At 70.1% G+C, this 56533-nt stretch carries 56 protein-coding genes, 1 tRNA gene and 1 pseudogene (1 of these 58 cut by a window edge); 37 read left to right on the top strand and 21 right to left on the bottom strand.

The genetic code is table 11. From position 1 onward, the window contains the following. On the bottom strand, positions 1–1594 hold the 5' portion of the coding sequence (locus AB0K60_RS36420) for a BTAD domain-containing putative transcriptional regulator (protein WP_364066031.1). Its footprint begins 1529 nt before the window's first position; only the first 1594 of its 3123 coding nucleotides appear in the window; its start codon is at positions 1592–1594; the stop codon falls past the left edge of the window. A 194-nt stretch (positions 1595–1788) separates the two neighbouring features. Between AB0K60_RS36420 and AB0K60_RS36415 the strand changes: the two genes are divergently transcribed. Continuing rightward, positions 1789–2667 carry an SAM-dependent methyltransferase gene (locus tag AB0K60_RS36415; RefSeq protein ID WP_364066028.1) on the top strand — a complete coding sequence of 293 codons (879 nt, stop codon included), beginning with the start codon at positions 1789–1791 and terminating at the stop codon, positions 2665–2667. Between the two features lie 133 nt (positions 2668–2800). Here AB0K60_RS36415 and AB0K60_RS36410 read toward each other — a convergent pair whose 3' ends face one another. The 6 genes from AB0K60_RS36410 to AB0K60_RS36385 all read right to left on the bottom strand — a co-directional run bounded on the left by AB0K60_RS36410 (position 2801) and on the right by AB0K60_RS36385 (position 8402). Continuing rightward, on the bottom strand, positions 2801–3499 hold the full coding sequence (locus AB0K60_RS36410) for a response regulator transcription factor (RefSeq protein ID WP_364066025.1): 699 nt from the start codon (positions 3497–3499) through the stop codon (positions 2801–2803). Further along, positions 3492–5903 carry an ATP-binding protein gene (locus AB0K60_RS36405; protein WP_364066022.1) on the bottom strand — a complete coding sequence of 804 codons (2412 nt, stop codon included), beginning with the start codon at positions 5901–5903 and terminating at the stop codon, positions 3492–3494. Before AB0K60_RS36405 ends, AB0K60_RS36410 begins: the two co-directional genes overlap by 8 nt. A 499-nt stretch (positions 5904–6402) precedes the next feature. Then, positions 6403–6633: a hypothetical protein gene (locus tag AB0K60_RS36400; RefSeq protein WP_364066019.1), complete on the bottom strand. Its 231-nt coding sequence runs from the start codon at positions 6631–6633 to the stop codon at positions 6403–6405. Positions 6634–6908: 275 nt separating this feature from the next. Continuing rightward, on the bottom strand, positions 6909–7184 hold the full coding sequence (locus AB0K60_RS36395; protein WP_364066016.1) for a hypothetical protein: 276 nt from the start codon (positions 7182–7184) through the stop codon (positions 6909–6911). Positions 7185–7449: 265 nt separating this feature from the next. Next, complete coding sequence (locus tag AB0K60_RS36390; RefSeq protein WP_364066014.1) at positions 7450–7641, bottom strand: DUF397 domain-containing protein; 192 nt, start codon at positions 7639–7641, stop codon at positions 7450–7452. Further along, positions 7632–8402: a helix-turn-helix transcriptional regulator gene (locus AB0K60_RS36385; RefSeq protein WP_364066049.1), complete on the bottom strand. Its 771-nt coding sequence runs from the start codon at positions 8400–8402 to the stop codon at positions 7632–7634. Before AB0K60_RS36385 ends, AB0K60_RS36390 begins: the two co-directional genes overlap by 10 nt. Before the next feature lie 348 nt (positions 8403–8750). On the opposite strand from AB0K60_RS36385, the gene AB0K60_RS36380 reads away from it, so the two are divergent. Together AB0K60_RS36380 and AB0K60_RS36375 are read left to right on the top strand one after the other, a co-directional pair. Continuing rightward, positions 8751–9182 (top strand): ATP-binding protein, encoded by a 432-nt coding sequence (locus AB0K60_RS36380; protein ID WP_364066011.1) that lies wholly within the window; start codon positions 8751–8753, stop codon positions 9180–9182. A 113-nt stretch (positions 9183–9295) separates the two neighbouring features. Beyond that, positions 9296–9793, top strand: a complete 498-nt coding sequence (locus tag AB0K60_RS36375; protein ID WP_364066009.1) for an NUDIX domain-containing protein — start codon at positions 9296–9298, stop codon at positions 9791–9793. A 152-nt stretch (positions 9794–9945) separates the two neighbouring features. Here the strand turns inward: AB0K60_RS36375 and AB0K60_RS36370 are convergent, their stop codons facing one another. Then, entirely contained in the window at positions 9946–10326 is a 381-nt protein-coding gene (locus AB0K60_RS36370) for a hypothetical protein (RefSeq protein ID WP_364066006.1), read from the bottom strand. Positions 10327–10333: 7 nt separating this feature from the next. Here AB0K60_RS36370 and AB0K60_RS36365 point away from each other — a divergent pair, with 7 nt between their 5' ends. From AB0K60_RS36365 to AB0K60_RS36355, 3 genes are read left to right on the top strand one after another with little or no spacing between them, the layout of a single operon-like run. Beyond that, positions 10334–10588, top strand: coding sequence for a hypothetical protein (locus AB0K60_RS36365; RefSeq protein ID WP_364066003.1), 255 nt, complete (start codon positions 10334–10336; stop codon positions 10586–10588). Further along, positions 10581–11660 (top strand): hypothetical protein, encoded by a 1080-nt coding sequence (locus AB0K60_RS36360; protein WP_364066000.1) that lies wholly within the window; start codon positions 10581–10583, stop codon positions 11658–11660. Before AB0K60_RS36365 ends, AB0K60_RS36360 begins: the two co-directional genes overlap by 8 nt. Then, positions 11657–11893: a hypothetical protein gene (locus tag AB0K60_RS36355; RefSeq protein ID WP_364065997.1), complete on the top strand. Its 237-nt coding sequence runs from the start codon at positions 11657–11659 to the stop codon at positions 11891–11893. Before AB0K60_RS36360 ends, AB0K60_RS36355 begins: the two co-directional genes overlap by 4 nt. Before the next feature lie 20 nt (positions 11894–11913). On the opposite strand, the gene AB0K60_RS36350 is transcribed toward AB0K60_RS36355, so the two are convergent. From AB0K60_RS36350 to corA, 4 genes and pseudogenes are all read right to left on the bottom strand, one after another. Next, positions 11914–13548, bottom strand: coding sequence for a GUN4 domain-containing protein (locus tag AB0K60_RS36350; protein WP_364065994.1), 1635 nt, complete (start codon positions 13546–13548; stop codon positions 11914–11916). Positions 13549–13572: 24 nt separating this feature from the next. Further along, positions 13573–14160, bottom strand: a complete 588-nt coding sequence (locus tag AB0K60_RS36345) for a hypothetical protein (protein WP_364066052.1) — start codon at positions 14158–14160, stop codon at positions 13573–13575. A 78-nt stretch (positions 14161–14238) separates the two neighbouring features. Next, positions 14239–14364 (bottom strand): annotated as a pseudogene (locus AB0K60_RS36340) (helix-turn-helix transcriptional regulator); the annotation flags it as partial. A gap of 312 nt (positions 14365–14676) precedes the next feature. Further along, entirely contained in the window at positions 14677–15669 is a 993-nt protein-coding gene (corA, locus tag AB0K60_RS36335) for a magnesium/cobalt transporter CorA (RefSeq protein ID WP_364065991.1), read from the bottom strand. A 172-nt stretch (positions 15670–15841) separates the two neighbouring features. Between corA and ligD the strand changes: the two genes are divergently transcribed. The 8 genes from ligD (at position 15842) to AB0K60_RS36295 (ending at position 22611) form a co-directional block, all read left to right on the top strand. Beyond that, on the top strand, positions 15842–16810 hold the full coding sequence (gene ligD, locus AB0K60_RS36330; protein ID WP_364065989.1) for a non-homologous end-joining DNA ligase: 969 nt from the start codon (positions 15842–15844) through the stop codon (positions 16808–16810). 161 nt (positions 16811–16971) lie between these two features. Continuing rightward, positions 16972–18051 (top strand): energy-coupling factor ABC transporter permease, encoded by a 1080-nt coding sequence (locus AB0K60_RS36325; RefSeq protein WP_364065986.1) that lies wholly within the window; start codon positions 16972–16974, stop codon positions 18049–18051. Then, complete coding sequence (gene cbiQ, locus AB0K60_RS36320) at positions 18051–18815, top strand: cobalt ECF transporter T component CbiQ (protein ID WP_364065984.1); 765 nt, start codon at positions 18051–18053, stop codon at positions 18813–18815. Before AB0K60_RS36325 ends, cbiQ begins: the two co-directional genes overlap by 1 nt. A gap of 29 nt (positions 18816–18844) precedes the next feature. Beyond that, positions 18845–19612: an ABC transporter ATP-binding protein gene (locus tag AB0K60_RS36315; RefSeq protein WP_364065981.1), complete on the top strand. Its 768-nt coding sequence runs from the start codon at positions 18845–18847 to the stop codon at positions 19610–19612. Between the two features lie 38 nt (positions 19613–19650). After that, positions 19651–19989: an STAS domain-containing protein gene (locus tag AB0K60_RS36310; RefSeq protein ID WP_364065979.1), complete on the top strand. Its 339-nt coding sequence runs from the start codon at positions 19651–19653 to the stop codon at positions 19987–19989. Between the two features lie 198 nt (positions 19990–20187). Beyond that, the gene (locus tag AB0K60_RS36305; protein ID WP_364065976.1) at positions 20188–20961 is read left to right on the top strand and encodes an SDR family oxidoreductase; all 774 of its coding nucleotides are present in this window, start codon (positions 20188–20190) and stop codon (positions 20959–20961) included. Positions 20962–20989: 28 nt separating this feature from the next. After that, on the top strand, positions 20990–21754 hold the full coding sequence (locus tag AB0K60_RS36300; RefSeq protein WP_364065973.1) for a crotonase/enoyl-CoA hydratase family protein: 765 nt from the start codon (positions 20990–20992) through the stop codon (positions 21752–21754). Positions 21755–21963: 209 nt separating this feature from the next. After that, a complete protein-coding gene (locus AB0K60_RS36295; protein ID WP_364065970.1) occupies positions 21964–22611 on the top strand; it encodes a rhomboid family intramembrane serine protease in 648 nt (215 codons plus the stop codon). 101 nt (positions 22612–22712) lie between these two features. Here the strand turns inward: AB0K60_RS36295 and serC are convergent, their stop codons facing one another. Both serC and AB0K60_RS36285 read right to left on the bottom strand, forming a co-directional pair. Continuing rightward, a complete protein-coding gene (serC, locus tag AB0K60_RS36290; RefSeq protein WP_364065967.1) occupies positions 22713–23825 on the bottom strand; it encodes a phosphoserine transaminase in 1113 nt (370 codons plus the stop codon). A 233-nt stretch (positions 23826–24058) separates the two neighbouring features. Next, positions 24059–25165: a citrate synthase 2 gene (locus AB0K60_RS36285; RefSeq protein ID WP_364065965.1), complete on the bottom strand. Its 1107-nt coding sequence runs from the start codon at positions 25163–25165 to the stop codon at positions 24059–24061. Positions 25166–25527: 362 nt separating this feature from the next. On the opposite strand from AB0K60_RS36285, the gene pdxH reads away from it, so the two are divergent. Both pdxH and AB0K60_RS36275 read left to right on the top strand, forming a co-directional pair. Continuing rightward, positions 25528–26178, top strand: coding sequence for a pyridoxamine 5'-phosphate oxidase (gene pdxH, locus AB0K60_RS36280; protein WP_364065963.1), 651 nt, complete (start codon positions 25528–25530; stop codon positions 26176–26178). Positions 26179–26262: 84 nt separating this feature from the next. Then, on the top strand, positions 26263–27522 hold the full coding sequence (locus AB0K60_RS36275; RefSeq protein ID WP_364065961.1) for an MFS transporter: 1260 nt from the start codon (positions 26263–26265) through the stop codon (positions 27520–27522). Positions 27523–27533: 11 nt separating this feature from the next. Here the strand turns inward: AB0K60_RS36275 and AB0K60_RS36270 are convergent, their stop codons facing one another. Beyond that, positions 27534–28187 carry a UdgX family uracil-DNA binding protein gene (locus AB0K60_RS36270; RefSeq protein ID WP_364065959.1) on the bottom strand — a complete coding sequence of 218 codons (654 nt, stop codon included), beginning with the start codon at positions 28185–28187 and terminating at the stop codon, positions 27534–27536. A gap of 157 nt (positions 28188–28344) precedes the next feature. On the opposite strand from AB0K60_RS36270, the gene AB0K60_RS36265 reads away from it, so the two are divergent. After that, the gene (locus AB0K60_RS36265) at positions 28345–29052 is read left to right on the top strand and encodes a metal-dependent transcriptional regulator (RefSeq protein WP_364065956.1); all 708 of its coding nucleotides are present in this window, start codon (positions 28345–28347) and stop codon (positions 29050–29052) included. 129 nt (positions 29053–29181) lie between these two features. Further along, complete coding sequence (locus tag AB0K60_RS36260) at positions 29182–31404, top strand: SpoIIE family protein phosphatase (protein ID WP_364065953.1); 2223 nt, start codon at positions 29182–29184, stop codon at positions 31402–31404. A gap of 9 nt (positions 31405–31413) precedes the next feature. Here AB0K60_RS36260 and AB0K60_RS36255 read toward each other — a convergent pair whose 3' ends face one another. Both AB0K60_RS36255 and AB0K60_RS36250 read right to left on the bottom strand, forming a co-directional pair. Beyond that, positions 31414–31581, bottom strand: a complete 168-nt coding sequence (locus tag AB0K60_RS36255) for a hypothetical protein (RefSeq protein ID WP_364065951.1) — start codon at positions 31579–31581, stop codon at positions 31414–31416. A 267-nt stretch (positions 31582–31848) separates the two neighbouring features. Continuing rightward, positions 31849–32994, bottom strand: coding sequence for an acyl-CoA dehydrogenase family protein (locus tag AB0K60_RS36250; RefSeq protein WP_364065948.1), 1146 nt, complete (start codon positions 32992–32994; stop codon positions 31849–31851). 184 nt (positions 32995–33178) lie between these two features. On the opposite strand from AB0K60_RS36250, the gene AB0K60_RS36245 reads away from it, so the two are divergent. The 6 genes from AB0K60_RS36245 to AB0K60_RS36220 all read left to right on the top strand — a co-directional run bounded on the left by AB0K60_RS36245 (position 33179) and on the right by AB0K60_RS36220 (position 40128). Continuing rightward, entirely contained in the window at positions 33179–34705 is a 1527-nt protein-coding gene (locus AB0K60_RS36245) for a hypothetical protein (RefSeq protein ID WP_364065945.1), read from the top strand. A gap of 16 nt (positions 34706–34721) precedes the next feature. Beyond that, complete coding sequence (locus AB0K60_RS36240) at positions 34722–35516, top strand: class F sortase (RefSeq protein WP_364065942.1); 795 nt, start codon at positions 34722–34724, stop codon at positions 35514–35516. A 233-nt stretch (positions 35517–35749) separates the two neighbouring features. Next, positions 35750–36604, top strand: coding sequence for a hypothetical protein (locus AB0K60_RS36235; protein ID WP_364065939.1), 855 nt, complete (start codon positions 35750–35752; stop codon positions 36602–36604). 18 nt (positions 36605–36622) lie between these two features. Continuing rightward, positions 36623–37561, top strand: coding sequence for a class F sortase (locus tag AB0K60_RS36230; RefSeq protein WP_364066047.1), 939 nt, complete (start codon positions 36623–36625; stop codon positions 37559–37561). 191 nt (positions 37562–37752) lie between these two features. After that, the gene (locus AB0K60_RS36225) at positions 37753–38898 is read left to right on the top strand and encodes an acetyl-CoA C-acetyltransferase (protein WP_364065937.1); all 1146 of its coding nucleotides are present in this window, start codon (positions 37753–37755) and stop codon (positions 38896–38898) included. A 354-nt stretch (positions 38899–39252) separates the two neighbouring features. Beyond that, on the top strand, positions 39253–40128 hold the full coding sequence (locus AB0K60_RS36220) for a helix-turn-helix transcriptional regulator (RefSeq protein WP_364065934.1): 876 nt from the start codon (positions 39253–39255) through the stop codon (positions 40126–40128). A gap of 3 nt (positions 40129–40131) precedes the next feature. On the opposite strand, the gene AB0K60_RS36215 is transcribed toward AB0K60_RS36220, so the two are convergent. Together AB0K60_RS36215 and AB0K60_RS36210 are read right to left on the bottom strand one after the other, a co-directional pair. Next, positions 40132–42012: an acyl-CoA dehydrogenase family protein gene (locus AB0K60_RS36215; protein ID WP_364065931.1), complete on the bottom strand. Its 1881-nt coding sequence runs from the start codon at positions 42010–42012 to the stop codon at positions 40132–40134. 150 nt (positions 42013–42162) lie between these two features. Further along, entirely contained in the window at positions 42163–42885 is a 723-nt protein-coding gene (locus AB0K60_RS36210; protein ID WP_364065928.1) for a class I SAM-dependent methyltransferase, read from the bottom strand. Positions 42886–43056: 171 nt separating this feature from the next. On the opposite strand from AB0K60_RS36210, the gene AB0K60_RS36205 reads away from it, so the two are divergent. Then, positions 43057–44091 carry an AAA family ATPase gene (locus AB0K60_RS36205; RefSeq protein WP_364065925.1) on the top strand — a complete coding sequence of 345 codons (1035 nt, stop codon included), beginning with the start codon at positions 43057–43059 and terminating at the stop codon, positions 44089–44091. A 123-nt stretch (positions 44092–44214) separates the two neighbouring features. After that, positions 44215–46239 carry a hypothetical protein gene (locus AB0K60_RS36200; protein ID WP_364065922.1) on the top strand — a complete coding sequence of 675 codons (2025 nt, stop codon included), beginning with the start codon at positions 44215–44217 and terminating at the stop codon, positions 46237–46239. Between the two features lie 22 nt (positions 46240–46261). Here the strand turns inward: AB0K60_RS36200 and AB0K60_RS36195 are convergent, their stop codons facing one another. Together AB0K60_RS36195 and AB0K60_RS36190 are read right to left on the bottom strand one after the other, a co-directional pair. Further along, positions 46262–47281: an adenosine deaminase gene (locus tag AB0K60_RS36195; RefSeq protein WP_364065919.1), complete on the bottom strand. Its 1020-nt coding sequence runs from the start codon at positions 47279–47281 to the stop codon at positions 46262–46264. 235 nt (positions 47282–47516) lie between these two features. Next, entirely contained in the window at positions 47517–48722 is a 1206-nt protein-coding gene (locus tag AB0K60_RS36190) for a pyridoxal phosphate-dependent aminotransferase (RefSeq protein WP_364065916.1), read from the bottom strand. A gap of 196 nt (positions 48723–48918) precedes the next feature. On the opposite strand from AB0K60_RS36190, the gene AB0K60_RS36185 reads away from it, so the two are divergent. The 11 genes from AB0K60_RS36185 to AB0K60_RS36135 form a co-directional block, all read left to right on the top strand. Then, positions 48919–48991 (top strand) — tRNA-Trp (locus AB0K60_RS36185). A gap of 80 nt (positions 48992–49071) precedes the next feature. Then, positions 49072–49317, top strand: a complete 246-nt coding sequence (gene secE / locus AB0K60_RS36180) for a preprotein translocase subunit SecE (RefSeq protein ID WP_364065913.1) — start codon at positions 49072–49074, stop codon at positions 49315–49317. A 62-nt stretch (positions 49318–49379) separates the two neighbouring features. Then, positions 49380–50156 carry a transcription termination/antitermination protein NusG gene (nusG, locus tag AB0K60_RS36175; protein WP_364065910.1) on the top strand — a complete coding sequence of 259 codons (777 nt, stop codon included), beginning with the start codon at positions 49380–49382 and terminating at the stop codon, positions 50154–50156. Positions 50157–50382: 226 nt separating this feature from the next. Next, positions 50383–50814: a 50S ribosomal protein L11 gene (gene rplK / locus AB0K60_RS36170; protein ID WP_364065907.1), complete on the top strand. Its 432-nt coding sequence runs from the start codon at positions 50383–50385 to the stop codon at positions 50812–50814. A gap of 76 nt (positions 50815–50890) precedes the next feature. Further along, complete coding sequence (rplA, locus tag AB0K60_RS36165; RefSeq protein ID WP_364065904.1) at positions 50891–51610, top strand: 50S ribosomal protein L1; 720 nt, start codon at positions 50891–50893, stop codon at positions 51608–51610. 219 nt (positions 51611–51829) lie between these two features. Further along, complete coding sequence (locus AB0K60_RS36160) at positions 51830–52672, top strand: LppX_LprAFG lipoprotein (RefSeq protein WP_364065901.1); 843 nt, start codon at positions 51830–51832, stop codon at positions 52670–52672. A 442-nt stretch (positions 52673–53114) separates the two neighbouring features. After that, the gene (rplJ, locus tag AB0K60_RS36155; RefSeq protein WP_364065898.1) at positions 53115–53639 is read left to right on the top strand and encodes a 50S ribosomal protein L10; all 525 of its coding nucleotides are present in this window, start codon (positions 53115–53117) and stop codon (positions 53637–53639) included. A 90-nt stretch (positions 53640–53729) separates the two neighbouring features. After that, positions 53730–54122, top strand: a complete 393-nt coding sequence (gene rplL / locus AB0K60_RS36150; protein WP_364065896.1) for a 50S ribosomal protein L7/L12 — start codon at positions 53730–53732, stop codon at positions 54120–54122. A 265-nt stretch (positions 54123–54387) separates the two neighbouring features. Then, positions 54388–54888 (top strand): hypothetical protein, encoded by a 501-nt coding sequence (locus AB0K60_RS36145; RefSeq protein WP_364065893.1) that lies wholly within the window; start codon positions 54388–54390, stop codon positions 54886–54888. Between the two features lie 263 nt (positions 54889–55151). Beyond that, positions 55152–55817 carry a hypothetical protein gene (locus AB0K60_RS36140; protein WP_364065890.1) on the top strand — a complete coding sequence of 222 codons (666 nt, stop codon included), beginning with the start codon at positions 55152–55154 and terminating at the stop codon, positions 55815–55817. A gap of 426 nt (positions 55818–56243) precedes the next feature. Further along, positions 56244–56533 (top strand): hypothetical protein (locus AB0K60_RS36135; protein ID WP_364065887.1); only part of this gene is annotated, 290 nt, incomplete at its 3' end.

The raw sequence follows: 56533 nt of genomic DNA, 5'->3' as shown, positions 1-56533 counted from the left end.
CGGGCATCTGGTCGAGCACCACGCGGCGCGCGCCGTACTGGACGATGAGCCCGCGCAACTGGTTGCGGCTGGTGACCAGCACCATGCCCCCCGAGCCCGGCACCAGCGGCGCGACCTGCTCGCTGCCCCCGGCGTTGTCGAGCAGCAGGAGCACGCGGCGGCCGGCGAGCAGGGTGCGCAGCAGCGCCGAGCGCTCGTCCAGGCCGACGGGGACGCGGTCGGCGGGGGTGCCGAGCGCGCGCAGCAGGGTCTCCAGCGCGGCGGCGGGCTCGACCGGCCTGCCGTGGCCGTAGCCGCGCAGGTCCAGGTAGAGCTGGCCGTCCGGGAAGCGGTCACGCACCCGGTGCGCCCAGTGCACGGCGAGCGCGGTCTTCCCCGCGCCGGCCGTCCCCTGCAGGGAGACGATCACCGGTGGGCGGTCGGCGTCGGGGGAGTCGCCGAGCGCCTGGTCGAGCAGGCGATCCAGGGCGGCCAACTCGGCCCGCCGACCGGCGAAACCGGGAATGTCCGGGCGAAGCTGGCGTGGCACCGGGTTCTCCCCGGCGGGATGTGCCCCTGGATGCGCGCCCGGTTGCGTACCCGCCGCCGTCGGACCCGCCGGTAGCGGCCCGGCCCCGCGCGTCTCCGGTGTCTCCTGGGGACGCCTCGCCGCATGGGCGTCCGCGGTGAGGCCGTCCTCCGCCCGGACGCCCGCGCCGGGGAAGATCTCGGCCGGGGAGGTCACGGTGGGGGAGGTCACGGTGGGGGCGTCCGTCGCCCGGATGTCCGCCGGGGAGGCGTGGGAGGCGGTCGCCTCTCCCCAGCCGCCCCCGTACGGCCCCGCGCCCGCGGACGGCCCCGTCGGCGGCTTGAGCGCCGGATCGTCGGTGAGAATCGCCTGGTGCAGGGCGCGCAACGCCGGACCGGGATCGACGCCGAGTTCCTCGGCGAGCACCTCGCCCAGCGTGTGGTAGGCCCGCAGCGCCTCGGCGGTGCGCCCGGATCGGTAGAGCGCGAGCATGAGGCGCTCCCACAGCGGCTCGCGCAGCGGATGGGCCCGGGTCAGCTCATGCAGCCGCGGCACCAGTTCGCTGTGCCTCCCCGCCTCCAGGCACAGATCGGCCCACTGCTCCTGCGCCCGCAGCCACTCCTCGGTGAGCGGCTCGACCTCGTCGCGATGCAACGCGATCGAATCCACGTTCGACAACGGCGGGCCGTGCCACAGTCTGACCGCCTCGGACAGCGTGTCGGTGGCGGCGGCGCGGTCGCCCGCGGCGATGGCCGACCGGGCGACCGCGGTCAGCTCGCGGAAGCGCACCAGGTCGAGCGATTCGGCGTCGACCGCCACTCGGTAGCCGTCCTGGGCCGTGAGCAGGAGATTCCGCAGCTCCGGCAGACGACGCAGGCGATTGATATAGCTCTGTACGGTCGCCCGCGCCCGGTCCGGATCGTCGGGTTCATCCCACAGCCAGCTCGCCAGCCGACTCACCGGGACGGTCTCTCCGGCGCGCAGCAGCAGGCCGGCCAGCACGATCCGCAGTTTGTTGCCGCCGATCGACACCTCCTGGCCGTCCGCGGCTGTCATGGCCAACGGGCCCAGCACCCGAAATTTCACGAAACCATCCATTAAGGGAGTTATCCGACAACCTGGATTATCTCGCCAATGCACGTTACCGGTTGCCCTTTTCGCACGGTACGGCCCCACCCGATATGTGACAAACTTTGATGATGCCGCCTGTTTTGGCGGCAGCAGCGCTATGATCACCATCCGCCCGCTTCACCACGATATGGACTATGAGAGGCCCAGGCGTGTCTGACACAAACCAGAATTGGAGTTGGGCCAAGTACCGCGATGATGAGCACGAAGTTCGCGTACCCCCAGGGATCGATCCCAGCAAGCCGAGCGTGGCCCGCGTCTATGACTTCGTGCTCGGCGGCAAGGACAACTTCGCCGCCGACCGCGAGTTGGGCGAGGCGATCCTGAAGACCGTTCCCGAAGCGCCGGCGATGGCCCGCGCCAGTCGCATGTTCTTGCGCCGCGCGGTGACGTACCTGGCGCGCGAGGCCGGCATCCGGCAGTTCCTCGACATCGGCTCCGGTTTGCCCACCCAGGGGAACGTCCACGAGATCGCCCACGAGGTCGATCCGACCGCCCGCGTCGTCTACGTGGACAACGACCCGATCGTGCTCGCCCACGGCCGCGCCCTGCTCGCGGACAACAACACCACCACGGTCATCCAGGCCGACCTCCGCGACCCCGAGGCCGTGCTCAACCACCCCGGCGTGCGCGAGTTCATCAACTTCGACGAGCCGCTCGGCCTGCTGTTCATGGCGATCCTGCACCACCTGAACGACGACGAGGATCCCGGCGGCATCGCCGCCCGCTTCCGCGAGGTCCTCGCCCCGGGCAGCCATCTGGTGATCTCCCACTTCTGCAACCCCGGCGAACGCAACCCCGCCGCCGCCCAGATCGCCGTCGACAGCGAACGTCTCTTCGCCGAGCGCCTCGGCACCGGCCGTTTCCGGACCCCCGAGGAGATCGCCGCCTTCTTCGGCGACATGGAACTCATCGAGCCCGGGCTCGTCTCTCCGCTGGAGTGGCGCATGGACCCCGAGGAGGCCGCCCTCCTCCTGCCGCCCAACGACATCTACAACAACATCCTGGCGGGCGTGGGCCGTAAGAACTGACCCATCGCCGCGGACACGAGAACGCCCCCGCCGCCCGGACCGGCGCGGTACGTGCGGCGCGGGGCGCGGGATGAGACATCGCGATCCCGGCGAGGGCGCCTCGGCGGGGCCGTTGTGCGCGGACCGGCCGAGGTCAGTTCGTGCCCAGTCCCGCGTCGCGGGCCAGCATGATCGCGGTGGCGCGGTCGCGCACCTGAAGCTTGGCGAAGATCGAGCCCATGTGGTTGCGCACGGTCTTCTCCGCGACGAACAGCCGCTGGGCGATCTGCCGGTAGGTCAGGCCCCCGGCCAGCAGGTCGAGGATCTCGCGTTCCCGGTCCGTGAGGGTCGGGAACGCGTCTCTCGCCGGAGCCGTCCCGAGGCTGGTGAACAGGCGTCCGAGACATTCGGCCATGCGCGGGCTGAACACCGCCCCGCCCCTCCCGACGGTGTGCAAAGCGTGCAGGACCTCCTCGCGGACCGCGCCCTTGAGCAGATAGCCCCGGGCTCCGGCCCGTATCGCCGCCAGCAGGTTGTCATCGTCCTCGGACATCGTCATGACCAGGACGCGCACATCGGGATGGGCGTGCGAGAGCCGGCGAATCGTCTCGATGCCCGACTGCCCCGGCAGGCCGAGATCCATGATGACCAGGTCAGGGCCGGTACGCGCCGCTTCCGTCAGCGCGTCCTCGCCCGTGGCCGCCTGAGCCACGACCGTGAAGTCGTCGTCCAGATCCACCGCCGCGGCGAGCCCCTCCCGGAAGAGCGGGTGATCGTCGACCAGCATCACCCGCCAGACCGGCATATTCCTCGCCCCGGCCTGTCCATCGGGCGCATCGGCGAATTCACTCATCGTGATCCTTGTCGCTGTTCGTGTGGGTGCCGGTTCCGACCGGAGTGATGCGAGAGATCGCGGCGGGGCCGCCGCCCGAAAGGGCTGCCGCGCTCACGCATGGATTGATTCGTGCCCCGCCATCGGCGCAGATGTCGATCTTGGCACCGACAACGGCACCGTTGCCGGGGGAGTCTGAGGCATTGCCGGTGATCGTGCCGGTGCCGGTAGTGATGGGGTCCGAGCCGATGCCGATGAGGTCCGTGCCGGTGATTCTCGGGAGGAGTCGCGGGGCGCCGCTCAGGTCCGTGCTCGGCCTGATCGGGAGGGTGGCGCTCACGATCGTGCCCCGGGGGCCGCTGTCGATCAGGGACGTTCCGCCGATCTCCTCGGCGCGTTCCACGATCGAACCGAGGCCGGTCCCCGCGACGGCCTCGGCGTCGAAACCGGTCCCGTCATCGGTGACGGTGACCGAAAGGCCCCCGGGGCAGGGGGCGAAGACGACCTCCACCCGCCCGGCCCTGGCGTGCCGGACGGCGTTGGTCACGGCCTCGGCCGCGATGCGGTAGGCCGCGGTCTCCACCGCGGGCGGCAGGGCGGGCAGCGAGTCGTCCGCGCAGGTCACCGTGATCCGTACGGCATCGGTGCTCAGCCGGTGCGCCAGAGTCCGCATGGCGACGAGCAGACCGTGTTCCACCAGAGCGGCGGGCGTCAGCCCGGCGGTGATGCGCCGCAGCTCGGTCAGCGCCTCACCGAGCACGTCGGTGGCCAGCCGCAACTGTTCGGAGGCCAGCCGTAACCGCTCGGACGCCTGCTCAGCCTGCTCGGACACCCGCCCGGATACCTGCCCAGACCTTTGCCCGGACATTTGCCCAGACCTTTGCCCGGACATCTGCTCGGACGCCACCGAATCCACCGCGCCGCACGCCTGCGCGATCCCCAACCGCAGTTGCACGGCCGCGAGCTGCGGCCCGAGCCCGTCATGAATTTCCCGCCGCAGCCGCCGCCGCTCCTCCTCGCGGGCCAGCACCAGACGCTCCCGGGCGGCCTGCGCCTCCTCGCCCAGCCGCAGCGCGGCCAGCGCCGGACCGGCCTGGTCGGCGAGGAGCGACAGCAGGTCGGTGTCGCGTTCGCTGGGCGTGCTCGCCCCGTCACGCGCCACCATGAGCCGCCCCGTCACCTTCCCGTGGTGCCGCAGCACGAAAACCTGCCGAGGCTCGGTCACGGGCGCGCCGAACGCGGCCAGCCGCCGAGGCCCCGACCGCGTGTCGATCTCGACCACCGCCCCGGACAACCCCAGGTCCTCCACCACGCTCCGGCAGATCTGCTCGGGCACGTCCTCCGGATGCGGGGCCAGCCGCAGCCGTACGGCCAGCGCCCGCGCGGCCTCATGCGGCCGGGCGCGAGGCCCGTAGAAGGCCCGCTCCACCGCCAGCGATGTCCGCCGCACGATGGGCCTGACGATCCAGCCGACCACGAACGCACCTCCCGCGACGGCGAAGGTCATCGTCTCGCCATCGGACGGAAACGCCGCCCACACCAGTACGGCCGCGCACACGGCGACGGCGGCCAGGATGGTGAGCACGAAGGTGTCGGCCAGCCGATGGCAGGTGGCGCGTTCAAGCCGCCACATGCCCGTCCGCGCGGCCATCAGGCAGATCATGGCGATCCACACGATGCTTCCCACGGCCCGGGCCGCCACGGTCGGCACGGACCCGCCCACGTCGGACAGCAGCAGAAAGCAACAGACCGGATAGGCCCCGGCGAGCAGCGCGCCCACCCGCCGGTCGCGCCGTCCGGATGTGCCCACGGCGCGCCCGACCAACTCGGCCGTCACGCAGACCGTCACCACCCACCTCGCCCACCACAGAATCTCCTGGGCGGGATACAGCAGTTCCGCCGCCCACTCGCTCACGGCCGTCTCGGACCAAGGGCTGAAGAACGGGGGAGCGCCGGGCACGCTGAGCGCCCACACCGCGGCGTGCCCCCCGCACGCGGCCCCGGCGGTCGCGACGACCACCCAATGCCGCCGCCGCAACGGCGGATCACCAAGCAGGCACAGGACCAGGAGCAGCACGGTCAGGGGCCGCCCAGCGATTCCGATCGCTCCGAGCAGAACCATCGCCGTGCCCTCCGCCGCCGCCCCGCCGCCGTACGAGGCGAGCAGGTCGAACATGGCGGAGGGCACGATCCACACGGCGCCGGCGGCCAGCAGCACACCCGCCCGGTGCCCGGACCGGTCGGCGAGCAGGAACACCGCGACCACGCACACCGGCACGCCCACCAGCAGCCGGGTCACCTCGTCCGTAATCTCCGGCGGCGAGTAGTACATGGCGAGCCACTGCTCCTCGGCCCGCAGGACGACCCCGAGCCTGACCGCGAGCACGGCGATGACGAGCGCACCGGCCACACCGGCCACCCGCACCGCCCGATGGTGCGAGCGAACGGAGATGACCGCCGAATCCGCACTCGCCGAATCCGCGCTCATCGCACATAGAGCTCCCAGGCCGAGAACCGTGCGGCTTGCGTACACAGGTGCTTACTCCAGCGTCTGGCGTACTTTTCGCGCCAATCCCGCTCACAGCTACTCTTAGAGAAATAGGAGCCTATGCGGGTCCAGGCTGCCTCGGGAGATCCGGCCTGCGCGGCCGGACCCGCACCCGTGGTCGCCGTGGTGACGGCAAACGCCGCGACTGCAAGGAACATTTTCGACGAAAGGCGCATTCCACTCCTCCGCGATGGCGCGACGAGCATCAATCGGGATACGCCTGAAACTCTACCTGTCCCCGGGTCCGCCGAGCGGTACCGGCCCTTTTTATCGTGGATCAACCCATGAAAAGGCCGCCGTAATCGACCCTGAATTGCATGGGTTGCTAACTTATAGGCTACTAGCTCGCTGATGGGTTATTATGCCCGCGTCGTGCTCAGCGATCGGTCCACAGCACCCAGAAGGCGGAGGCCGCGTCGCGCGCGCAGTAGTACCTCGACCACAGCCCTTCGGCCGCCCCTCGCGCGCCTGCCGCGATGCACCTGGCATAAGGCCAGTACTTGCCCCGCTCGACGCCTGCGGCGGTGTCGGCGGCGGCGGGCGACGCGCCGACTCCTAGCGCCCCCGCGACCACGAGTCCGGCGATGAATACCGACATACCCTTCATGTATATAGCTCCTTTGCTGTCAGTAAAAGACACGGGAGGGTCCGAGGGATAGCCGCGACGATTCTTGACGCGATGGCCGACCCTGGTCGTCTCCGCCCACCTGAAAGGTCGCCTTATTGAGCGGAGCGTCGTTCACCGCGCGGTCGACGTGTCGGAGAAGTCGACGGCAGCGGTCCTTGGGGAAACGGACGCGGATTTGCCCGAGGACCGCTGCCGCCAGGTCGGCGTCCGTGCGTGCACGCATCACGGAGAGGGTGCGCCGACCGGCTCTGATGTCAGTCAGTCCACAGAACCCACTGCAGGGTGCCCCTCGAGCAGTGGAACTGCGTCCAGTGCCCCCGCCCGATGCCGTCATGGCCGGCCTGCTGGCAGCCGCTGAAGGTCCAGTACTTGCCGCGCAGGTTGGGCAGGTTCCCGGGCAGGCGGAGGCTGGCGGATCCGGCCGTCGCGCTCGCCTTGGCGGTGTCGGCGACGGCGGCGGCCGGCGACGCGCCGACCCCCAACACGCCGGCGGCGACGAGCCCGGCGACGGCCAGAGAGATGCGCTTCATTAGCGTTCCTTTCGCAGGCATTGAGTCACCGGCGGATCATTCGCTGACCGCTGTCCGCCGGATTCGGACAACCAAAGCCTCCGCCGCCCGATGACCCAGGCACATGAGCCATCCGCCCCGTCCGCGCCCGCGCGCTGCCCAGGCACACCTGGGCGTCAACCCCCACACGGCCAGGACGGCCGGTGAGATCTCTTCTCTAACGAAGGATGTCCGAAATGCGATGACCTGCGCCACCTAGTGGCGCAGGTCATGGAGCACCTCGTGACTACGAGTGGGCCTTCAGATCGGCAATGAACGTGTGCCACTCGTTGTGGGTGAAAGTAAGGACCGGCCCGCTGGGGTTCTTGCTGTCTCGGACGGCGACGACGTCGTGAAGGTTGTCGGCGACCTCGACGCACTGCGCGCCGTTGCCGCCAGAGTACGAGGACGTGCGCCAGGCGGCCATGCTCATGTCCATTCATGTCTCGCTTTCTCGATCATTTCTAGCGATATGCGCTCAGGATACGCATACAGGCGTATCATGTCATAGCGACTCCAGATGGAGCTGACGATGTCGGGATCGTCGGTGACCTGTCCCTCCGCCGATGAATCGGCAAGGATCGCATCCGCTTCCCCGTTCGGTAGTTCGGCTATCGTGAATGCTCCCAGCATGCCTGCCAGACATTGCGTGTCGACCACCTGAATGGAGATCGTTGGGAGGCTTGCCATCTGGAGTAGGTGGGCAAGCTGCTCTCGCATCACCTCTGCTGTGCCTACGCGGCGGTGCAGCGTGTATTCGTCGATCAGGGCCATGTATGACGGAGGGTTCTTCTTGGCGAGCACCCGTTGACGCTGTAGCCGTGAAGTGACGCGATCGTCCACCTCCTCGGGCGTAATGCGGGGTTCTTGACCGAAGACGCACCGCGCGTATGCCTCGGTCTGCAGCAGGCCAGGGATGAGGAGAGGGTCCCAAGACCGAAGGACGACGGCGACAGGTTCTATGTCGTCTACCCAATCGAGGAACCACGCCTGTCCTGCCGGATAGGAAATGATGCGTCGGTAGAGGCCGACGAAATACTGCCTTTCGGTCAGGCCGAACAGTTCGTCCAACCTCTCCGCGTTTGATCTCGATGGCACCCTTTTGGCTATCTCTATCCGGCTTACCTGAGTCTGAGTGCAGCCGAGGCGGGCGGCCACCGCCGACTGGGTCAGTTCGGCCGCCTCGCGGAGGCGGCGCATCTCGGTGCCGAATTTGATTCGCGGAGATGAAGGGTCTAGTGGGGATACTGAGGGGTCTATGTCCATTTTGGGCCTTCGGGTAAGGGGGGAGCCAAGGGGCTAGAGGTTTTTATTACCACACGCGGCCCAGGGAGACCCTTCATTGACGTCAACAGGTCTGTGCTGGCTTTCGAAATCGCGTATGAAAAGCCCGTGGTCGGGACAGCCTAGGTGCACCGCATCATCTGGCGGTTTCGAGGAGATGGGTTATTACCCCAAAAAAACGGGTGAATCGAGTAGACGTATGAGCAGAATCGCACTCCCGCCTTCCACGGCGACGCCATCCGCAGCCGACGGCAGGGGGATCCGATGAGCGCGAGTGCCGAGGCCGCCGAGCCGCTCGGGCTGCTCGGCCGGGTGGACCTGCCCGGGGTCCCCGAGTCCGTCGCCTGTGCGCGTGAGTACGTCCGGCAGGTGCTCGCCGGCGCGCGCTACCGGGAGTGGGACGACGTCGTCCTGCTCGTCAGCGAGCTGGTGTCGAACGCCGTACGGCACTCGGACTCGGGCCGCAGGCCGGACGGGCGGGTGACGGTGACGCTCGCCCACGTCGGGGACGTGATCCATGTGGAGGTGCTGGACGCCGGCTCCCCTGCGAACGCTCCGCTCGACCCGGGCGAGCTGGACCTGGACGGCGAGGGCGGGCGTGGGCTGTGGCTCGTCAACGAGGTGTCCGCCGCGTGGGGCTGGCACGAGGTCCCCGGCGGACGCGTCGTCTGGTTCCAGACCGAGCACAACCGGTGACCGACTCGTGTGGTCCGGCCATCGCGGTCTTCCTGCTGCCGGCCTCCGAGCGGTCCCGGCCAGCACGCCTGATGCACTCGTCAGTGGGGTGTGTCGTCAATATCGTGATGGGCGTGCGTATTCCGACCCTGCGCACCAGCGCGCGTGTTCTGGTCGTCGACGCCGCCGCTCGTGTGCTGCTGTTTCGCGGGTACGGCGGGGGCACTCGCCGTACCCGGCCGGAATGGACCGCGCCCGGCGGGCGGGTGGGGCCGCGCGAGCCGCTGGCCGTCGCCGCGGCGCGCGAACTGCGGGAGGAGACCGGTCTGGCCGTGGCCCCCGAAGAGCTGGGGCGCGCGGTCGCGGTCGGCGTCGGGGCGTGGCGTGTGGACGATGAAGTCCTGCTCGGTCTCGACTGGCATTTCTACCTGGGGGTGCGTGAACTTCAGGTGGATTCGTCGGGCTGGGACGTGTACGAGCGTGAGATGATCACGGGATTTCGCTGGTGGAGCACCGCGGAGATCAGACGTTCGGATGAACGGATCTTCCCCTATGGACTCGCCGAGCTGATCGACCACCTGGTCCGCGGCGACGTGCCCCCGCTGCCCGAGGTGCTGCGTTCTCCCTGGTGATCGGGTTTCACGGTTTCATGCCAAAAGGGGGCCGTGCACGTCTGTAAGGACCGGGGCGGCTGTTGCGAGAGTGGGTGGCAAGGTCCGCTCCCCAGAGAGACGCATCCCGCATGGAACCGATCTCAACGTCCCTCATCCTCGTTGGTGCTCCCTTAGTGCTCAACGCCATCCAGACGTACCTCAGCAACCGAAACGCGACCAGGAACCTGGAAGCCCAGGTCGCGATGAACGAGGAGCGGCTGGCCGCGCAGTTCCAGATGGACGAGACGAGACGGGAACTGTCGGTGCACGATCTCGCGCGACGCGCCCAGCTCGGCCGGGCGCAGGTGGTCGCCGGTCTCGCCTCGACCGGAGTCTCGGCCCTCGTGCAGATGCAGAACGGGAAGAGGCAGCGGGACCTGCAAGCGCATCGGGCGGCTGATCGACGGCTGGCGGCCGGACTCCCTCGACCCGAGGAACCTGCACCGGCCGATCGCCTTCACGCTGCTCCAGCACATCCGGACGCAGGCGGCGGCCGGGAAGATGAGGATCACGAATGCGATGGCCGAGCGGACCGAGGCCGCGCAGGAACACGCGGAACTACGCAGTCGCCTGTTCGGCGGGTTCTTCCACCGCTCCCGTCTGGCGGCCCTGCACGACATCGTGACCGAGGCCGACGACGTCATCGCCGGGGAGGGCGCGCTGCAGGCGGTGCGGGAAGAGCAGATCGACAGGCTGTTCGAGCTGGTCGGCGACGCCCCCATCCTGCGGGACGGGGTGCTCACCAACCTCGACTTGGAGGAAGACGATGAGTGACGACCGGACCGGCTGGGCCCCGGTCGTCGTCAGCCGTACGCACCTGTCGGACACGTGGTGGCGGGCCCAGCCGGTTGATCTGAACGGTGAGTGGCGGATTCGGCTGTGGCGCGCCGTTCTGGGCCGCGGCCAGGCACATCGGCTCCAGGAGGGGAGCCGGTTCCTGCTCGCCAGGAACCGGGAGGGGCGAGTGCTGGTCGCGGTCGCGGACATGACGGGAAAGTTCGTGCCCGAGTTCGCCGCCGACCGCGTCGGACGGGCGTTGCACGGCATGGTCGGCTGGCTGTCGGAGGGCCCGCCCGCCGCCGCGGAGATCCCCGCACTCGCGTGGCTGAGAACCGAGGGGCGGCGGGTCGCGGCGGAGTGCTTTTCGGAATTCGTGCGCGATGTCTGGATGGCCCGTGACGACCTGTCCATGGGCCGGCCCAGGACCAGCGAGTACGGCCCCGCCCCCTGGCCGGCCGCGGAGACCGGCGAGGCCCCGCCGCCACCCGCTTGGCGCGAAGGCCACGTGACCGCGCTTCCCGAGGAGCGGGCCGAGACTCTGTGGGCGGCCCTCGCCTCCACCGGCGAACCGTACGTGGTGGTCACCGGGTGGCCCGCGGCGCATATGGCCGACCTGTCGATGCTGACCCACCTGACCGCGGCGACCGTGACCGCCGAGACTCACCTGCCGGTCCCGGCCAAGGAGGATCCGCGGCAACGATCGTCCGGTACGACCGAATCGGGCGAAGAGCGGGGGCGAGCGAGTGGACGGAGCACGGCGGAGCAGGCCAGGGGCGAGGTGACGAGGAGGAACGCGATCCCCACCGGGGTCAAGGTCGCCGCAGGCTGCGGAGCACTTTGCCTCCTCGTTCCCGGGCCCGCGCTCGTCAAGGTCGTAATCGCCGGCGGAGCGTTCGTGGTCGCGTTGACCGCCCATCGGCTGATCGGAGACGCCCACGCACGCCTGCGCGCGTTCAAAGACGCCACACGTCCGATCCCGCAACCGTTCGCCGGAACGGCCCCCGGCCTCCATCAGGAGCCCAAACGCCGCAAGGCGGCGGCCCCGGACACCGAGGAGTTGCTGTGATATTTCCCTATGAACCTGCCGAAATCGAGCCCTTCGACGCCGTACCCGGATTGCCGTGCGCCGACTCGTTCGACACGCCCGGTGTTCCTGTCGAGGTCGACTCTGGTGACGTGCCCGAGGTACGGTTCGGCGCCGGTGGCTACTCGGGCGTTTACGACGGTGTCCCCGACTGCTGGTTCAGCAGCGACGGCTACGTCTACGCCCCGGACGGGACGCGGATCGGAGCCTGCTGAAGGCGCGAGGCCGGGACGCCTCAGTCCAGCCGGTCGAGCAGCCTGACCTGGTTGATCGCCCAGACCACGCTGATCAGCTGAGTGTAGTTGGAGACCATCCGGCGGGCCGGAGCCTCCATGAGCGTCCTGCGCAGCGGCCGGCCTCGGCCCTTCAGCGCCGCCGCGACGAGATCGAACGTGGCGATCGTGTGCAGCCTCATGTACTCGCGCCAGCCGAACGAGTCGTCCACCGTCTGGGCGTGCTCCCGCCTGGCCGTCTCCGGGTCGTTCAGGTAGCGCGTGAGCTCGACGGGTATCCGGGCGAGCGTGCCGTACGAGTGACGGAACTGCCGCAGCCGCCACGGGGCGTGGACACCTCCCACGGGCCCGAGGATCGGAAGATGGCCGCGGGGCGCCGAGAGGGAGAACCGCGCCTCGGAGTAGAAGATCCAGCGGTCGGTCCACCAGCCGACGGCTCTGCCGAAGGAAAGCAGGTCACGCCGATTCCGCCGGAGGGCGTCCAGTTGGGGGGTGAACCCGAAACGCCCGTCGCTGTGGTGCCGCCAGAGCCGGTCGATCGCGTCGAGATCCTCGCGGGCGATGTCGTCGATCTCCTCCACGCGGATCAGATGCGCCCGCGAGGTGTTCGGATCGCCGCCCGCCGCCGCCCAGAGCATCCGAGCGCTCTCCCTGTCGGCCTCCTCCCAGCGCCTCGCCGTCAGAAGATCGTCGAGAGGCTGGAGATCCAGCCGCCGGGACGTTCGCGGCGGGAGGTGAACCGGCCCCCGGTACGGCGGCAGCCTGCCGATCTCGTGGATCTCGCGAAGTCTGGCGATGAGGTAGGCGCTGTCGTGCGGCCCGAACTTGGTCCGGTACGGCACGGCCTGACGTTTGCTCAGGTCCTTCAGCTCGTCGGGCAGCTCATCGGCGAGCGGCAGCGGCGTGCCGTTGAGCAGCACGGGTATCACCCGGATCCCGGCGGCGAGTGATCGCGCCACCTCCGTGCGCACCCAGTCTCCCGGGTCGTCGATGCGCCGGCCGGGGGCGGTCCCGCCGGCCCAGCGCGGACCGATGATCACAAGCAGCACGCAAGTACGGTCGAGCGCGTCGTGAATGACATCGTCGAACGGAGTCCCCGGGGGGATCGATCGGCCGGACCGGAACACGTAATCGTCGCCGAACTCCTTGCGGAGCACCGTGTCGAGATGGTCGGCGAGCACATCCCCGTCCCCGGTGCGGAAGCTGATGAAGATGATGTTCCGTGTCGCCGGAATCACCCGGGCTCCAGCAGGAGGGGCAGTTCCGACCAGAGTTCCGCCACGGCCGAGTCGGCCCGACGACGGCGGATGACGGCGGATGACGGCGGCGAACGCCCTGAGGTCGGCCCTGACGGTCGCGGAGTCGACGAGGCGGATGTCCTCCAGCGCCTCGGTCGCCACGGCGCCGGCCCGCCGCGTGTCACCCGCGTCGGCCAGGGCGAGCGCCTGCCGTACCGCGAACCTGGCCCGGGAGCGGCGGGAGAGCGCGGAGATCGCGGGCATGGCGGTGGCGAGAAGATCCGCGGCCTCCTCGGGGCGGCCGAGGTCGTGCAGGCACCAGCCGCGGACCAGATGGGTCATCAGGCCGACGGGCACCGAGGTGCCGAGCAGCCTGCCGGTGTCCGCTTCGGTGTTCACCGAGCCGTCCCGGCCGGCCTGCTCTCAGAGCGTGTGCGCGTGCTCGATCGCGGAGGCGCATAGGGTGGCCTCTCCGGCCAGCGCGTGCCCTTGCGCCGCCCGAAGGGCCGCCAACCAGCGCACACGAGGGGAAATGGCGTGCATGGCCCGTACCCGTTCGGCGAGTTCGACGGTCTGCTTCGCTCGCCCGTCGTAGAGGGTGACCAGGGCGCGCCGTACATTGGCGTACTCGGCCAGGTCGCGATCCCCGTATTCCACCGCGAACTCGACCGCCCGATCCGTCCACCAGTTCGCCGCGGCGGCGTCGCCTGTCTCCTGAGCCATCCATCCGGTGAACTCGGCCGCGCGTGCGGCGAGCGCGAGCAGGGCCTTGCGGGACCGGCCACGGCTGCGCGCAAGCACGGCGCGCAGCGCGTGTACTTGAGCGATCGCGATCGGCACGACGGTCGCGGGCGAGGCGACCCGCCCGAGCCGGATCGTCGCGTCGAGCAGCGCGGACTGCGCTTCCAGATCGCCGGACACGGCCGCGAAGCGGAGCAGGATCGGCCGCCCGGACATGACCGCGCCGAACTCGCCGTTGCCGTCGGCGGCCAGCCGGATCGTCCACTCCACGTCAAGGGGCGGCGCGACCTCGTCGCGCCGGTGTGTGGCACGCCGTCGTCCGGTGACGGCGCCGAGGGCGATGAGCTCACCCTCCGCCCGCAGAACCGCGTCGCAGCGGCGGGCCAGATCGGGCGAGGGCCGTCGACCGGCTTCAATTTTGGAAAGATGGCCCTTGCTAAACCCGGTTTGCGCGGCAAGATCGGCCAGGGACAACCCGCGTTGAGGAGCCTGCGACGACGTAACTCCCTGCCGAACGAAGAAGCCGTCATCGGCGCCTTTCCTGGCATTCTGTTAAGCAGTCACATAATTCTGATCAGACAGAGTAGTCATCGATTGGAACGTTACCAAGCGCCTCTGGTCGTTTTCGCATAGTTGTACGGGATTAGTCGACGCTTCTGTCATGGCGAGGGCGGGGACGTCGGCGGCACCATGTCCTTGGCACCGTTCTTGGCACCGTTCTTGGCACTGTTCTTGGTGCCGCCGCGACAAGTCACGGCCGGTTATTCGGCCGGTCCAGCGGCACGGTCACAGCCAGCCGCTCTTGCGCAGGAGCCGGTAGACGATGATCACGGCGATGACCATCACGCCCAGGGTGAGCGGGTAGCCGAGCACCCAGTGCAGCTCGGGCATGTGATCGAAGTTCATGCCGTAGATGCCGGCGATCATCGTGGGGACGGCGATGAGGGCGGCCCACGACGAGATCTTGCGCATATCGGCGTTCTGCTGCATGGCCGCCTGGTTCTGCTCGCGGCCGACCAGGGCCAAGTGTGCGCTCAGGGCGCTGGTGAGCAGCTCGTTGTGCTCGTCGACCTGGGAGTCCACCCGCAACAGATGGTCGAGCACGTCACGGAACTGCTCGCGGGTGTCGGCGCACAGGGGAACCCGTCCTTTGACGATCTCCTCCAGGACCGGGATCAGGGGGTCCTGGGCGGTGCGGAACTCCAGCACCTCGCGCTTGAGCGAGTAAATGTCGGCGGTGGCGTCCTCATGCCCGCCGCTGAAGACGCGGTGCTCCAGCGCGATGAGGTCGCTCTCGATCTCGTGGGTGATCCGGGAGTAGGTGTCGACGATGTGGTCGCAGACCGCGTACAGCACCCCGGCGGGACCGGCGGCCAGCAGATCGGGGTCGGATTCGACGCGTCGGCGCACGACGTCCAGCGGGGCGGCCTGACCGTGGCGGACGGTGATGACGAAGTCCCGGCCCAGGAAGACGTTGATCTCGCCGACCTCGATGTCGGAGGTCTTCTCCACGTACAGCAAGGGCTTGATCACCACGAACAGTGTGTCGTCGTAGCGTTCGAGCTTGGCCCGCTGGTGGGCGTCGATGGCGTCCTCGACCGCCAGCGGATGCAGTTGCAACTCGCCGGTGATCAGGTCGAACTCCTCCTGGGTGGGCTCGTGCAGGCCGATCCAGACGAAGCAGTCGCCCCGGGCGCGTGCGGCGGTGAACGCGTCGCTGATGTCGCCTTTGATGGTCTCGCGTACGCCGTCGCAGTAGATCGCCTGGTCCACAATCACAGGCGGTATTGTCGCGCACCCGAGGGATTCGCCCATCCTCGTCAGAAACGCGTTGAGACAGGGCGGCTTGGGACCCGCTGTCGTCGAACGCCTACACCTCGCCCTGGGTGGATTGACCTGTTTGTTGGTGAGATGAGGTACTCCGGGCGGTATGGCGGGGTACGAAAGCGGCATGGGGGGATTGCCCGCCTATCGGCCCATGATGGCGCAGCTCGGATCGTTGCCCGAGGGGGACGCGCGGTGGGCGTACGAGATGAAGTGGGACGGCGTGCGGGCGCTCGCGTACGTCGAGGGCGGGCAGGTGCGCCTGTACTCCCGCAACGGCAACGACGTCACGGCCGCGTATCCCGAGTTGGGCGAGTTGGGGCGGGCCGTCGGCGGGTGGCCGTGCGTGCTCGACGGGGAGGTCGTGGCGTTCGACGAGCAGGGGCGGCCGCGGTTCAACGCGTTGCAGCCGCGCGTGCATCAGCGCGATCCGGCCAAGGTGCGCCGGCTTATGACGCTCGCCCCGGCGACGTACTTCCTGTTCGACGTGCTGCACATGGGCGACGATCCGGTGATCGGGCTGCCCTACACCGAACGGCGGACGCTGCTGGCGAACCTGGTGCGGCCGGGGCCGCGCTGGGACGTGCCCCCGTATCTGGAGGGTCCGGCGGGCCAGGTGCTCGACCAGTCGCGACGGCTCGGCATCGAAGGCGTGGTCGCCAAGCTGGCCGGGTCGCCGTACCGGCCGGGGCGGCGCAGTCCCGAGTGGCGCAAGGTGAAGAACTTCCGCAGTCAGGAGGTCGTGATCGGCGGCTGGAAGCCGGGGCAGGGGCGCCGGGCGAACATGATCGGGTCGCTGCTGGTGGGCGTGTACGAGATCGGGTTGCTGCGGTACGCCGGGCACGTGGGCACCGGGTTCACGGACGCGACGCTGCGGCGGCTGGAGGAGATCCTGCGTCCGCTGGAGCGGCCGGTGAGCCCGTTCGACGAGCCGGTGCCCCGGGAGTTCGCGCGGGACGCGCACTGGGTGGAGCCGCGGATCGTGGGCGAGGTGCAGTACGCCGAGTGGACCGACGACTTCCGGTTGCGTCATCCGAGCTGGCGGGGGCTGCGCGATGACAAGATCCCGCGTGCGGTCGCCCGGGAAGAGGCCTGACGGACGAACGCGCCGCGATGGGGGCCGGTGTTCGACGACCGGCGTCGTCGTGCGTGTACGCCGGAAGCGGCGGCTGCCCGTCGATTGGTATTGCGAGTTCTTTGCAACTACAACCCGATGTCCTAGAGTTGGCCCGAGAGGCCGGACATCGGAGGATGATCATGCACGTTCCAGACGGTTTCTTCACCGCGGCCGTCTCCGTCTCCGCCGGTGTCGTCGCGGCGGCGGGCGTGGCCGTGTGCCTCCGGGGCGCGCGGCGCGAACTCGACGACCGCACCGCGCCGATGGCCGGGCTCGTCGCGGCGTTCATCTTCGCGGTGCAGATGCTCAACTTCCCGGTCGCGGCGGGGACCAGCGGCCACCTGCTCGGCGGGGCGCTCGCCGCCGTGCTCGTCGGACCGTACACAGCGGTCTTAGCCGTGGCCGTGGTGCTGATCGTGCAGGCGTTCCTGTTCGCCGACGGCGGCCTGACCGCGCTCGGCGTCAACATCGTGCTCATGGCGATCGTCACCGCCGTCGTCGGCTGGGCGGTGTTCCGGCTGGTCACCGCCGTGCTGCCGCGCGGCAAGGCCGCGATCACGGCGGCGTCGTTCGCGGCGGCGCTGGTCTCGGTGCCCGCCGCGGCGCTGGTGTTCACGCTGCTGTTCTGGATCGGCGGCACCGCCCCGATCGACGTCGGGGCCGTCGCGGCGGCGATGGGCGGCGTGCACGTGCTGATCGGCCTCGGCGAGGGCGTGATCACCGCGCTCACCGTGAGCAGCGTGCTCGCGGTGCGTCCCGACCTGGTGTACGGCGCACGCGGCCTGACCGCCCCGCTCGTCCTGCGCACCGCCGACGGCGAGACGCGCGTCGCGCAGCCGTCCGCCCCGAGCCCGGCCCCGAGGAGGGCGCGTGCCGGCGGGTTCGTGCTCGGCGGCGTCGCGGTGGCCCTCGTGCTCGCCGGCGTCGTCAGCTTCTACGCCTCCGGCGACCCCGACGGCCTGGAGAAGGTCGCCGGCGACCAGGGCTTCAACAGCGGCGAGCAGGACCACGCGCTCGCCGACGGCCCGCTGGCCGACTACGGCGTGCGCGGCGTGCAGAACGAGCGCCTGTCGGTGGGGCTCGCCGGGATCGCCGGCGTGGGCGTCACCGTCGTCGCCGGCGGGGCGGTCGCCTACGCGGTGCGCCGCCGTACCCGCGGCGAAGCGAAGACAGACGCCGACGCCGGGCGGGCGGACGGGCCGAACCGAGCGCTCACCTGATGGGCGCGGGACACCGTCACACGATCCACCGCCCCGGCGACTCGCCCGTGCACCGACTGCCGCCGCAGTGCAAGCTCGCCGCCGTCGCCGCCTTCGCGATCGTGGTGGTGGCCACCCCGCGCGAGGCGTTCTGGGCGTTCGCCGCCTACGCGGCGCTGCTCGCCGTCGTCGCGGCGGTCGCCCGGATCCCGCCTGGGTTCGTGCTGCGCCGCATGGTGATCGAGATCCCGTTCGTGGCGTTCGCGCTCGCCCTGCCGCTCATCGGCCTCGGCGAGCGCGTCGAGGTCCTCGGCCTGCACCTGAGCGCCGAGGGCCTGTGGGCGGCCTGGAACATCCTCGCCAAGGCCACCCTCGGCGTCGTGGCGAGCATCCTGCTCGCGGCCACCACCGAGCCTCGGATGATCCTGCAGGGCGCCGAAAGGCTGCGGCTGCCGCCGCTGCTGGTGCAGATCGCCATGTTCATGCTGCGCTACATGGACGTCATCCTGGACGAGACGCGGCGCATGCGCATCGCCCGCGAGTCGCGCGGCTTCGTCGCCCGCGACCTGCGCGCCGCCCCCGTGCTCGCCCGCTCGGTGGGGGCGCTGTTCATCCGCTCCTACGAACGCGGCGAGCGCGTCCACCTGGCCATGCTCAGCCGCGGCTACACCGGCTCGCTGCCGGTGCTCGACGACCGCCCCGCCGGGGCGGCCGCCTGGGCCCGCGCCCTGTCCCTGCCCGCGTCCGCCGCCGTGGTGGCCGCCCTCGCCTGGACGCTGGCGTGACGCGCGCCGTGACTAGCCTGGAGCCTGTGATGAGCGAGCCGTCCCTGCGGGTGACCGATTTGGCCTACGCCTACCCCGACGGCACCCAGGCCCTGTTCGGGGTGAACCTGACCATCGGCCGCGGCGAGCGGGTGGCGCTGCTCGGCCCGAACGGCGCGGGCAAGACCACGCTGGTCATGCACCTCAACGGCATCCTCACCCCCGGTCACGGCAGCGTGGAGGTGGCGGGCCTGTGCGTGGCGAAGGACACCCTGCGCGAGGTACGGCGGCGCGTCGGCCTGGTGTTCCAGGACCCCGACGACCAGTTGTTCATGCCGACCGTGCGGCAGGACGTGGCGTTCGGACCGGCGAACATGGGCGTGCGCGGCGCGGAGCTGGAGCGGCGGGTCCGGTACGCGCTGGAGCGGGTCGGCATGCTGGAGGCGATCGACCGGCCGCCGCACCACCTGTCGTTCGGGCAGCGCCGCCGCGTCGCGGTCGCCACCGTGCTCGCGATGGAGCCGGAGATCCTCGTGCTCGACGAGCCGTCCTCCAACCTCGACCCCGCCTCGCGCCGCGAGCTCGCCGACATCATGCGCGGCCTGGACGTGACCGTGCTCATGGTCACCCATGACCTGCCGTACGCGCTGGAGCTGTGCGAACGGGCGCTGATCCTGTCCGGCGGGGTGATCGCCGCGGACGGGCCGGTCCGCGAGATCCTGGCGGACTCGGCGTTGCTCGCCGAGCATCGGCTTGAGCTGCCGTTCGGCTTCGCCGTACCGGGCTCGACTTCGATTCATGACCTTCACGCAATGTGATGTCGAAGTAAAGTGAACCTCGCCGGAGGAGGTTCCAGATGAAGTTGAGGCTCGCTCGGCGGGCGCTCGGTGATGCCGTGGTGGTGGCCGTCGAAGGTGAGCTCGATTTATTCACCGCCCCCTTTCTGCGCGACGAGGTGCGCGAGGCGATCAAGCAGGACGGGCCCACCCTGGTGCTCGACCTGGCGGCGTTGTCGTTCATGGACTCCAGCGGCCTGTCGGTCCTGATCGAGGCGTGGCGGCTCGCCACCGGCGAGGGCGGGAGCGTCAGCCTGGCCTGCCCGCAGCCGCCCGTGGCGCGCATCCTGCGTACGACCGGGCTCGACCGGCGCATCAAGGTCTATCCGGACGTGGACAGCGCCGTCACCGCCAGGTGAGACCTCCGGCCGCGACCGGAGCATCACGCGACCGGAGCATGACGCGACTGGAGCATGACGCGACTGGAAGATGACGCGACTGGAAGATGACGCGGACGGGATGCCTGAGCTGGGCGTTCTCCGGGTACCGAGGGGGTGGCGGAGTTTTGGGCCACCCCGAGTAGAACTTTCTTCGGTGCCCGCGTTAAGGTCCCGCTTATGGACCTGAATGGAGTATCAGCAGTCATCTCCGGCGGTGCGAGCGGCCTCGGCGCGGCCACCGCGCGCGACCTGGCAGGCAACGGCGCGACCGTGGTCATCGCCGACCTCAACGAGGAGCAGGGCAAGTCCCTCGCCGACGAGATCGGCGGCGTGTTCGTCAAGACGGACGTGACCGACGAGCAGCAGGTGCAGGCGGCGGTGGACGCGGCGGTCGCCACCGGCAAGCCGCTGCGCGTGGTCGTCAACAGCGCGGGCATCGGCTGGGCGGAGCGGACCGTCAACCGTGACGGCAACCCGCACTCCCTGGCGACGTACCAGAAGGTCATCGCCATCAACCTGGTCGGCACCTTCAACCTGATGCGCATCGGCGCGGCGGCGATGGCGAAGACCGAGCCGGCCGACGCCGACGGCGCGCGCGGCGTTGTGATCAACACCGCGTCGGTGGCGGGCATCGAGGGCCAGACCGGCCAGCTCGCCTACTCCGCGTCCAAGGGCGGGATCATCGGCATGACCGTGCCGGCCGCCCGCGACCTGTCGGTGATCGGCGTCCGGGTGCTCACCATCTGCCCCGGCATCATCGACACCCCGATCTACGGCACCGGCCCGCAGGCCGAGGAGTGGAAGGCGCGTCTGGCCGCGCCCGTGCCGTTCCCCAAGCGGCTCGGCCGCCCGGACGAGTTCGCCCACCTGGTGCGCAGCCTGATCGAGAACGACTACATGAACGGCGAGGTCATCCGCTTCGACGGCGGCATCCGCTTCCAGCCCAAGTGACGCGACACGCAGACCAGGGAGGTCAACGGTGGCTGACGAGGTTCAGGTAGAGGTGGACGGCGGGGTCGCCGTCATCACCGTCAACCGGCCCCAGGCCAGGAACGCCATCAACGGGGCGGTCGCCCAGGGCATCGCCGCCGCGCTGGACGATCTGGAGACGCGCAAGGACGTCGCGGCGTACGTGCTCACCGGCGCCGGCGGCACGTTCTGCAGCGGGATGGACCTGAAGGCCTTCCTCAACGGGGAGGTCCCCTCGGTCGAGGGCCGGGGCTTCGGCGGCATCGTCGAGGCGCCCCCGGCCAAGCCGCTCATCGCCGCGGTCGAGGGGTACGCCCTCGCCGGCGGCTTCGAGCTTGCGCTCGCCTGCGACATCGTGGTGGCCTCGCGGGAGGCGAAGTTCGGCCTGCCCGAGCCCAAGCGCGGCCTCGTCGCCGCCGCGGGCGGCCTGCTGCGGCTGCCGCGCCGCATCCCCTACCACGTCGCCATGGAGATCGCCCTCACCGGCGACTTCTACGGGGCGCAGCGGCTGTACGAGCTGGGCCTGGTGAACCAGGTGACCGAGCCCGGCGAGGCGCTGGCGGCGGCGAAGGAGCTGGCCGGGAAGATCGCGGCCAACGCCCCGCTCTCCCTCAAGGCCACCAAGCAGATCATCGTGGAGTCCGCCGACTGGAGCCGGGAGGAGATGTTCGCGAAGCAGGAGCCGATCTCGAACAAGATCTTCACCTCCAAGGACGCCATGGAGGGCGCCGCCGCCTTCGCCGAGAAGCGGGCGCCCCGGTGGAGCGGCGAATAGCCGCGTCCCGCCGGTCCTGACACCGGCCCCCACCACACCCGTCCGCACTAAAACCGGCGGCACCAAACCGGCGGCACCGCTTTCCGCCCTTTCCCTCCGCCTTACACGTGCTCGTGTTCGGTGGAATGAAAGTGCGGCAACGCAGGTTGATTAACGCTTGCGTACGGTAAAGGCATAGCCGAATCCGTCGGGTGTGGAGGGGGCCTGTCGTGAACGACCATCCGGGTTATCGGCCCGTGCCGAGGGCGCCGGGCGGGTCCGGCCGCGGCCGGGCGGCAGGCATGCTCGCCGGGGCCCTCGGCGGCGTCGCCGTGGTCCTGCTCCTGCTCACCGTGATGTGGGTGTTGGAGATCCTCGACTACGTCGTCTTCTACGGCGCGCTGGACCACTACGGCATCGTCGCCCACGACACCGAGGGACTGGTGGGCGTGGTGCTCGCCCCGTTCCTGCACGCGGGCTTCGGCCACCTGATGGCCAACTCGCTGCCGCTGCTCGTGCTCGGCATCATGGCCGCGATCCGCGGCGTCGGCCGCTTCATCGGCGCGACCGTGATCATCACGCTCGTCAGCGGCCTGGGCGTCTGGCTCACCAGCCCGCCGAACTTCATCACCATCGGGGCGAGCGGCCTGGTCTTCGGCTACTTCGGCTATGTGGTCGCCCGCGGCCTGTTCGACCGGCACTCCTTCGACATCGCGCTCGGCGTCGTCGTGGCCGTCCTGTACTACTCGCTGCTGTGGGGCGTGCTGCCCAACCAGCCCGGCATCTCCTGGCAGGGCCACCTGTTCGGCCTCATCGGCGGCGTCCTCGCCGCCTGGCTGCTGCGCCGCAGGCGCCCGGTCTCCCGCTCCGACTACTGAGACACGACCACCGAGACACGACCACTGAGACACGACGGCTCCGGTCCGCGGGCGAACCGGAGCCGTGCCGTACGGCGATCCGTCAGAGCCGTCAGGAGCCGTCAGAGCCGCTCGACCACGTAGTCCACGCAGGCCGTGAGCGCCTCCACGTCCGCCGGATCGACCGCGGGGAACATGCCCACCCGAAGCTGGTTGCGCCCGAGCTTGCGGTACGGCTCCACGTCCACGACCCCGTTCGCCCGCAGGGCCTTGGCGACGGCCGCGGCGTCCACCGAGTCGACGAAGTCGATCGTGCCCACCACGTTGGACCGCTGGGCCGGGTCGGCCACGTACGGCGTCGTGTAGGAGGTCTTCTCCGCCCACGTGTACAGCCGCTGCGCCGAGTCGGCGGTGCGCGCGGTGGTCCAGGCGAGCCCGCCCTGGCCGAGCATCCACTCGATCTGCTCGGCGAACAGGAACAGCGTCGCCACCGCCGGGGTGTTGTAGGTCTGGTCCTTGCGCGAGTTGTCGATCGCGACCGGCAGGCTGAAGAACTCCGGAATGTAGCGCCCGGATTCGGCGATCTCGGTCACCCGGGCGAGCGCGCGGGGCGAGAACAGGCCCACCCACAGCCCGCCGTCGGCGGCGAAGTTCTTCTGCGGCGCGAAGTAGTACACGTCGGTCTGGCTCACGTCGACGGGCAGCCCGCCCGCGGCCGAGGTCGCGTCCACCAGCACCAGCGAGTCGCCCTCGCCGACCCGCTCGATGGGCATGGCCACACCGGTCGAGGTCTCGTTGTGGGTGAGCGCGTAGACGTCCACGCCCTCCTCGACGCTCGGCAGCGGGTGCGTGCCGGGCTCGGACTTGATCACGCTCGGGTCGTCCAGCCACGGCGCCTTCTTCGCGGCCGACGCGAACTTGCTGGAGAACTCGCCGAAGCTGAGGTGCTGCGACTTCCGCCGGATCAGGCCGAAGGCGGCGATGTCCCAGAACGCGGTGCTGCCGCCGTTGCCGAGCACGACCTCGTAGCCCTCGGGAAGCCCGAACAGCGCGGTCAGTCCCTCGCGCACCCGGCGCACGAGGTCCTTGACCGGCTTCTGCCGGTGCGAGGTGCCCATCAGGCCGGCTCCGGCGGAGGCGAGAGCCGCCAACTGCTCCGGACGCACCTTGGAGGGCCCGCAGCCGAACCGGCCGTCGACGGGCTTGATGTCAGCGGGGATCAGAATGTCAGCCACTCGCCCAAGCCTAAATGAACTGCCCCGATGACCCGTGCCGGGGGTCCGCACCCGCGATTGGGGAGCGCCCGGACGAAACACCGCATTCCACCACAGCCTCCATCAGCTTCCATCACAGGTTCCATCACAGGTTCCATCACCGCGTCCGCCCGCCCCGCCGTCCGTGTGGGGAGGGACGGGCCGGGCGAACGCGGTCAGGCGGAAACCGACGGGGAAGGCCGGCGGGGAAGGCGTCAGAGCCGGCCGATGACCTCGCTCGCGCCCGGCACCTCCTGCACCGAGCGCTTGGCCGGGCCCACGTAGCGGGCGCTGGGGCGGACCAGCCTGCCCGTGCGCTTCTGCTCCAGGATGTGGGCGGCCCAGCCCGCCGTACGGGCGCAGGTGAACATCGAGGTGAACATGTGCGCCGGCACCTCGGCGAAGTCGAGAATGATCGCGGCCCAGAACTCCACGTTCGTGGCGAGCACCCGGTCGGGCTTGCGCGCGTGCAGCTCGGCCAGCGCCGCCTGCTCCAGCGCCACGGCCACCTCGTAGCGCGGCGCGCCCAGCTCCTTCGCGGTACGGCGCAGCACCCGCGCCCGCGGGTCCTCGGCCCGGTAGACGCGGTGGCCGAAGCCCATCAGCCGCTCGCCCTGGTCGAGCGCCTGCTTGACGTAGGTCTCCGCGCTCCCGATCCGCTCCACCTCCTCGATCATGTGCAGCACGCGGGCCGGCGCCCCGCCGTGCAGCGGCCCGGACATCGCGCCCACCGCGCCCGACATCGCCGCGGCCACGTCCGCGCCCGTCGAGGCGATCACCCGCGCGGTGAACGTGGAGGCGTTCATGCCGTGCTCGGCGGCCGAGGTCCAGTACGCGTCGATGGCCTTGACGTGCTTGGGGTCGGGCTCACCGCGCCAGCGGATCATGAACCGCTCGACGATCGTCGCGGCCTCGTCCACGCGCTTCTGCGGCACCATGGGCAGGCCGAGCCCACGGGCGGACTGGGCGACGAACGACAGCGCGGTCACCGAGCAGCGGGCCAGGTCCTCACGCGCCTGCTTCTCGTCGATGTCGAGCAGGGGGCGGAAGCCGTACGCGGGGGCGAGCATCGCCAGCGCGCTCTGCACGTCCACCCGGATGTCGCCGGAGTGCACCGGCACGGGGAACTGCTCGGCGGGCGGCAGCCCCGGCTGGAACTCGTTGTCCACCAGCAGGCCCCACACGTTCCCGAAGGAAACCTGCCCGACGAGTTCCTCGATGTCGACGCCCCGGTAGCGCAGGGCGCCACCTTCCTTGTCCGGTTCCGCGATCTCGGTTTCGAAGGCCACCACGCCTTCAAGCCCGGGTTTGAAGTCGGACATTCTCGGCCGCCTCCCTCTCTCCGTGTAGGTGTCAGACAAGGGCAATGCCTTGATGTCGAGATACCGGCGGGAAACATTCAACCCCGTGTGTTTCCCTCGCGTGTCCCCGGGACCCTCATGAATTACATCCCCGCAGGCAGGACGGCATGTCGCCGCGGCGCGCCCGAATCGCGCACGAACCACACGCCAACCCCTCGCGAACCGCCCGCCAACCCCTCGCGAACCGCCCGCCAACCCCTCGCGAACCGCCCGCCAACCCCTCGCGAACCGCCCGCCAACCCCTCGCGAACCACACGCCAACCCCTCGCGAACCATCCGCGAACCACGCCGTCGGTGCGTGCGGCACGGAAGAATGTCGTTCCGTGGAAGCCGTACCGCGCCCGCACCTCGCCGGGCTCCGCCGCACCTACCAGGGCAAGCCGCTGCTCGAAACCGACCTGGCGCCCGACCCCGTCCAGCAGTTCGCCACGTGGTTCTCCGACGCGGTCGACGCCGGGCTGCCCGAGCCCAACGCCATGGTCGTGGCGACCAGCTCGGCGGGCGGACGGCCGAGCGCCCGTCTGGTCCTGCTCAAGCACTACGACGCCGAGGGCTTCGTCTTCTTCACCAACTACGAGTCCCGCAAGGGGCGCGACCTGGCCGAGAACCCGCGCGCCTGCCTGCTGTTCCCCTGGCACGAGATCCGCCGCCAGGTGCGCGTGGAGGGCGCGGTGACCCGGCTGCCGCGCGAGGAGTCGGCCGCCTACTTTAACTCCCGCCCGTACGGCTCGCGCATCGGCGCCTGGGCGAGCCGCCAGTCCGCCGTGGTGCCCTCCCGCGAGGCGCTCGACGCCCGCTATGAGGAGCTGGCCCGGCGCTGGCCCGAGGAACCCCCGGTGCCCGACTTCTGGGGCGGCTTCCGGGTCGTCCCGGCCGAGATCGAGTTCTGGCAGGGCCAGGACGACCGCATGCACGACCGGCTGCGCTACCGCCGGAGGGGGGAGGAGTGGATCGTGGAACGGCTCGCGCCCTGACCCTGACCCCGGCCCCGGCTGCCCGGTAAAAACCCATCTCAGATAGTGTGCCCCGGTTAAGGCAACCTGTTTGAGAGGTGACGATTGCCGGGCCTTCACACGTTGCTGCGGCGCGTCGCGGTCGACACCACCCCCCTGCGCCTGCCGGACTTCCGGCGGCTCTGGCTGGGGCAGGGCGTGTCCTTCGTCGGCTTCCAGCTCACCACCGTCGCGGTGAGCGCCCAGGTCTACGACATCACCAAATCGTCGCTGTGGGTGGGCCTGCTCGGCCCGGCCAACCTGGTTCCGCTGGTCATCTTCGGCCTGTGGGGCGGGGCCGTGGCCGACGTGATGGACCGTCGGCGGCTGCTGATCATCGGCTCGCTCATCGCGTGGCTGTCCACCCTCGCGGTGCTCGTGCACGCCTGGAGCGGCCTGAACAACGTCCACATCATCCTCGCCGCGGTGGCCGTGCAGTCGATGGGGTTCGCCATCACCTCGCCCACCCGGGGCGCGATCATCCCGCGCATCGTCCCGCCGGAGAAGGTCCCGGCGGCCAACACGCTCAACTTCCTGGTCAGCAGCCTCGGCACCGTGCTCGGACCGCTGCTCGCCGGCGTGGTGCTCGCCCGCGGCGGCTACGCCACGGCGTACCTCATCGACGCGGTGCTGTTCACCGGCGGGTTCTACGCGGCGCTGCGGCTGCCGCGCCTGGAGCCGCTCGGCGAGACCACGGGCGCGGGCCTGCGCGCGGTGGTGGAGGGCCTGCGCTACATCGCCACCAGCCCAGTGGTGCTCATGTCGTTCGTCGTGGACCTGATCGCGATGGGGTTCGCGATGCCCCGCGCCCTGTTCCCCGAGCTGAGCGCGGTGCGGTTTGACGGCTCGCCGATCGCCTACGCCTGGCTGTCGGCCTCGATCGCGATCGGCGCGGTCGTGGGCGGGCTGTTCTCCGGCTGGGTCGGCCGGGTCCGGCGGCAGGGGCTCGCCCTCACCTTCACGATCGCGGTCTGGGGGGTGACCGTGGCGGCGGCGGGGCTGGTCCAGCAGCTCTGGCTGGTGGTGACGCTGCTCGCCGTCGGCGGGATCGCCGACCTGGTGTCCGCCGTGTGGCGGCAGTCGATCCTGCAACTGCACGCCCCCGACGAGATGCGCGGCAGGCTCCAGGGCGTGTTCATGGTGGTCGTCGCGGGTGGCCCGCGCCTCGGCGACCTGCGCGCGGGCGCGAGCGCGGCGGCCTGGGGGCTGACCCCGGCCTGGGTGGGCGGCGGCCTGCTGTGCGTCGTGCTGGTCATCGCGGTCGGGCTGCTGGTGACGCCCTTTCGCCGGTACGTCCCCGAGGCCCTGCGCCAGACCACGCCCTGAAGGCGGGCGGCTCAGCGGGCGCGTGCCGGAGGCGCCGCGCGGGCCGCCGCTTCGAGGTCGGCGAGGAAGCCCGCGTAGGCGGCCTCGCGGTCGTCGGCGCGCAGGATCGCCGAGGGATGGATCGTGGCCACGGCCAGGCGTCCCTCGCCGCACTCCACCGGCTCGCCGCGCCGCCGGGTCACCTGGAACCCCGGCCCGAGCACCGCCCGCGCGGCCGTCGCGCCCAGCACCACGACGACGTCCGGATCGACCGCGTCGATCTCGGCCTCCAGCCACGGCCGGCAGGCCATGATCTCGCCCACGCTTGGCTTGCGATGGATGCGCCGCTTGCCGCGTTGTCCGGATTTGAGTTGTTCGAATTTAAAGTGTTTGACGGCGTTGGTCACGTACACCGCCTCCCGGTCGATCCCCGCCTCCGCCAGCGCCCGGTCCAGCACCCGCCCGGCGGGCCCGACGAACGGCTCGCCCCGCAGGTCCTCCTGGTCGCCGGGCTGCTCGCCCACGAGCAGGAAACGCGCCCCCGGCGGGCCTTTGCCGAAGACCGTCTGAGTGGCGTTCCGATACAGATCGCAGCCCCGGCACCCGGCCGCCGCATGACGTAATTCGGTCAGGTCGCGTTTGACGGGAAGGAACCGGGCTGCCCCGGTGTTCGAATGAGAGGCCATGACGGTCGTCCTCCCCATAGGGTCTGAGCGAGACCATGAACACAAGACCATGAACTTGTGCCCCCATGGCCGGTTCTCAGTCACCCCATCGGAACGGCCTTCAAAACCTGTAACCGCGTCGGATGGACATACCATCGATACGGGGACTGGAGGAGTCTTGACCGCACACGGCTTGATCGACACCACGGAGATGTACCTCCGCACGATCTACGAACTCGAGGAGGAGGGCATCGTCCCTCTTCGCGCGCGCATCGCCGAGCGGCTGCAGCAGAGCGGCCCCACCGTGAGCCAGACCGTGGCCCGCATGGAGCGCGACGGCCTCGTCCGCGTGGAGGGCGACCGCCACCTGGCGATGACCGAGCTGGGTCGCGCCCTGGCCATCCGCGTCATGCGCAAGCACCGCCTCGCCGAGCTGCTGCTCACCCAGGTGATCGGCATGCCCTGGGAGGAGGTGCACATCGAGGCCTGCCGCTGGGAGCACGTCATGTCCGACTCGGTGGAGGCCCGGCTGGTGACCCTGCTCGGCAACCCGACCTACTGCCCGCACGGCAACCCCATCCCCGGGCTCGGCGAGCTCGGCGTCGCCGAGGCCGGCGGCGAGGACGCGGAGGAGAAGGTCATGAGCATGATCGAGGTCGCCGGGTTGGGTGATACCCCCGTCGTCATCCGCCGAATCAGCGAGCAGGTGCAAAGCGATCCCGCGGTGATGCTTAAACTCAAGCAAGTTGGGATACAACCCGGACGCGAGGTGACGCTCGCGGCGAGCGACGACGGTGTGCGGGTGATTGGTGACAAACAGGCGGACAACAACCCTGTGGAGCTTCCACGCGACGTCGCCGCGCATGTTTTTGTGGCAAGGCCCTGACCGGGAGGGGCGCGCTTGGTTGAATCACATCAGGGGGCCCCTCCGCTCCCCTGAACGCTCAGCCTCCGTGCCATCAGGAGTGCCCGTGGTGCACAGCGCGCTCAACCGTCCCCGAGGAGTGGCCGTCGTATGAAGCGATGGGGGGATCTGACCCAGGCCGTCTCCGAGTCCATGACCGCGGAGGCGGTGCTCGATCAGGCCGAGATGGCGGTCGTGGTCACCGACCGGTTCAGCAACATCCAGTACTGGAACTCCTTCGCCGAGCGCCTGTTCGGGTTCCCTGCCGACGGGGGCGGCGCCCTGGCGATCGACGCGATGCGCACCGGCAGCCCGCTCGCCGGCGAGGTGGCCAAGCAGGTGTTGCGCGGCGGCGTCTGGGAGGGCACCTTCGAGGTGCGCCGCGCCGACGACACGATGATCTATGTGCGCGCGCAGGCGGTGCCGCTGCGGCACGACTCGGGCGCGGTGACCGGCATCGTCATCACCGCCCGCGAGGCGATGCGCAGCAACGAGCGGGAGAAGGACCGCTTCGGCCTGCTTGAGCGCGTCGGCGAGCGGCTCGCCGGCTCCCTGTACGTCGAGGAGACGCTGCGGCGTGTGGCCGACATGCTGGTGCCGCAGTTCGCCGATCACTGCTTCATCGAGCTGGTGGACGGCGACCGCATGATCCGGCGGGTATCGACGCACGTGCCGGGCTGGACCCCGCCCCCGGGCACCTGGAAGGAGGTCGGCGAGGAGGTTCGCTACCCCGCGGGCCATTACGTCGAGATCGCGTTACGGCGCCAGGAGACGATCCTGGTCGAGGACTTCGCCAACGCCGCCTACCCGTCCCCGGGCGAGGAGGCCGCGCGGCTCTGCGGAGAGATCGGTCTCACCTCGGCGATCGTGGCGCCTCTGTGCGTGCGCGGCGAGGTGCTCGGCTCGCTCTACCTGGGCCTGTCCAACCTCTCCGACCGCCGCTCACCGCACTACGACACCTTCGACCGCGACTTCGTCGGCGCCATCGCCACCCGGGTCGCGATCGCGGTGGACAACGCGATGCTGTTCGAGGAGGAGCGGCACACGGCCGAATCCTTTCAAAAGCATCTGCTCCCGCGCGACCTGCCGCGGCTCGACGGCCTGGAGATCGCCGTGCGCTACTGCCCGGCCGCGCCGCTCGCCAGCCACGGGCAGGGCATCCAGACCCAGGTCGGCGGCGACTGGTACGACGTGATCCCGCTGTCGGCCGGCCGCGTCGGCATCGTCATCGGCGACGTGGAGGGCCGCGGCGCCAAGGCGGCGGCCGTGATGGGCCAGTTGCGGGCCGCGCTGCGGGCGTTCGCCCAGGACGACAAGTCGCCCGCCGACATCCTCGCCCGGCTCGACGAGTGGACCCGGATCGTCGCCCCCGCCGCGGACCCCGGCGACGGCGAGGACGCCGAGGAGTTCGCCACGCCGCCGATCGTCACCTGCCAGTACCTGGTCTACGACGCGTGGTCCCGTCGGCTCTCCTTCGCCAACGCCGGGCACGCGCCGCCGCTGCTCGTCGTGGACGGCGAGGTCACCGAGCTCGACATCTCCGAGGTGGGCCAGCCGCTCGGCGTACGGGCCAAGGGCATGCACGCCGACCTGGTCTACAAGGAGGAGACGCGGACCCTGCCGCCCGGGTCCACGCTGCTGCTCTACACCGACGGCCTCGTCGACCGCCGCCCGCTGCGCGACGGCGCCGTGCGGGACGCGGACGAGGCCCTGCGGGTGCTGTGCGAGGAGCTCGCGAAGGTCACCCACGAGCCGGTGGAGCGCGTCGCCGACGTCGCCACCACGGCCGTTCCCGGCGAGATCGACGACGACATGGCGATCCTCGTGCTGCGCTCCTCCGCCACCGCCCTGGAGTCGAAGGAGCGGACCTTCCCCGCGCAGCCGATCATGGTAAGCGAGGCGCGGCGGATGGCCGCCGACATGTTCACCGCCTGGAACATTCCAGAGGATCGCGCCGAGCTGGCCTGCCTGCTGGTCTCCGAGGTCGTGACCAACGTCGTCCTGCACGCCTCCAACTCCGCCGTGCCCCGGCCGTCCCTGGCGCTCGACGGCCCGCCGCTGCCCTTCGACGACTCCTGGGACGACCCCGAGCTGGAGGAGGAGATCGTCGGCACGGAGAAGGAGTTCACGCTGCGGCTGCGCCGGGGCGAGAAGTCCGTGTGGGTCGAGGTCTTCGACCAGGACCTGCGGCTGCCGCGCATCCGCAGCGCCGGGGAGAACGACGAGGGCGGACGCGGCCTGTACCTGGTGGACCAGCTCGCCAAGCGCTGGGGCTCCCGGCCCACCCCCGAGGGCAAGGCCGTCTGGTTCGAGATCCCCATTCGCTCCCGCTGAGCGCGCGCGTCAGCGCATCGTCTGGCCCCAGAGGGCGAGCATGACGATGATGAAGACGATCATCACGCCCGTGTACGCCACCGGGCCGAAGCGCAGCGCGCGGCGTACCCGGTTGAGCAGCCAGGCGAACAGGAACGCCAGGAAAACCAGGAGGATCAGCCCGCTGCTGTCACCCATCGCCCACCTTCCTCGCCCTGCCGTACCTTCCCCGACCAGTATGCTTCCCCGGCGCCGTCGGCGCGGGCTCCCGGCGCTTGATTACGCGTATTGATCCCCGTGTTGGTCCCCGTGTTGGTCCCCGTATTGGTCCCGGTGTTACGGCATCGTTCACGGGCCGTCTTGGTGGCAATGCGAACCAATGCGGCGAAGCGGTCATCTCACTTAATGCCGCGCACGTCACCCGACTGGGCGGGGGCCGGACGGGCGACGTGCGCGGTCACGTGATCAGAGGTCGAGGGAGCGGCCGATGATCTCCTTCATGATCTCGTTGGTGCCGCCGTAGATGCTCTGCACACGGCTGTCGAGGAACGCCCTGGCGACCGGGTACTCCATCATGTAGCCGTATCCGCCGTGCAGTTGCAGGCAGCGGTCGACGACCTTGTTCTGCAGGTCGGTGGTCCACCACTTGGCCTTGGCGGCGTCGACGGCGGACAGCTCCTTGGCGTTGAGCGCCGTGACGCACTTGTCCACGAAGTGGCGGGCGATCTCCACCTCGGTGGCCAGCTCGGCCAGGACGAAGCGGGTGTTCTGGAATTTGCCGATGCTGCGGCCGAACGCTTGGCGGTTGCGGCAGTACTCGATCGTCTGCTCCAGGATGGCCTCCGACGCCGCCACCGCGGCCACCGCGATCGACAGGCGCTCCTGCGGCAGGTTCGCCATGAGCTGGAAGAAGCCCTGGCCGTCGGCGTCGCCGAGCCGGTTGGCCACCGGGACGCGTACGTTGTCGAAGAACAGTTCGGCGGTGTCCTGGGCCTTCATGCCGATCTTGTCGAGGTTGCGGCCCCGGGTGAAGCCCTCCATGCCGCGCTCGATCACCAGCAGCGTGATGCCCCGGGCGCCCTGCGTGGGGTCGGTCTTGGTGACCGTGACCACCAGGTCGGAGTTGATGCCGTTGGTGATGAACGTCTTGGAGCCGTTGACCACGTAGTGGTCGCCGTCGCGGATCGCGGTGGTGCGGATGCCCTGCAGGTCGCTTCCGGCGGCGGGCTCGGACATGGCGACGGCGGTGATCAGCTCGCCGGAGGCGTAGCCGGGCAGCCAGCGTTCCTTCTGCTCGTCGTTGGTCATGTCCACGAAGTAGGGCGCCATCACGTCGTTGTGCAGCGTGAAGCCGAGACCGGTGGCGCCCGCCCTCATGATCTCTTCCACGATGACCACGTTGTAGCGGTAGTCGGTGATGCCCGAGCCGCCGTACTCCTCCGGGACGGCGAAGCCGAACATGCCCAGCTCGCCGGCCTTCTTCCACACCTCCCGGGGAACGATCCCGTCCTTTTCCCACTGCTCGTGGTGGGGGACGACCTCACGGGCCAGGAACTCCCGGACGGTCTCGCGGAACAGCTCGTGTTCCTCATCGAAGAGGTCGCGACGCATCGAGCATCCTCCTTAAAGTCTCGGTACAGAATACTATTCTGGTTACCTCCCAGTACATGCATGTCACAAGTCGGGCACAGTACCTAAGCCGCCTCAACTGGTGATCGCCTGTGCGCGTTACGATCAGCGCGAATGCGATCAGGTGCCCTCGTCGGGGTGGGCCTTCGTGGGCGGAGTTGCGGGTATGCGCTGGAGTACCGGGCTGCGGCGAGTGGCGGCGGCCCTGGCGCTGAGCGTCGGAGCGGGCACGCTGGCGATGATGTCCGCCGGGCCCGGCCAGGCCGAGGGGCCGTACACGTTCAGGTGCGTCGGCCCGCTCGCGCCCAATGGCGACGTGGCGGTGGCGATCTCGCTGTCCTCGCGGGAGCCGGCGGTCGGCGAGCCGCTGGTGGTGAAGTGGCAGCTCGGGGTGCAGACGCCGCTGAAAGTGCCCGACCCCTACAACGCCAAGGACCTGGACGAGGGCGGCCACCTCGCCATCACCGGCCGGGTGCGGGCGCACGGCGTGTGGACCGGCCAGGGCGACATCGACGCCACCAGCAGCCGGTTCCTGGAGGCCGAGCGGCTCAGGGCGGACAAGAAACTCGAACTCGGCACGCTCGCCGACGGGCAGGTGATCGCGAGCCGTCCCGGCAGCGGCACCATCGAGATCGGCTCCCTCATCATCGACCTCGCCCCCGCCGTGTCGATCTGGAACGGTGAATTCGGTTCCGTCGGGGACTTCTCCAGCGCCTTCGACCCCGACTGGGACCTCGTGCCCGACCCTGTGGACGGATTCGACGATCAGTTCCACATAGACAAGGACGTGCGGGAGAGCAACCAGGAGGGGGCCACCGCGTCATTCACCTTCGCCGGGACCGGCGTCGACCTTATAAGCGACAAGAACAGCGACATGGACCGTTTCGAGCTCACGGTCGATGACGGCTTCCCGGATCCGGAGTACCAGGAGATTCACGACGCGTACTGGCCAAAGGCCGGGGAGCGGCGCCTGCGTGAGACGTACTCGACGACGAAGGAACTCCCGTACGGCAAGTACACGCTGAAGATCAAGAACAAGATTCAGGACAAGTTCGCCCGTGTGGACGGCTTCCGGGTATACGCGAACACGGCCAACAACCTGGCGGTCTCGCCGTACCGGACGGTCTGCAGCCCGGTCGAGAACGTGCCGCTCATCCCGATCACGGTCACCGACGGCACTTCGACCGAGGAGCCCACGGACGATCCCACCACCCCCACAATCACCCCGACGGACGACGACGACAACGACAACGGCGGGGACAACGGCGGGGACAACGGCGGGGATGACGACGGGAACAACGGCGGGGACGACAACAACGACGACGGGGACGACAACGGCGGCAACGACGACGGTGGGAACAACACCGGCGATGACAACGGCGGGAACACCACCGGCGGCAACAGCAACACCGTCACCAACCCGCTGGTCGTCAACGGTGTGCTGGTGACCGCGACGGTGTCCGCATCGCCCCGGCCCACGCAGACGGCCACCGCGACCGTGACCGCGAGCCCGCAGGTCAGGATCACCCCCGTGGGCGCCGCGCAGACCGGCGAGGCCCCCGCGTCCGGCCCGTCGCCGGGCCTGCTGCTCGTCTCCGGAGCCGCGATGCTCACCGGCGGCCTGCTCGGCGGAGTCGCCCTGCGCAGACGGCGGGCCGCGCACGCAGGCGATCGCAGCGGACCCACGAGCTGATCGGGGGACGGCGACGATGATGCCCAACCAGCAGGACGATCGGTCGCGCCGCCCAGGGCGAACCCTGCCGCAGGCGGCGCTCCCCGCGCTGCTGCTGCTTGCCTGCCTGGCCGGGATCGTGGCCGTCATGGCGGGCCTGCTGGCCTTCCTGTCGCCCGCCGCCCCCACCGACGACGAGGCCGCCGCCCCGCAGGCCGAGCTGAACGCGGTGAACGCGGGCGGCAGCGGCGCCTACCTGCCCCCGACGGTCGGCCCCGGCGGCCCGGGCGTGCCGCTGACCCAGGCCGCGCCGACCGCCCCGCCGCCCTCGCCCGCCGTCAAGCCGGTGCGCCCGGTGACCACGTCCAAGAAGGTGCGCCCCATCCGGATCGCCATCCCCGACATCGGCGTGTCGGCCCCGACGATGCGCCTGGGCCTGCAGCGCTCGGGCGAGATCCAGGTGCCGCCGCTCAACCAGCGCAACCTGGCCGGCTGGTACCGCCACGGCCCCATCCCGGGCGAACTCGGCCCCGCCGTGATCCTCGGCCACGTCAACAACCGCAGCGGCGCGGCCGTCTTCAGCCGGCTGCGAGAGATCAGGCGCGGCCAGAAGATCCTGGTGACCCGCTCGGACGGCGTCGTGGCCGAGTTCACCGTGGACGGCGTGGAGCAGGTCAGCAAGAACAGCTTCCCCACCAACCGGGTGTACGGCAACGCCACCGAGGCCGGCCTGCGCCTGATCACCTGCGGCGGCGTCTACAACGCCAAGCGGCACAGCTACACCGACAACATCATCGTGTACGCCACCCTGTCGGGCACCCGCGCCCGTTAACGACCGTGATCGCTGGGGCCGGTGGAACGGTTTGGCGAGAACGGCACGCCGTACGGGGAAGGGGTTCTAGGCTTGTGTAACGGTTACGGGAAGATCTTGTTTTGACTCACCGTTGTGATACGCGATCGCCAGAGGAAGTCAATAAGATCGCGACTTGACCGTGACCATGCACTGCGATCCTGGTACGCCCTGACTCCGACGATGAGCACCGGAATGGGAGAAAGACTGTGCGAGTGTCCCAGGCACAGCGACGCCTCGCCCTCATGGCCGCTGCCCTCGGCACCTTCGGCGCGGGCGCTCTCCTGCTGAACCTGCCCGCGGGCGCGGACACCAAGACCGTCAGCTACACGTGCACCTCGGGCTCGGGCACGTCGACCACGCACCAGGTCACGGTGAACCTCACGGGCAACGCGTCGGCGACCGCCGGGACGGCCTACACGGCCACCCTGGTGATCGGCAACGCGAGCCCGGCGTTCAACGCCGCCGAGGCCATCCCCACCGGATCGATCATCCAGATCATCCCGCAGGTCTCGATCAGCGCCACCCCGGTGCAGCCTGCCGTCCGCGAGGTGCTCCCCACCGGCTCCGCGTCGGTGAACGCGGCGCTGCAGCCGAACGCGGCCCTGGCCCCCATCCCCACGGCGACGGTGACCGTGACGCCGCCGACGGGCGCGACCTCCCTGGCCCTGAGCGCCAGGGGCTTCACCCTGCGGGTCGCCCAGGCGGGCGCGGCCGCCGGCGCCGAGCTCTACTCCTGCCAGATCGCCACCACCGGCAGCACCGCCCCGGCCGCGGTCACGGCGGCGGTGTCCGGCACCTCGTCCACCAGTCCCAGCCCCAGCAACACCACAACGACGGCCAGCACGAGTCCCACGCCCCAGGGCACCAAGACCGTCGAGGTGACGGTCACGGCGGACGAGCCGAAGGACTCGAAGGTGGAGAAGACGCCCAACGGCGGCGCGGCGACCGGCGGGGGCGGCGAGGCGGGACCGGACGGCCGCATGTTCGTGCTGACCGGCACGATCATGGTGCTGGGGGCCGCGGCGGGCGGGCTCGCGTTGCGGCGGCGGCGTCTCGCGCGAGGCTGATCGGAGCATCCGGTGTCCATGCCACCGCCTCCCGGCCAGGGCCCGTACCCGACCGGCGACCAGTACCCCGCGAACGGCGGTTCCCCCCAGTACCCGGGCGCCCCGCAGTACCCAGGCACTCCGCAGTATCCGGGCACTCCGCAGCCCTACGGCGCCCCGGTCTATCCCGGCTTCCCGCAGCCGCAGGTCGTCTACCCGTGGCCGCAGCAGCCCGAACCGCAACCCGAGCCCGAGCCGCCCGTCCCCGGCGGCCAGGCCCTGCGCGCCGTGCTCATCCTGGCGGCCGTGGCCGGCGTGGTCACCGTGGCCGTCGGGCTGCTGTTCATGCTGGCCAACCCCGCGGAGTACGGCCTCGCCGACGACGGCCGCACCTCGCTCAACCTCGGCGTGCAGCCCACCGCCCCGGACGCCTCCAACGCGGGCGCGCTCACCCGCCTCGATCCAAACGCCGCGGCCCCGGTGCCGTCCCTGCCCCCGGCCCCGGCGATGCAGCCCTCCACCCCCCGCCGCCTGATCATCCCCAAGATCGGCGTGAACGCCCCGATCCGGTCGGTCGGCCTGGACCGCCGGGGCGCCATCGAGGTGCCCCCGCCGGACAACCCCAACCTGGTCGGCTGGTACCGGTTCGGCCCCACCGCGGGCCAGGCGGGCCCGGCGGTGATGCTCGGCCACAAGGACACCCGCACCCGCAGCGCCGTCTTCTCCCGGGTGCCCGAGCTGCGGCACGGCGACACGATCGAGGTCGTCCGCATGGACGGCACGGTGGCCGTCTTCACCGTCGGCGGCGTCGAGCAGGCGAGCAAGGACGTCTTCCCCACCCACCGCGTGTACGGCGACGCCGAGACCGCCCAACTGCGCCTGATCACCTGCGGCGGCGTCTACGACCGCACCACCGGCCACTACACCGACAACGTCATCGTCTACGCCACGATGACGAGCACCCGCCTGTCCCGATAGCCGCGCCGCCCCAGCCCGACGCCGCCTCCGCCCGACGTTGCCTCCGCCCGACGTTGCCCTTGCCCGACGCCGCCCCGGGCGTGCCCGGATCGCCGTGCCGTACCCCCCAATCATCCAGAGCTAAATTCTGTAGTAGCCTCCTAATTGACCGAACAATGCTCGGTTTTCGGGAAGGACCCTAGGAGGCACCCGTGGCAGAGGCGTACATCGTCGGGGCGGTCCGCAGCCCGATCGGCAAGAAGAAGGGCGGGCTCTCCGGCGTCCACCCCACCGATCTGGCCGCCCACTCCCTCAAGGCGCTCGTGGAGCGCACCGGCATCGATCCCGCCGCCGTGGACGACGTCATCATGGGCTGTGTCTCGCAGGTGGGGCCGCAGAGCATGGACATCGCCCGCAACGCCTGGCTGTCGGCGGGCCTGCCGGAGACCGTGCCCGGCGTCAGTATCGACCGCCAGTGCGGCTCCTCGCAGCAGGCCCTGCACTTCGCCGCCCAGGGCGTGCTCTCCGGCACCCAGGACCTGGTCGTCGCGGCCGGCGTGGAGTCGATGAGCATCGTGCCCATCGGCGCCTCGGTCAGCCTCGGGGTGGAGAAGGGCATGCCGTTCCCGTTCGGCGAGGGCTGGCTCGCCCGGTACGGCATGCAGGAGATCTCCCAGTTCAACGGCGCCGAGCTGATGTGCGAGAAGTGGGACCTGTCCCGCGAGGAGCTGGAGGAGTACGCGCTCGAGAGCCACCAGCGGGCGGCGAAGGCGATCGCCGACGGCCGGTTCAAGGACCAGATCGCCCCGCTCGCCGGCGTCGAGGACGACGAGGGGCCGCGTCCGGACACCACGCTGGAGAAGATGGCCTCGCTCAAGACGCTGCGCGAGGGCGGCCGGATCACCGCCGCGACCTCCTCGCAGATCTCCGACGGCTCCGGTGCGGTGCTGGTCGCCTCCGAGCGGGCGGTGCGCGAGCACAACCTGACCCCGCGGGCCCGTATCGTCACCCTCACCGTGCTGGGCGACGACCCGGTGTACATGCTGACCGCCCCGATCCCGGCCACCCGCCGGGCCCTGGAGCGCGCGGGCCTGTCCATCGACGACATCGACGTCGTCGAGATCAACGAGGCCTTCGCCCCGGTGCCGCTGGCGTGGCTGAAGGAGATCGGCGCCGACCCGGCGAAGACCAACCCGAACGGCGGCGCGATCGCGCTCGGCCACCCGCTGGGCGGCACCGGCGCGATCCTGATGACCAAGCTGCTGCACGAGCTGGAGCGCACCGGCGGCCGGTACGGCCTGCAGACGATGTGCGAGGGCGGCGGCCAGGCCAACGTCACCATCATCGAGCGCCTCTGATCGGCGCAACGATCAGAGGACACGATCAGAGGACACGGTCGGAGGACCATAGGCGAATCGTCGATCGTTCTGTGACGCCCGTCTCAGCCTGGGACGGGCGTTGCGCTGTCCCTCGCCGGTTATCATCTGGAATGGTCCATACCGGCGGCGCGAGTCGGTCAAGCTTGCGGCGCCGTACGGAATATGTTCAGCTTTCACTTTGTGCGTCACGAGTGTTGACAAGTGCACGTGCATCTGTGATTGCCGCTGTACGTACATGGTGCCAGATGCAACACTTACCGATGTTCCAGGTATCGCCCTAGGGGGACCGAAATGGTTGTCGAGCGCGCAGGAGAGAGCGAGCATCAATCTCCCGTGGTGGCCCCGGCCGTGTCGGCCAAGGGCGGCCCGACCGTGTTGCGTATCCTGCTCGGCAGCCAGCTGCGGCGGCTGCGCCAGGAAAGGGGCATCAGCCGCGAGGACGCCGGTTACGCCATCCGCGCCTCGCACGCCAAGATCAGCCGGTTGGAGCTCGGCAAGGTCGGCTTCAAGGAGCGCGACGTCGCCGATCTGCTCACCCTGTACGGCGTGGCCGCCCCCGAGGAGCGGGCCCCGCTGCTGCAGCTCGCCCGCCAGGCCAACCGGCCCGGCTGGTGGCACAAGTACAGCGATCTGCTGCCGAGCTGGTTCGAGGTGTACGTCGGCCTGGAGGAGGCCGCGGCGATCATCCGCACCTACGAGATCCAGTTCGTGCCCGGCCTGCTGCAGAGCCGCGACTACGCGCGCGCCGTGATCGTGCTGGGGCACCCCCGGGCGAGCAAGGAGGAGATCGAGCGCCGCATCGAGCTTCGTGCACGCCGCCAGGAGCGGCTGCTCGGCCCCGACGCCCCCACCCTCTGGGCGGTCGTCGACGAGGCCGCGGTGCGCCGCCCTCTCGGCGGGACGCAGGTGATGCGCGGCCAGATCGAGCACCTGCTGAAGATGACCGAGCGGCCCAACATCCGGCTCCAGGTCCTGCCCTTCGCCCGGGGCGGCCACGCCGCGGCCGGCGGGCCGTTCACGTTCCTGCGCTTCAGCGAGCCGGTGCTGCCCGACGTGGTCTACCTCGAACAGCTCACCAGCGCGCTCTACCTGGACAAGCGCGAGGACACCGACCCCTACATGGAGATCATGGACCGGGTGAGCGTCCAGGCGAACTCCGTCGCCGCGACCAAGCAGTTCCTCAAGGACCTGCTCGACGAGCTCGGCTAGCGATCACCGCCGCGCCCTCGCCCGGGCGCCCCGAGGGTCGGAGGCGGTGGAGGCGGCCGAGGAGGCGATCCACGGCCCGTCGATCGAAGGGTCGAGCACGCCCTCCTCCAGAAACGCGTAGCGCCAGTCCAGCACCCGGCCGGCGATCCTGGCGTCGATGTCGTCGCAGTTGCTCCACAGGTCGTGGAAGAGCGCCTCCACCCGCTGCCGCGCCTGCCGGCAGAACCCGTCCGCGAGTTCGTACGGCCGGCGCCCCAGCCTGGCCGCGTCCTGCCGGGCCCGCAGGCACACCGCGGTCATCGCGAACAGCTCCGCCCCGATGTCCACCAGCCGCCCGAGGAAGCGCTGCCGGTGCTCCAGCCTCCCCTGCCACCGGGACATGCCGTAGAACGTCGACCGGGCCAGCTTGCGGCTCGCCCGCTCCACGTACCGCAATTGGTGCGCGAGCGGCTCGAACTCGGCGAACGTCCCCGGACGGCTGCCCGGCCCGGTGACGAGCGTCGGCAGCCACCGGGCGTAGAACCCCCCGGCCCGGCGCGCGGCGGCGGCCTTGGCCCGCAGGTCGGCCGTGGGATCGACCAGCTCGCCCGCCGCGGCGAGGTGCGCGTCCACGGCCTCCCGCGCGATGAGCAGATGCATGATCTCGGTCGAGCCCTCGAAGATGCGGTTGATGCGCAGGTCGCGCAGCATCTGCTCGGCTGGCACCCCCCGCTCGCCGCGCGCGGCCAGCGACTCGGCCGTCTCGAAGCCGCGCCCGCCGCGGATCTGCACCAGCTCGTCGGCCACCCGCCAGGCCATCTCCGACGCCCACAGCTTGGCCAGCGCCGCCTCGATGCGGATGTCGTTGCGCTCGTCGTCGGCGAGGCGGCTGGACAGGTCCACCAGCGCCTCAAGCGCGTACGCCGAGCACGCGATGAAGGCGATCTTCCCGGCCACCGCCTCGTGCTCGCCGATCCGGCGCCCCCACTGCACGCGGGTGCCGCACCACTCGCGGGCGATCCGCGCCGCCCACTTGGCCGTCCCCGCGCACACCGCCGGGAGCGACAGGCGGCCGGTGTTGAGCGTGGTCAGCGCGATCTTCAGGCCCTGCCCCTCCCGGCCGATCAGGTTCTCCGCCGGGACCCGGACGTGCTCGAACCGGGTCAGGCCGTTCTCGATGCCGCGCAGGCCCATGAACGCGTTGCGGCGCTCGACCGTGATGCCCGGGGTGTTCGCCTCGACGACGAACGCGCTGATGCGCTCGCCGGTCCGCGCCATCACCACCAGCAGGTCGGCGACCGTGCCGTTGGTGGTCCACAGCTTCACCCCGTCGAGCACGTAGTGGTCGCCGTCGCGCACGGCCGTGGTGGCCAGGCGGGCGGGGTCGGAGCCCACGTCGGGCTCGGTGAGCAGGAACGCCGAGATCTCGCCCCGGGCGCAGCGGGGCAGGAACGCCCGCTTCTGCGCCTCGGTGCCGAACAGGCGCAGCGGCTGCGGCACGCCGATCGACTGGTGGGCCGACAGCAGCGTGGCGATCGCGGGGGAGTAGGAGCCGACGAGCATCAGCGCCCGGGTGTAGTACAGGTGGCTCAGGCCCAGCCCGCCGTACTCCGGCTCGATCTTCATGCCGAACGCGCCCAGGTCGGCGAGCCCGGTGACGACGTCCGGCGGGATGACCGACTCGCGTTCGATGGCGGCGGGATCGACCTTGTCCTCCAGAAACCTGCGCAGCGCGCGCAGGAAGTCGTCGCCGCGGGCGGTCTCCTCCTCGCCCGGACGCGGGACGGGGTGCACCAGGTCCAGCCGGAGATCGCCGAGGAAGAGCTGTTTGCCGAAGCTCGGGCGGGTCCATTCCCGCTCGCGCGCCTGCTCGGCGACTTCGCGTGCCTTCGCGTAATCCGTCATCTCGGCCTCCCAAAGACGCCTGGGGGACGACGTTCTGTGTACGTTTGATGTACGTTGTGTCGTCTACGTACCCAGTGGGAGGCCGACCAGTACGATCGGGGCTTTATTGCCGTTGGGGGTCAGATGGGATCCCGAACGGGATCCGGAGCGTCAGGTCGTGGTCCGCGGGACGCGGGCGACACAGAAGACCGTCTGGCCGAAGGGCGGGCGGATGAAGCGCTCGATGAGCCGCGTCAGCGGGACCACCGTGCGGTCGTAGATCTTGACCAGGCGGGGGTCGGGGTAGCCGACGCCGCCGCGCCGTACCGCCGCCCACCAGGCGATGCCGCCGAGGAAGTTGATCGGCTTGAGCACCTCGACCTCCAGGCCCGCGCGGTCGACGGTGGCCCGCAGCGTCGCGGGGGTGTAGCGGGTGACGTGCCCGACCTTTCGGTCGAAGTCGCCATAAAGCTGCATATAGCCGGGTACCCAGATGACGATGCGACCGCCCGGCAGCGTCACCTTCGCCAGCGAGCGCAGCGCCTCCACGTCCTGCTCGATGTGCTCAAGGACGTTCATCATGACGACCGTGTCGACCTTCTCCTCCAGCGGGATCTCGGTCGGCAGGCCGAACTGCAGCACCTCGACGTCGTCGCGGTCGGCGAACCGCTTGGTCAGCTGCTCCACGCAGTAGGGATCGAAGTCGCTCACCACCAGCCTGTCCAGGCGCGGCAGGAACTGCTCGGCGAAGTGGCCCAGGCCCGACCCGATCTCCAGCAGCGAGCGGCCGACATGCGGGGCCACCATGTCGAACTCGTAGCGCCGGTAGTTCTTCGCCTCGTCGCCGCCAAGATGGTTCTCCAGTGCCTCGTCACCGGCCGCAGGCTGAACCACACGGTCATACCCAGACATTGGTCCCGTTTCCGATCGATTGAGGGTCACGCCGCTCGGGGTCGCCGCGCCCGGCGGCCCGCCGAATTCGCGGATACGTCGGGAGTCTAGTGCCCACATATCCCCGGCGCGGCCCCGGCGCACCTACGATAAGGGGCTCGCGAGAGGTGTTTCATGGATACGACCTTCGTCGGACGGCGGCCGGAACTCGCCGAAGTGGGGCTGCTCCTCAAGCGATCCCGCCTGGTCACGCTCACCGGCGCCGGGGGCGTCGGCAAGACCCGGCTCGCCCGCCGGGTGCTCGGCGACGCCGGGGGGATCCCCGTCGATCTCACCGTGCTGGTGGATCTGGAGCCGCTGGACGACCCGGAGGCGCTGCCGTACGCGGTCGCGCGGTCGCTCGGGCTGGAGGAGGACCCGGCCCGGTCCGCCGTCGAGGCGATGGCCACCTGGTTCCGCCGCCGGGACGTGCTGCTCGTCCTGGACACCTGCGACCAGCTCGTGGACGCCGTCGCCGAGCTGGCCACGGCGCTGCTGCGGGCCGTACCGAACCTGCGGATCCTCACCACCGGCCGACAGGCGCTCGGCGTACCCGGCGAGCACGTCTACCTCGTGCGCCCGATGCGGCTCGACGACGCCGTCACGCTGCTGCGGGAGCGGCTCGACGCCCGGACCCCCGCGGTGACCGACGCGGAGGCGGCGGAGGCGTGCGACCTGCTCGACCGCCTTCCCCTCGCCATCGAACTGGCCGCCCGGTGGCTGCCCGGCGGCTCCGTACGGGAGCTGATCGGCGGGCTGCGGGAGGGGGGCGAGGTGCCCGCCGAGGCGCCGGAGGGCGGGACGGCCGGGCCGCGGCGGCACCACAGCATGCGGGCCGCGATCGGCTGGAGCCACGAGCTGTGCACCCCCCGCGAACGGCTGCTGTGGGCGCGGATGTCGGTGTTCGGCGCGGACTTCGACCTGGAGGCCGCCGAGTTCGTGTGCTCGGGCGGGCCGCTGCCCGCCGACGCCGTGCTCGACACGATCGGCGGGCTGGTCGAGAAGTCGGTCGTGTTCACGTGCGATCACCCGGGCGGAGCGCGCTACCGCACGCTGCGCGGGATCCGGCGGTTCGGCGCCCGCTGGCTGGACCGGCTGGGGGAGCGGGAAGACCTGCGGCGGCGTCATGACGATTACGTTACGTGGTTGAATGAACGCGGACCGAAGTGAAACCCTATCCGGGTAGGAGGATCCTTTGCCTTCGGCAGAGGACTTCCCCTCCCCTCTCTCTGCAGGGTGGCCGATTCGTTACGGGCGGCATGTTGCCTGAACGTCGTCAGGAGGGCGGGACTGGTGATGGAGACGACACGGCGGGTGGGCAACCTGCCGACGGAGATCGGCGGCCTCATCGGGCGCTCGGCCGAGCTCGCGGAGCTCGGCCGGTTGATCAGGGACACCTCGCTGGTGACCCTGACCGGGCCCGCGGGCGTGGGCAAGACCCGGCTCGCCGTCGAGGCCGGCCGGATGGCGGAGTTCCCCGACGGCGTCTGGTTCGCCGACCTGTCCGGCGAACGCGACGGCCACCTGCTCGCCCACGGGGTCTCGGCCACGCTCGGGCTCGGCGAGCAGGCCGCGCGCCCGCAGCACGAGGTGCTCGCCGAGCTGCTCGCCGACAGGCGCATGCTGCTCATCCTCGACACCTGCGACCACCTGATCGCCGCCTGCCGCACGCTCGCCGAGCGGGTGCTCGCCGTCGCGCCGGAGGTGCGCATCCTGGCCACCGGACGCCGGCCGCTCGGCCTGCCGTACGAGCGGGTCTATCGCGTCGAGCCGCTCGCCGTGCCGCCCGCCGGGGACGAGCACGCCGACCGGTACGACGCGGTCCGCCTGCTCGCCGTGCGCGCCGAGGCGCTGGGCGTCGGCGAGATCGGCTCGTGGCGCTCGCTCGGCCGGATCTGCCGGCGGCTCGACGGCCTCCCGCTGGCGATCGAGTTCGCCGCGCGGCGGCTGCGGGTGCTCTCCGCCGAGCAACTGGCCGAGCGGCCCGGCGACGGCTTCGCGATGCTCGGCGAGATCGCCGGCCCGGCCGCGGCCGGACGCCACCGGACCCTGCGCACCGCCGTCGGCTGGAGCCACGAGCTCTGCACGCCCGAGGAACGGCTGTTATGGGCCCGCCTGTCGGTGTTCCCCGGCACGTTCGACATCGGCTCGGCCATCGACGTGTGCGCCGACGCCCGGCTGGAGGACGCCGCCCGGCCGCTCACCCGCCTGATCGACGCGTCCGTGCTCACCCGGACCAAGGCCGGCCGCTGCCGCCTCTACGCCCCCCACCGGGAGTACGGCGCCTGGTGGCTGCGCGAGCTCGGCGAGGAGGAGGACCTCCGGCGCCGCCACTACCGCCACTTCCGCGAGGCGGCCGACCGGGCCGACGCCGAGTGGGCGAGCCCCGCGCAGCTCGACTGGGCCGACTGGGCGCACCGCGAGTTCCCCAACCTGCGGGCCGCGATCGAGCACACCATCACCGGGCAGGACGGGCTCGACCTCGTCGCCGCGCTGTGGTTCCTGTGGTTCTGCGCCGGGCGGATCAACGAGGGCCGCCGCTACCTGGAGAAGGCCCTCGCCTGCAACCGGCGGCCCAGCCCCGCCCGGACCAGGGCGCTGTGGGTGTCGGCGTGGGTCGCGCTCGCCCAGGGCGACCTGCAGACCGTCGCGGAACGGTCGCTTGAGGCGCTGGAGAGCGCGGCCGCCCAGGGCGACGAGGCGGGCGCCGGGGCCGCCGTCCACGTCGCCGCCGTGCTCGCCCTGGTCCGCGACGACCTGGACCTGGCCGACAGGCGCATGCGGGAGTCGATCGAGCTGTTCGGCCGCGTCCCCGACCCCGGGATCGGGCTCGCCATGGCGCAGACCACGTACGCGATGATCCTCGGGCGGCGGGGCGACCACGAGCGGGCCGAGCAGGTGCTGCGCTCGCACCGGGCCTGGTGCGAGCGCAACGGCGAGATCTGGTCGCGCTCGTACGGCGACTACACCCGCTCGCTCATCGAGCTCGGGCGCGGTCGCCTCGACGCGGCCGAGGAGCACGTGCACGCCGCCCTCGCCGCGAAATGGCGGCTCGGCGACGCCATGGGCAGCGCACTCGCCGTGGACCAGCTCGCCGCCGTCGCCGCGGCGCGCGGCGAGGGGGAGCGGTCGGCGCGGCTGCTTGGGGCCGGGCAGCGCGTGTGGTCGGGTTTCGGGCGTCCCCAGTTCGGCTCCCGCGCCTTCGGGGCGCCTCGCCGTACGACCGAGACACAGGTCAGGACCATGATCGGCGATGTGCGGTACGAGGCCGCGTTCACGCGGGGCACCGGCATGGATCCCGGCGGCGTGATCGACTGACGCGTGCCGGGAGCGGGTTCGCTCACCTCGTCAGCCACTGGTCGATTTCGGCGAGCAGTTCCTTTTTGAGGGATTCGGGGGCGGCGGAGGAGCGGACGGACTGGCGGGCCAGCTCGGCGATCTCGGCGTCGCGGAAGCCGTACACGGTCCTGGCCAGTTCGTACTGCGGCAGCAGCCGGGAGCTGAACAGCAGCGGGTCGTCCGCGCCGAGCGCGATCGGCACCCCCGCGTCGAACAACCGGCGCAGCGGCACGTCCTCGGGGCTGTCGGCGACGCCGAGGCCGACGTTCGACGTCGGGCAGATCTCGCAGCAGATCCGCCGGTCCGCCAGCCGCGCCATCAGCCGCTCGGACTCGGCGGCGCGCACGCCGTGCCCGACCCGGTCCGCCTCCAGGTCGTCCACGCACTCGGCCACGCTCTGCGGCCCGCTCAGCTCCCCGCCGTGCGGCACGGACAGCAGGTCCGCCCGCTTGGCGATGCGGAACGCCCGGTCGAAGTCCCTGGCCCGGCCACGCCGCTCGTCGTTGGACAGGCCGAAGCCGACCACGCCCCGCCCGGCGTACTGGACGGCGAGCCGCGCCAGCGTGCGCGCGTCCAGCGGGTGCCGGGTGCGGTTCGCCGCCACGATCACCGCGATGCCGACGCCGGACGATCTCGCCGCGCGGTCCGCGGCGTCGAGGATGAGCTCCAGCGTGCTCGTCAGGCCGCCGAACCGGTGGGCGTACCCCGACGGGTCCACCTGAATCTCCAGCCAGCGCGAGCCCTCGGCCGCCTCGTCCTGCGCCGCCTCCGCCAGCAGCCGGTAGACGTCCTCCGGACGGCGCAGCACCGAGCGGGCGATGTCGTACAGCCGCTGGAAGCGGAACCAGCCGCGCTCGTCGGTCGCCCTGAGCCTGGGGGGCCAGTCCTGCTCAAGCGCGTCGGGAAGGTGCACGCCGTGCTCGCGGGCGAGCTCGATCAACGTCGAGTGCCGCATCGAGCCGGTGAAGTGCAGGTGCAGGTGGGCCTTCGGCAGTCTGTCGAGCGGACGTGGCATTTCCATATGGTGCCGTACCCGGGAGACCGCGAAGGCCCGGTCGGAGCGGTCCGCGCGCGGGCGAGGGTCGGCGAGGGTCGTTGTATGCGCCTATGCGCGGTATGCGGTGACCAGGCGACCGCCGCGTCCGGCGGCCCGCCGAGCGGACCGCCAGGGCGACGGGTACGCCTGATCGCGTCGAGTGGGCCCTGGTGGAGCCCCTGGTAGGCCCAGGTGGGCCCAGGTGGCCCCCAGGTGGACCCTAGTGAATCTCGGACAGGAGCTTGGCGACGCGGCTGACGCCCTCGACGAGGTCGTCGTCGCCGAGCGCGTAGGAGAGCCGGAAGTAGCCCGGGGTGCCGAACGCCTCGCCGGGCACCAGCGCGACCTCGGCCTCCTCCAGGATCACCTCGGCCAGTTCGGAGGAGGTCTGCGGGCGGCGGCCGCGCAGCTCCTTGCCGAGCAGGGCCTTGATCGACGGATAGGCGTAGAACGCGCCCAGCGGCTCGGGGCAGACCACGCCCGGGATCTCGTTGAGCATGCGCACGATCGTCTGCCGCCGCCGGTCGAAGGCGGTGCGCATCTCCGCGACCGCGGACAGGTCGCCCGACACCGCCGCGAGGGCGGCGGCCTGCGCCACGTTGGAGACGTTGGAGGTGGCGTGCGACTGCAGGTTCGTCGCCGCCTTCACCACGTCGGCCGGGCCGATCAGCCAGCCGACCCGCCAGCCGGTCATCGCGTACGTCTTGGCGACGCCGTTGAGCACCACCACGCGGTCGCCCAGCTCGGGCACGGCCGTGGCGATCGAGGTGAACTCGGCCGAGCCGTACACCAGGTGCTCGTAGATCTCGTCGGTGATCACCCACAGCTCGTGCTCGGCGGCCCAGCGGCCGATCGCCACGACCTGCTCCCGCGAGTACACCGCGCCGGTCGGGTTGGACGGGGAGACGAACAGCAGCGCCTTGGTGCGCTCGGTGCGGGCGGCCTCGAGCTGCTCGACCGAGGCCAGGTAGCCGGTGGTCTCGTCGGTCACCACGTCGACCTGTACGCCGCCGGCGAGCTTGATCGCTTCGGGATAGGTGGTCCAGTACGGCGCGACCACCAGGACCTCGTCGCCGGGGTCGAGCAGGGTGGCGAACGCCTCGTAGACCGCCTGCTTGCCGCCGTTGGTCACCAGCACCTGGGACGGCTCGACGCTGTACCCGGAGTCCCGCCGCGTCTTGTCGGCGATGGCCTGCTTGAGCTCGGGCAGGCCGCCCGCCGGGGTGTACTTGTGGAACCTCGGGTTCTTGCAGGCTTCGATGGCCGCTTCCACGATGTAGCCGGGCGTGGGAAAGTCCGGCTCGCCGGCGCCGAAGCCGATGACGGGACGACCGGCCGCCTTCATCGCCTTGGCCTTGGCGTCCACGGCCAGCGTGGCGGACTCGGTGATCGAAGAGATGCGCGCTGAGATGCGGGGACGGGTCATGCCTCCATCGTTTCAGATCCGGTGGCCGGGTTTCCGCCCGATATCCCCGAAGCACGGCCCAGGTCGGGGTAGCGTTTGAGGTGCGCGGACGGGCCGGTTCGACGAAGCGGCCATTCCCACGTACACTTCCAGACCTAGCGGGCCACGAACGCGGGACCTACGCGTCCCGATTAGCGGTAGGGTGGTTCGCGAACATAGGGCACTAGCGCAATTGGTAGCGCACCGGTCTCCAAAACCGGCGGTTGGGGGTTCGAGTCCCTCGTGCCCTGCGAAGTGCGGTCCGCGCACCAGGAAGGCGTGTAAGCGCGCCGCAGGATTGCGACGGACACGACGGATGCAGGTGAGGACTGTGGCGATCGACACCCGCAGCGAGGCCGCGGACAGGCCGAGCGAGAAGAAGAAGCCCAAGCGCACCTCGCCGGCTCTCTTCTATCGCCAAGTGGTCGCCGAGCTTCGCAAGGTCATCTGGCCGACCCGCCGGGACCTCATCACCTACACCACCGTGGTTCTGGTGTTCGTGCTGATCATGGTTGCGATCGTGTTTGGTTTGGACGCTTTGTTCACCAAGGGTGTAGTGACGATCTTCGGCGGTTGAGCCGACCGGTGGCCTTCGCCGCCGAACTCGCCTGTTTGTCGACGAATAGAGAAAGAGTCACCGTGTCCGAGTTCCCACCGTCGCCCGGTGAGTCCCGCGAAGAGTGGGATCGAGAGCCGGAAGAGCCGGTAGAGACCGCCGCCGGCGAGGCCGAAGCCGATGCCGACGTCGAGAGCGACGTCGACTCCGACTCCGCCGAGGTCGGTGTCGCCGAGGACGAGGACGGTGACATCGTCCCGGACGAGTCCGAAGTCGACCCGGTCGAGGAGTTCAAGCGCGGCCTGCGCGGCCTGCCCGGCGAGTGGTACGTGATCCACTCCTATGCCGGGTACGAGAACCGGGTGAAGTCCAACATCGAGAGCCGGATCCAGTCGCTCAACATGGAGGACTACATCTTCCGTGTCGAGGTCCCGATCCACACGGTCAGCGAGTTCAAGGGCGGCAAGAAGACCCCGGTCAAGGAGCGCGTGCTGCCCGGCTACGTGCTCGTGCTGATGGAGCTGACCGACGAGTCGTGGGCGGCCGTGCGCAACACGCCCGGCGTGACCGGCTTCGTGGGCCTGTCCAACAAGCCGAGCCCGCTCACCCTCGACGAGGTGGCCAAGCTGCTCGCGCCCGAGCCGGAGCAGGAGACCAAGGCCGCCAAGACCAAGGCCCAGACCGCCACCGTCGACTTCGAGATCGGCGAGTCCGTCACGGTCATGGACGGCCCGTTCGCCACGCTTCCCGCCACCGTCAGCGAGATCAGCGCCGAGTCGCAGAAGCTCAAGGTGCTGGTGTCGATCTTCGGGCGGGAGACCCCGGTCGAGCTGTCGTTCAACCAGGTCTCCAAGATTTAAGCGACCTGGAGCGACCTGGAGCGACCTGGAGCACCGAGGGCTCGGCTACGGTCCCGAGTAGGGTTCCCGAGGGTTCTTCGTCTCGGGGATCTCCCCGCGTCGCATAGACTTTGATGTCGCCCCCACCCCGGCGGTGGGGGCGAGTCGTTGCTCGCGCCGGTCGGTGCGCGACACGGCTCCCCCACAAACCGTGGGGTTTTCCGCAAAAGGACCCGGAGAAGGACAAATGCCTCCGAAGAGGAAAATCGCCGCGTTGGTGAAGGTGCAGCTTCCCGCTGGCCAGGCCACGCCCGCCCCGCCGGTCGGTACCGCCCTCGGTCCGCACGGCGTCAACATCATGGACTTCGTCAAGCAGTACAACGCCGCGACGGAGTCCCAGCGGGGCAACATCATCCCCGTTGAGATCACCATCTACGAGGACCGCAGCTTCACCTTCGTCACCAAGACGCCCCCGGCGCCTGAGCTGATCAAGAAGGCCGCGGGCGTGCAGAAGGGCTCCCCGGTGCCGCACCGCGACAAGGTGGGCAAGCTCACCAAGGAGCAGCTGCGCGAGATCGCCCAGACCAAGATGAAGGACCTCAACGCCAACGACATCGAGGCGGCCGAGAAGATCATCGCCGGCACCGCCCGGTCGATGGGCATCACGATCGTCGACTAGACACACCAGCGGATTTCCCGAATCTGTGGGAGGGCCGGGCGCGGCCCGTACCACGGTTCACTCAAGGAGTGAGCAGATGAAGCGCAGCAAGGGCTACCGCCAGGCGGCGGGCCTGATCGACCGCTCGAAGCTGTACAGCCCGGCCGAGGCGGCGAAACTCGCCAAGGAGACCTCGGTCACCAAGTTCGACGCGACCGTGGAGGTGGCGCTGCGGCTCGGCGTCGACCCCCGCAAGGCGGACCAGATGGTCCGTGGCACCGTCAACCTCCCGCACGGCACCGGCAAGACCGCCCGGGTCCTGGTCTTCGCGACCGGTGAGCGTGCCGAGGAGGCCCGCGCCGCGGGCGCCGACATCATCGGCGCCGACGAGCTGATCGACGACATCTCCAAGGGCAACCGCCTCGGCGAGTTCGACGCCGTGGTCGCGACCCCCGACATGATGGGCAAGGTCGGCCGCCTGGGCCGGGTGCTCGGCCCGCGTGGCCTGATGCCCAACCCGAAGACCGGCACCGTCACCCCGGACGTCGCCAAGGCCGTGACCGAGATCAAGGGCGGCAAGATCGAGTTCCGCGTCGACCGGCACGCGAACCTGCACCTGGTGATCGGCCGGGCGTCCTTCGACGAGCGGCGGCTCGTGGAGAACTACGCGGCGGCGCTCGACGAGGTGCTGCGGCTCAAGCCGTCGGCCGCCAAGGGGCGCTACCTGAAGAAGGTGACGTTCACCACGTCGATGGGGCCGAGCATCCCGGTCGACCCCAACGCGACGCGCGCGCTGACCGCCGAGCTCGAAGGCTGAGCAGCGCGATCAGGGCCGGTCGACGGGCCTGACACGGGCGTACGAAGACGACTGATGGGCTCCCGCCGCCACGGCGGGAGCCCATCACGCGTTTCACCGGCAAGACTCACCGGCAAGGCCGGGATTTGTGAAGAAGTCGTGCAGGCTTCCTCCACGCCCGCGCGGGAGCCCCGCGCGTCACGTAGTGTCGCGTCCAAGGACATGAAGGGACGATTCTTGATGCGACGTAAGAGTGCCGCTCTGCTGGCCGCCGGTGCGGCCGCGCTGATCGCGTTGTCGGGCTGCGGTTCGCAGAGCCCCGCCCCGCTGGGGAACGCCAAGCTGGCGGCCGCCGAGGCGTTGCAGGACTCCGCGCGCAAGAGCCAGGACGTCTCCACCTATACCGCGGACATCGTCGTGGACCTGTCGGGGACGCCGCAGGGCGCGGGCAAGATCCAGGGCTCGATGGTCTACCAGCAGAAGCCCAAGCTCGCCGCGGACGTCACGTTCGACCAGATCAACATCGGCGGCCAGGCGGTGCCGGGCGGCCTGCGGACGATCCTGCTCGGCGACACCCTCTACCTCAAGCTCGACGCGCTGCGCACCTTGGTCGGCAACACCAAGCCGTGGATCAAGGTCGACCTGGCGGAGACGAGCGCCAAGGGCGGGTTCAACCTGCAAGAGCTGTTCGCCCAGGCGCAGCAGTACGACCTGGCCAACAGCGTCAAGATGCTGACCACCTCCGACGACGTCAAGGCGGTCGGCACCGAGACCGTGGGCGGGGTCGAGACCACGCACTACAGCGGGACCTTCCCGGTCGAGGAGGCCGTCAAGCAGCTTCCCGCCGAGGTCCAGGAGAAGGCGCGCGGCGAGTTCGCCAAGCTGAAGGACATGAAGTTCGACGCCTGGATCGACGCGGAGGGCCTGCCGCGCAAGATCACCATGAACGGGGCGGCGGGCAGCCAGGGCACCTTTGGCACGACGCTGCAGTTCCGGGCGTTCAACGAGCCGGTGAACATCTCCGAGCCGCCCGCCGACCAGGTCGGCGAGCTGCCCAAGAACTTCTCGGGCACCGGCAACTGATTCTCGCCGCCGGGCCCGAACCGGGCTTGAACAGGGCTCGAACCGAACTCGCATCGCGCCTCACACGCCCCCATGCCGGTCCTCGGATGCCGGCATGGGGGCGATCGCGCGTCCATGCCCATTGGGAGGCCCATTGGGAGGCCCATTGAAGGCCCTTGGAGGCCCTGTGGACGCCCGTTGGCCGCGTCCGGCGATTTGATGCGTCGTCCGTTTGCCCGTACGCTTGTGTCAGCCGAAGACCGCTGGTCGTCGTCGGGCTGCTCGTAGCCCGGCGACCGAAGGTCCCACACAGTGGGCGACCCGCGCAGGTGTGGTGAGAGTTTCTCGCCGGAGTCGCCCGTTGTTCGCGGACTCTCCGTCTGGGAAGCCCCGGTGCCCCTGCGCCCGGGGCTTGTTGTTTTTCCTGGGGACCTTCGCCGGCGGCACATCTGGAAGGAGGCCCATGGCGAGGGCGGACAAGGCGACGGCCGTTGCCGAGCTCAAGGAACACTTTACGAGCTCCAGCGCTGCCGTCCTGACCGAGTACCGCGGTCTCACCGTGGCGCAGCTGAAGCAGCTGCGTTCCACTCTCGGTGGGCACGCGAAGTTCGCCGTGGCGAAGAACACGCTGACTAAGATCGCGGCCAATCAGGCCGGGGTCTCCGTCCTGGACGATCTGCTCCAGGGCCCGACCGCGATCGCGTTCGTCAAGGGCGACGTGGTCGAGGCGGCGAAGGGTCTGCGCGATTTCGCCAAGGCCAATCCCCTCCTGATCATCAAGGGTGGCGTCGTCGATGGTAAGGCGATGTCCTCCGAGGAGATCACCAAGCTCGCCGACCTGGAGTCCCGCGAGGTTCTGCTCGCGAAGCTGGCCGGTGCGCTGAAGGCGAAGATGGCCCAGGCCGCCGCCACCTTCAACGCGCTGCCCGTGAACATGGCTCAGCTCGCCGAGGCCCTGCGCGTCAAGCGCGCCGAGGCCGGCGAGTAGCCCGCGGCACAGGTCGCCGTACAGGGGATTTTGAGAACTCGCGTATCGCGGTCGCGATTAAACGTACGAAAAACAGGAGGAACCACCACCATGGCGAAGCTCAGCAACGAGGAGCTGCTCGACTCCTTCAAGGAGATGACCCTTCTTGAGCTGTCCGAGTTCGTGAAGCTCTTCGAGGAGACCTTCGACGTCAAGGCCGCCGCCCCGGTCGCCGTCGCCGCCGCCCCCGCCGCGGGTGGCGCGGGCGCCGCCGCCGAGGAGGTCGAGGAGCAGGACGAGTTCGACGTCATCCTCGAGGCCGCCGGCGACAAGAAGATCCAGGTCATCAAGGAGGTCCGGGCCCTCACCAGCCTCGGCCTCAAGGAGGCCAAGGACCTCGTCGACGGCGCGCCCAAGCCGCTGCTGGAGAAGGTCAACAAGGAGACCGCGGAGAAGGCCAAGGCCGCCCTGGAGGGCGCCGGCGCCACCGTCACCGTCAAGTGACGTTGTCGCCGCTCACGCGCCGTCTCACAACGGCGCGCTGAACGGAACGCTGAACGCATAACGAGAAGGGCTGTCACCTGGTGCCGGTGGCGGCCCTTTTCGCGTTTCCAACCGCAAATGCCATACCCATCCGCAAACCCATCAGCACCCATCCATACCCATCCACACCCATCCATACGCATCTGTCCATGCCCATCTGCGCCGAGCCCCGGTGAGCGATCTCCGTACCGGGTTATGATCCGGACGATCCTGACGGGGAGGCCGGATGGAGCGCAGCAGACGACGCCTGGTCATCACGCTCACACTCGCCGCGCTGACCCTGATCCTGGGCGGCGGACTGGTGTGGATCCGGATGGACCTCGCGGAGGCGCGCGCGGCGCTTGAGGAGCGCGAGGCGGCGATGCGGGCGGCGGGCGTGCACGCGGTCGCCCTGCTGTCGGTCGACCACCGCACGGTGGATCAGGACATCAAGCGCATCCTGGACACCTCGACCGGCGAGGCCCACGACGGCTACACGAAGAACGCTCCGGCGCTCAAACGGACGACGACCGCCAACAAGGTCGTCCAGATGGGCGTCGTGCGCTCGACCGGGCTGGTGACGATGAACGCGGAGAGGACCACCGCCGACGTGCTCGTGGTCGCCGACGGGATGATCCGGTGGGACGGCGACAAGGCGGCGCCGCAGGATCGCTTCTACCGATGGTCCATGCGGGTCAGCAAGGTCGGCAGCGCCTGGCTGGTGGCGAGGGCGGAGCAAGTGCGGTGACACGCGGCGGAGACGACGTTCAGGGACACGACGTTCAGGGTCACGGATTACAGGGCCATGGGGTTCAGGGTCATGAGGCGCTGGGGGAGGTCCGCGGGTTCCCGTCGCCCGAGGGCGGGGCGGAGGCGAGCGGCGCGGGCAGGCACGGCAGGGGAGCGCGGCGACGCCCCTACGCGCATCAGGAGCCCGCACAACCCCCCGCACAGACGTCGGCCCGACGCAGTTGGTCGCGTCAGAAGGGCTACATCGGCCACGCGGGCCCGGTGGGGGCCCACGCCTCGGCCGGGCCGTACGCGGACGGGGAGGGCGACGCCGAGGCCGTCCTGAAGGCTCCCGCGCCCAGGCCGGAGAGCGTGCACGAGGGCGGCGTGCAGGAGGACCTCGAACAGGAACCCGAGGCGCCGCGGCGGGGCTGGGCCGGCGGGCTGCTTGTGGCGCTTCTGGCGATCGCCGTGGCGGTGCTCGCCGTCGCCGTCGCCCTGTCCTACCTCGACCTGCGTACGCTACGGCAGAACGAGGCCGACGGCACCGCCGCCCTCGCCGCCGCGCGGTCGTACGCCTCGGACATGCTCGCCTATGACCATCGTCACATCGAGCAGGACCTGGCCCGGGCGCGCGGGCACGCCACCGCCCGCCTGGCCGAGTACTACCGGCAGCTCGCCGCCACCCTGATTCCGCAGGCCAGACGCGAGCAGACCGTCCAGCAGGTGACGGTCGCCGGGGCGGCGGTGGAGTCGGCGGCCCCCGATCGGGTGAGGGTGCTGATGTTCGTCAATCGCACGACTAGTAAACTCCCGCCCGGCCACAAGAGCCGCGAGGGCGAGGTCAATCAGGGGCGCGTGCGGTTCGTGATGGTCAAACGCGGTGACGGTGTGTGGCTGGTCGACGATCTGTCCACGTTGCTGGGCAATCCGCCCGTTCACACCTGAGATGTCGCGTTATCCAATTGTTAGCAAAGGTTGTGTTTAGAAACCGGCAGGGAAGGGGATGCCTCCTTCAGCGATCGCGCCGTGCATCGGTAAGCGTTCGCCCCTCGGGGTAACTGAGTGTTAGCCGTATCCGCTCGCGGGTATCGTCAGGGTCCAGCGCCTCGTTTCACGCGGCGAGGCGGGGAAAACCCAGCGTGGCGGCCCTCAGTTGGCCGAAATGTCGGCTCACGGGCTTGACGTTTCGGCTCGGACGGGCGATGCTGCGACCAACGTGGAGCGCAGAGCGAGAGCGGAGTGGACAGGTGTATGCCGTTCGGCTACACTGCCCCTTTGCGCTGCCCTTTGACGACCCGCTTCTCTCAGTAACCGTTGTGGTGTCGTCTGGCGTGCGTGTAGTCAGTCCGCGAGCCCTCGGAAGGACATCTGTTGGCAGCCTCGCGCAACGCCTCCGCCGTACCCGCTGGTCCTCGTCGCGTGTCTTTCGCGCGTATCCAGGAGCCGCTTGAAGTTCCCGGCCTTCTGGCCCTGCAGACCGAGTCGTTCGACTGGCTGCTGGGCAACGACAAGTGGAAGGCCCGGGTCGAGGCGGCCCGCCAGGTCGGGCGCAAGGACGTACCGACGCAATCCGGCCTCGAGGAGATCTTCGAGGAGATCAGCCCGATCGAGGACTTCTCCGGGACCATGTCCCTGTCGTTCCGCGATCACCGGTTCGAGCC

It is taken from the genome of Thermopolyspora sp. NPDC052614, assembly GCF_040678635.1.
GTDB lineage: Bacteria > Actinomycetota > Actinomycetes > Streptosporangiales > Streptosporangiaceae > Thermopolyspora.
The sequence above is the reverse complement of the archived record's forward strand: the minus strand, read 5'-3'. Positions and strand labels throughout refer to the sequence as shown.

Coding starts and splice junctions, on each gene's coding strand:
- AB0K60_RS36205 (WP_364065925.1), top strand. CDS start 43,057: ATGGATACGACCTTCGTCGGACGGCGGCCGGAACTCGCCGAAGTGGGG.
- AB0K60_RS36325 (WP_364065986.1), top strand. CDS start 16,972: ATGCACGTTCCAGACGGTTTCTTCACCGCGGCCGTCTCCGTCTCCGCC.
- AB0K60_RS36400 (WP_364066019.1), bottom strand. CDS start 6,633: ATGAAGGGTATGTCGGTATTCATCGCCGGACTCGTGGTCGCGGGGGCG.
- AB0K60_RS36260 (WP_364065953.1), top strand. CDS start 29,182: ATGAAGCGATGGGGGGATCTGACCCAGGCCGTCTCCGAGTCCATGACC.
- AB0K60_RS36360 (WP_364066000.1), top strand. CDS start 10,581: ATGAGTGACGACCGGACCGGCTGGGCCCCGGTCGTCGTCAGCCGTACG.
- cbiQ (WP_364065984.1), top strand. CDS start 18,051: ATGGGCGCGGGACACCGTCACACGATCCACCGCCCCGGCGACTCGCCC.
- rplL (WP_364065896.1), top strand. CDS start 53,730: ATGGCGAAGCTCAGCAACGAGGAGCTGCTCGACTCCTTCAAGGAGATG.
- AB0K60_RS36190 (WP_364065916.1), bottom strand. CDS start 48,722: ATGACCCGTCCCCGCATCTCAGCGCGCATCTCTTCGATCACCGAGTCC.
- AB0K60_RS36145 (WP_364065893.1), top strand. CDS start 54,388: ATGGAGCGCAGCAGACGACGCCTGGTCATCACGCTCACACTCGCCGCG.
- ligD (WP_364065989.1), top strand. CDS start 15,842: ATGGGGGGATTGCCCGCCTATCGGCCCATGATGGCGCAGCTCGGATCG.
- AB0K60_RS36230 (WP_364066047.1), top strand. CDS start 36,623: ATGCCACCGCCTCCCGGCCAGGGCCCGTACCCGACCGGCGACCAGTAC.
- AB0K60_RS36250 (WP_364065948.1), bottom strand. CDS start 32,994: ATGCGTCGCGACCTCTTCGATGAGGAACACGAGCTGTTCCGCGAGACC.
- AB0K60_RS36390 (WP_364066014.1), bottom strand. CDS start 7,641: ATGGACATGAGCATGGCCGCCTGGCGCACGTCCTCGTACTCTGGCGGC.
- AB0K60_RS36380 (WP_364066011.1), top strand. CDS start 8,751: ATGAGCGCGAGTGCCGAGGCCGCCGAGCCGCTCGGGCTGCTCGGCCGG.
- AB0K60_RS36365 (WP_364066003.1), top strand. CDS start 10,334: ATGGCCGAGCGGACCGAGGCCGCGCAGGAACACGCGGAACTACGCAGT.
- AB0K60_RS36195 (WP_364065919.1), bottom strand. CDS start 47,281: ATGGAAATGCCACGTCCGCTCGACAGACTGCCGAAGGCCCACCTGCAC.
- AB0K60_RS36305 (WP_364065976.1), top strand. CDS start 20,188: ATGGACCTGAATGGAGTATCAGCAGTCATCTCCGGCGGTGCGAGCGGC.
- AB0K60_RS36395 (WP_364066016.1), bottom strand. CDS start 7,184: ATGAAGCGCATCTCTCTGGCCGTCGCCGGGCTCGTCGCCGCCGGCGTG.
- AB0K60_RS36240 (WP_364065942.1), top strand. CDS start 34,722: ATGATGCCCAACCAGCAGGACGATCGGTCGCGCCGCCCAGGGCGAACC.
- AB0K60_RS36160 (WP_364065901.1), top strand. CDS start 51,830: ATGCGACGTAAGAGTGCCGCTCTGCTGGCCGCCGGTGCGGCCGCGCTG.
- AB0K60_RS36255 (WP_364065951.1), bottom strand. CDS start 31,581: ATGGGTGACAGCAGCGGGCTGATCCTCCTGGTTTTCCTGGCGTTCCTG.
- AB0K60_RS36410 (WP_364066025.1), bottom strand. CDS start 3,499: ATGAGTGAATTCGCCGATGCGCCCGATGGACAGGCCGGGGCGAGGAAT.
- rplJ (WP_364065898.1), top strand. CDS start 53,115: ATGGCGAGGGCGGACAAGGCGACGGCCGTTGCCGAGCTCAAGGAACAC.
- rplK (WP_364065907.1), top strand. CDS start 50,383: ATGCCTCCGAAGAGGAAAATCGCCGCGTTGGTGAAGGTGCAGCTTCCC.
- AB0K60_RS36310 (WP_364065979.1), top strand. CDS start 19,651: ATGAAGTTGAGGCTCGCTCGGCGGGCGCTCGGTGATGCCGTGGTGGTG.
- AB0K60_RS36270 (WP_364065959.1), bottom strand. CDS start 28,187: ATGGCCTCTCATTCGAACACCGGGGCAGCCCGGTTCCTTCCCGTCAAA.
- AB0K60_RS36315 (WP_364065981.1), top strand. CDS start 18,845: ATGAGCGAGCCGTCCCTGCGGGTGACCGATTTGGCCTACGCCTACCCC.
- AB0K60_RS36245 (WP_364065945.1), top strand. CDS start 33,179: ATGCGCTGGAGTACCGGGCTGCGGCGAGTGGCGGCGGCCCTGGCGCTG.
- AB0K60_RS36385 (WP_364066049.1), bottom strand. CDS start 8,402: ATGCGCCGCCTCCGCGAGGCGGCCGAACTGACCCAGTCGGCGGTGGCC.
- AB0K60_RS36215 (WP_364065931.1), bottom strand. CDS start 42,012: ATGACGGATTACGCGAAGGCACGCGAAGTCGCCGAGCAGGCGCGCGAG.
- AB0K60_RS36285 (WP_364065965.1), bottom strand. CDS start 25,165: ATGTCCGACTTCAAACCCGGGCTTGAAGGCGTGGTGGCCTTCGAAACC.
- rplA (WP_364065904.1), top strand. CDS start 50,891: ATGAAGCGCAGCAAGGGCTACCGCCAGGCGGCGGGCCTGATCGACCGC.